At 68.1% G+C, this 56,007-nt stretch carries 52 protein-coding genes, 1 tRNA gene and 1 pseudogene (2 of these 54 running past the window's edge); 30 read left to right on the forward strand and 24 right to left on the reverse strand.

Features of this window, described 5'->3' with window-relative positions; translation table 11 throughout:
* Together OF380_RS15075 and OF380_RS15080 are read right to left on the reverse strand one after the other, a co-directional pair.
* Nucleotides 1-493: the beginning of an alpha/beta fold hydrolase gene (locus tag OF380_RS15075; RefSeq protein ID WP_264045306.1), read on the reverse strand. It extends 494 nt beyond the left edge of the window; 493 of the gene's 987 nt are visible here — the first part of the coding sequence; the start codon lies at nt 491-493; its stop codon lies beyond the left edge, outside the window.
* Between the two features lie 87 nt (nt 494-580).
* Nucleotides 581-2,455: an ABC-F family ATP-binding cassette domain-containing protein gene (locus OF380_RS15080; protein WP_264045308.1), complete on the reverse strand. Its 1,875-nt coding sequence runs from the start codon at nt 2,453-2,455 to the stop codon at nt 581-583.
* A gap of 183 nt (nt 2,456-2,638) precedes the next feature.
* Here OF380_RS15080 and OF380_RS15085 point away from each other — a divergent pair, with 183 nt between their 5' ends.
* From OF380_RS15085 to OF380_RS15100, 4 genes are read left to right on the forward strand one after another with little or no spacing between them, the layout of a single operon-like run.
* Complete coding sequence (locus OF380_RS15085) at nt 2,639-3,331, forward strand: Crp/Fnr family transcriptional regulator (RefSeq protein WP_264045310.1); 693 nt, start codon at nt 2,639-2,641, stop codon at nt 3,329-3,331.
* A 17-nt stretch (nt 3,332-3,348) separates the two neighbouring features.
* The gene (locus OF380_RS15090) at nt 3,349-4,416 is read left to right on the forward strand and encodes an ABC transporter ATP-binding protein (protein ID WP_264045311.1); all 1,068 of its coding nucleotides are present in this window, start codon (nt 3,349-3,351) and stop codon (nt 4,414-4,416) included.
* 16 nt (nt 4,417-4,432) lie between these two features.
* Nucleotides 4,433-5,320 (forward strand): ABC transporter permease subunit, encoded by an 888-nt coding sequence (locus tag OF380_RS15095; protein WP_264045312.1) that lies wholly within the window; start codon nt 4,433-4,435, stop codon nt 5,318-5,320.
* The gene (locus tag OF380_RS15100; RefSeq protein WP_264045314.1) at nt 5,317-6,090 is read left to right on the forward strand and encodes an ABC transporter permease; all 774 of its coding nucleotides are present in this window, start codon (nt 5,317-5,319) and stop codon (nt 6,088-6,090) included. Before OF380_RS15095 ends, OF380_RS15100 begins: the two co-directional genes overlap by 4 nt.
* Before the next feature lie 10 nt (nt 6,091-6,100).
* On the opposite strand, the gene OF380_RS15105 is transcribed toward OF380_RS15100, so the two are convergent.
* Nucleotides 6,101-7,987: an AsmA family protein gene (locus OF380_RS15105; protein ID WP_264045316.1), complete on the reverse strand. Its 1,887-nt coding sequence runs from the start codon at nt 7,985-7,987 to the stop codon at nt 6,101-6,103.
* A gap of 372 nt (nt 7,988-8,359) precedes the next feature.
* On the opposite strand from OF380_RS15105, the gene OF380_RS15110 reads away from it, so the two are divergent.
* The 4 genes from OF380_RS15110 (at nt 8,360) to OF380_RS15125 (ending at nt 10,569) form a co-directional block, all read left to right on the forward strand.
* Nucleotides 8,360-9,085, forward strand: coding sequence for a CoA transferase subunit A (locus OF380_RS15110; RefSeq protein WP_264045317.1), 726 nt, complete (start codon nt 8,360-8,362; stop codon nt 9,083-9,085).
* A 21-nt stretch (nt 9,086-9,106) separates the two neighbouring features.
* The gene (locus OF380_RS15115) at nt 9,107-9,766 is read left to right on the forward strand and encodes a 3-oxoacid CoA-transferase subunit B (RefSeq protein WP_264045319.1); all 660 of its coding nucleotides are present in this window, start codon (nt 9,107-9,109) and stop codon (nt 9,764-9,766) included.
* Between the two features lie 135 nt (nt 9,767-9,901).
* Nucleotides 9,902-10,075, forward strand: a complete 174-nt coding sequence (locus OF380_RS15120; RefSeq protein ID WP_264045320.1) for a hypothetical protein — start codon at nt 9,902-9,904, stop codon at nt 10,073-10,075.
* Nucleotides 10,076-10,281: 206 nt separating this feature from the next.
* On the forward strand, nt 10,282-10,569 hold the full coding sequence (locus OF380_RS15125; RefSeq protein ID WP_264045321.1) for a hypothetical protein: 288 nt from the start codon (nt 10,282-10,284) through the stop codon (nt 10,567-10,569).
* Between the two features lie 98 nt (nt 10,570-10,667).
* Here the strand turns inward: OF380_RS15125 and OF380_RS15130 are convergent, their stop codons facing one another.
* Nucleotides 10,668-11,162 carry a phosphohydrolase gene (locus tag OF380_RS15130; protein ID WP_264045323.1) on the reverse strand — a complete coding sequence of 165 codons (495 nt, stop codon included), beginning with the start codon at nt 11,160-11,162 and terminating at the stop codon, nt 10,668-10,670.
* A 236-nt stretch (nt 11,163-11,398) separates the two neighbouring features.
* Between OF380_RS15130 and OF380_RS15135 the strand changes: the two genes are divergently transcribed.
* Both OF380_RS15135 and OF380_RS15140 read left to right on the forward strand, forming a co-directional pair.
* Nucleotides 11,399-11,896, forward strand: a complete 498-nt coding sequence (locus tag OF380_RS15135; protein WP_264045326.1) for a hypothetical protein — start codon at nt 11,399-11,401, stop codon at nt 11,894-11,896.
* Between the two features lie 357 nt (nt 11,897-12,253).
* The gene (locus OF380_RS15140; protein WP_264045329.1) at nt 12,254-12,607 is read left to right on the forward strand and encodes a DUF3140 domain-containing protein; all 354 of its coding nucleotides are present in this window, start codon (nt 12,254-12,256) and stop codon (nt 12,605-12,607) included.
* A gap of 96 nt (nt 12,608-12,703) precedes the next feature.
* On the opposite strand, the gene OF380_RS15145 is transcribed toward OF380_RS15140, so the two are convergent.
* Nucleotides 12,704-12,779, reverse strand: a tRNA-Ala gene (locus tag OF380_RS15145).
* A 122-nt stretch (nt 12,780-12,901) separates the two neighbouring features.
* Here OF380_RS15145 and OF380_RS15150 point away from each other — a divergent pair.
* The 3 genes from OF380_RS15150 (at nt 12,902) to OF380_RS15160 (ending at nt 14,720) form a co-directional block, all read left to right on the forward strand.
* Nucleotides 12,902-13,204, forward strand: coding sequence for a YggT family protein (locus OF380_RS15150; RefSeq protein ID WP_264045331.1), 303 nt, complete (start codon nt 12,902-12,904; stop codon nt 13,202-13,204).
* A 114-nt stretch (nt 13,205-13,318) separates the two neighbouring features.
* Nucleotides 13,319-14,365 carry a MaoC family dehydratase gene (locus OF380_RS15155; protein WP_264045332.1) on the forward strand — a complete coding sequence of 349 codons (1,047 nt, stop codon included), beginning with the start codon at nt 13,319-13,321 and terminating at the stop codon, nt 14,363-14,365.
* Nucleotides 14,366-14,501: 136 nt separating this feature from the next.
* Nucleotides 14,502-14,720, forward strand: a complete 219-nt coding sequence (locus OF380_RS15160; protein ID WP_264045333.1) for a DUF4287 domain-containing protein — start codon at nt 14,502-14,504, stop codon at nt 14,718-14,720.
* A 33-nt stretch (nt 14,721-14,753) separates the two neighbouring features.
* On the opposite strand, the gene OF380_RS15165 is transcribed toward OF380_RS15160, so the two are convergent.
* Both OF380_RS15165 and OF380_RS15170 read right to left on the reverse strand, forming a co-directional pair.
* Nucleotides 14,754-15,554 carry a TSUP family transporter gene (locus OF380_RS15165; RefSeq protein ID WP_264045335.1) on the reverse strand — a complete coding sequence of 267 codons (801 nt, stop codon included), beginning with the start codon at nt 15,552-15,554 and terminating at the stop codon, nt 14,754-14,756.
* Between the two features lie 71 nt (nt 15,555-15,625).
* Nucleotides 15,626-16,198 (reverse strand): L,D-transpeptidase, encoded by a 573-nt coding sequence (locus OF380_RS15170; protein WP_264045337.1) that lies wholly within the window; start codon nt 16,196-16,198, stop codon nt 15,626-15,628.
* Between the two features lie 372 nt (nt 16,199-16,570).
* Between OF380_RS15170 and OF380_RS15175 the strand changes: the two genes are divergently transcribed.
* The 3 genes from OF380_RS15175 to OF380_RS15185 all read left to right on the forward strand — a co-directional run bounded on the left by OF380_RS15175 (nt 16,571) and on the right by OF380_RS15185 (nt 21,677).
* A complete protein-coding gene (locus OF380_RS15175) occupies nt 16,571-16,882 on the forward strand; it encodes a hypothetical protein (RefSeq protein ID WP_264045339.1) in 312 nt (103 codons plus the stop codon).
* Between the two features lie 337 nt (nt 16,883-17,219).
* The gene (locus OF380_RS15180) at nt 17,220-18,509 is read left to right on the forward strand and encodes an efflux RND transporter periplasmic adaptor subunit (RefSeq protein WP_264045341.1); all 1,290 of its coding nucleotides are present in this window, start codon (nt 17,220-17,222) and stop codon (nt 18,507-18,509) included.
* A 3-nt stretch (nt 18,510-18,512) separates the two neighbouring features.
* Nucleotides 18,513-21,677 carry a multidrug efflux RND transporter permease subunit gene (locus OF380_RS15185; RefSeq protein ID WP_264045343.1) on the forward strand — a complete coding sequence of 1,055 codons (3,165 nt, stop codon included), beginning with the start codon at nt 18,513-18,515 and terminating at the stop codon, nt 21,675-21,677.
* Nucleotides 21,678-21,783: 106 nt separating this feature from the next.
* On the opposite strand, the gene OF380_RS15190 is transcribed toward OF380_RS15185, so the two are convergent.
* The 4 genes from OF380_RS15190 to OF380_RS15205 all read right to left on the reverse strand — a co-directional run bounded on the left by OF380_RS15190 (nt 21,784) and on the right by OF380_RS15205 (nt 26,306).
* A complete protein-coding gene (locus OF380_RS15190; protein WP_264045347.1) occupies nt 21,784-22,365 on the reverse strand; it encodes a hypothetical protein in 582 nt (193 codons plus the stop codon).
* A gap of 89 nt (nt 22,366-22,454) precedes the next feature.
* Nucleotides 22,455-22,748: a DUF6894 family protein gene (locus OF380_RS15195; RefSeq protein ID WP_264045348.1), complete on the reverse strand. Its 294-nt coding sequence runs from the start codon at nt 22,746-22,748 to the stop codon at nt 22,455-22,457.
* A gap of 821 nt (nt 22,749-23,569) precedes the next feature.
* Complete coding sequence (locus OF380_RS15200; protein WP_264045349.1) at nt 23,570-23,773, reverse strand: ribosome modulation factor; 204 nt, start codon at nt 23,771-23,773, stop codon at nt 23,570-23,572.
* A gap of 112 nt (nt 23,774-23,885) precedes the next feature.
* Nucleotides 23,886-26,306: a PAS domain S-box protein gene (locus OF380_RS15205; protein WP_318784119.1), complete on the reverse strand. Its 2,421-nt coding sequence runs from the start codon at nt 26,304-26,306 to the stop codon at nt 23,886-23,888.
* Between the two features lie 430 nt (nt 26,307-26,736).
* Here OF380_RS15205 and OF380_RS15215 point away from each other — a divergent pair, with 430 nt between their 5' ends.
* The 6 genes from OF380_RS15215 to OF380_RS15240 all read left to right on the forward strand — a co-directional run bounded on the left by OF380_RS15215 (nt 26,737) and on the right by OF380_RS15240 (nt 32,376).
* Nucleotides 26,737-27,843 carry a sensor histidine kinase gene (locus tag OF380_RS15215; protein WP_264045350.1) on the forward strand — a complete coding sequence of 369 codons (1,107 nt, stop codon included), beginning with the start codon at nt 26,737-26,739 and terminating at the stop codon, nt 27,841-27,843.
* Complete coding sequence (locus OF380_RS15220) at nt 27,843-28,301, forward strand: response regulator (protein ID WP_264045352.1); 459 nt, start codon at nt 27,843-27,845, stop codon at nt 28,299-28,301. Before OF380_RS15215 ends, OF380_RS15220 begins: the two co-directional genes overlap by 1 nt.
* 113 nt (nt 28,302-28,414) lie before the next feature.
* Nucleotides 28,415-29,704, forward strand: a complete 1,290-nt coding sequence (locus OF380_RS15225) for a LarC family nickel insertion protein (RefSeq protein WP_264045353.1) — start codon at nt 28,415-28,417, stop codon at nt 29,702-29,704.
* Nucleotides 29,701-30,528 carry an adenine nucleotide alpha-hydrolase family protein gene (locus OF380_RS15230; RefSeq protein ID WP_264045354.1) on the forward strand — a complete coding sequence of 276 codons (828 nt, stop codon included), beginning with the start codon at nt 29,701-29,703 and terminating at the stop codon, nt 30,526-30,528. The genes OF380_RS15225 and OF380_RS15230 overlap by 4 nt, the downstream gene beginning before the upstream one ends.
* Nucleotides 30,525-31,226 (forward strand): nickel pincer cofactor biosynthesis protein LarB, encoded by a 702-nt coding sequence (larB, locus tag OF380_RS15235; RefSeq protein WP_264045355.1) that lies wholly within the window; start codon nt 30,525-30,527, stop codon nt 31,224-31,226. Before OF380_RS15230 ends, larB begins: the two co-directional genes overlap by 4 nt.
* A gap of 40 nt (nt 31,227-31,266) precedes the next feature.
* The gene (locus tag OF380_RS15240; RefSeq protein ID WP_264045357.1) at nt 31,267-32,376 is read left to right on the forward strand and encodes an aldo/keto reductase; all 1,110 of its coding nucleotides are present in this window, start codon (nt 31,267-31,269) and stop codon (nt 32,374-32,376) included.
* 26 nt (nt 32,377-32,402) lie between these two features.
* Here the strand turns inward: OF380_RS15240 and OF380_RS15245 are convergent, their stop codons facing one another.
* Complete coding sequence (locus OF380_RS15245) at nt 32,403-34,025, reverse strand: ABC-F family ATP-binding cassette domain-containing protein (protein WP_264045360.1); 1,623 nt, start codon at nt 34,023-34,025, stop codon at nt 32,403-32,405.
* A gap of 190 nt (nt 34,026-34,215) precedes the next feature.
* Here OF380_RS15245 and OF380_RS15250 point away from each other — a divergent pair, with 190 nt between their 5' ends.
* The 3 genes from OF380_RS15250 to OF380_RS15260 are packed head-to-tail and all read left to right on the forward strand — an operon-like array spanning nt 34,216 to nt 37,594.
* Nucleotides 34,216-36,099, forward strand: coding sequence for an MHYT domain-containing protein (locus OF380_RS15250; RefSeq protein WP_264045361.1), 1,884 nt, complete (start codon nt 34,216-34,218; stop codon nt 36,097-36,099).
* A gap of 35 nt (nt 36,100-36,134) precedes the next feature.
* Nucleotides 36,135-36,548, forward strand: a complete 414-nt coding sequence (locus tag OF380_RS15255) for a response regulator (protein WP_264051343.1) — start codon at nt 36,135-36,137, stop codon at nt 36,546-36,548.
* On the forward strand, nt 36,545-37,594 hold the full coding sequence (locus OF380_RS15260) for a sensor histidine kinase (RefSeq protein ID WP_264045362.1): 1,050 nt from the start codon (nt 36,545-36,547) through the stop codon (nt 37,592-37,594). The genes OF380_RS15255 and OF380_RS15260 overlap by 4 nt, the downstream gene beginning before the upstream one ends.
* Before the next feature lie 6 nt (nt 37,595-37,600).
* On the opposite strand, the gene OF380_RS15265 is transcribed toward OF380_RS15260, so the two are convergent.
* From OF380_RS15265 to OF380_RS15290, 6 genes are all read right to left on the reverse strand, one after another.
* Nucleotides 37,601-39,013: an FAD-binding oxidoreductase gene (locus OF380_RS15265; RefSeq protein WP_264045364.1), complete on the reverse strand. Its 1,413-nt coding sequence runs from the start codon at nt 39,011-39,013 to the stop codon at nt 37,601-37,603.
* Between the two features lie 53 nt (nt 39,014-39,066).
* Nucleotides 39,067-40,677, reverse strand: a complete 1,611-nt coding sequence (locus OF380_RS15270) for an ABC transporter ATP-binding protein (protein WP_264045366.1) — start codon at nt 40,675-40,677, stop codon at nt 39,067-39,069.
* 2 nt (nt 40,678-40,679) lie between these two features.
* Nucleotides 40,680-42,101 carry a M20 family metallopeptidase gene (locus OF380_RS15275; protein WP_264045367.1) on the reverse strand — a complete coding sequence of 474 codons (1,422 nt, stop codon included), beginning with the start codon at nt 42,099-42,101 and terminating at the stop codon, nt 40,680-40,682.
* A gap of 41 nt (nt 42,102-42,142) precedes the next feature.
* Nucleotides 42,143-43,057, reverse strand: a complete 915-nt coding sequence (locus tag OF380_RS15280; RefSeq protein ID WP_264051344.1) for an ABC transporter permease — start codon at nt 43,055-43,057, stop codon at nt 42,143-42,145.
* A gap of 35 nt (nt 43,058-43,092) precedes the next feature.
* On the reverse strand, nt 43,093-44,007 hold the full coding sequence (locus OF380_RS15285) for an ABC transporter permease (protein ID WP_264045368.1): 915 nt from the start codon (nt 44,005-44,007) through the stop codon (nt 43,093-43,095).
* Nucleotides 44,008-44,157: 150 nt separating this feature from the next.
* Entirely contained in the window at nt 44,158-45,684 is a 1,527-nt protein-coding gene (locus tag OF380_RS15290; protein ID WP_264045372.1) for an ABC transporter substrate-binding protein, read from the reverse strand.
* A 152-nt stretch (nt 45,685-45,836) separates the two neighbouring features.
* Here OF380_RS15290 and OF380_RS15295 point away from each other — a divergent pair, with 152 nt between their 5' ends.
* Nucleotides 45,837-46,745: a LysR family transcriptional regulator gene (locus OF380_RS15295; protein ID WP_264045374.1), complete on the forward strand. Its 909-nt coding sequence runs from the start codon at nt 45,837-45,839 to the stop codon at nt 46,743-46,745.
* Between the two features lie 3 nt (nt 46,746-46,748).
* Here OF380_RS15295 and OF380_RS15300 read toward each other — a convergent pair whose 3' ends face one another.
* Nucleotides 46,749-47,759: a 1-aminocyclopropane-1-carboxylate deaminase gene (locus OF380_RS15300; RefSeq protein WP_264045376.1), complete on the reverse strand. Its 1,011-nt coding sequence runs from the start codon at nt 47,757-47,759 to the stop codon at nt 46,749-46,751.
* 156 nt (nt 47,760-47,915) lie between these two features.
* Here OF380_RS15300 and OF380_RS15305 point away from each other — a divergent pair, with 156 nt between their 5' ends.
* Complete coding sequence (locus OF380_RS15305) at nt 47,916-48,380, forward strand: Lrp/AsnC family transcriptional regulator (protein WP_264045378.1); 465 nt, start codon at nt 47,916-47,918, stop codon at nt 48,378-48,380.
* A 32-nt stretch (nt 48,381-48,412) separates the two neighbouring features.
* A complete protein-coding gene (locus tag OF380_RS15310; RefSeq protein ID WP_264045380.1) occupies nt 48,413-49,678 on the forward strand; it encodes a D-serine ammonia-lyase in 1,266 nt (421 codons plus the stop codon).
* Here OF380_RS15310 and OF380_RS15315 read toward each other — a convergent pair.
* Nucleotides 49,675-50,676 (reverse strand): helix-turn-helix domain-containing protein, encoded by a 1,002-nt coding sequence (locus OF380_RS15315; RefSeq protein ID WP_264045382.1) that lies wholly within the window; start codon nt 50,674-50,676, stop codon nt 49,675-49,677. The two genes, OF380_RS15310 and OF380_RS15315, sit on opposite strands and share 4 nt — an antisense overlap.
* Nucleotides 50,677-51,316: 640 nt before the next feature.
* Here OF380_RS15315 and OF380_RS15320 point away from each other — a divergent pair.
* Both OF380_RS15320 and OF380_RS15325 read left to right on the forward strand, forming a co-directional pair.
* Complete coding sequence (locus OF380_RS15320; RefSeq protein WP_264051345.1) at nt 51,317-52,753, forward strand: flagellin N-terminal helical domain-containing protein; 1,437 nt, start codon at nt 51,317-51,319, stop codon at nt 52,751-52,753.
* A gap of 95 nt (nt 52,754-52,848) precedes the next feature.
* Nucleotides 52,849-53,224 (forward strand): annotated as a pseudogene (locus OF380_RS15325) (flagellar biosynthesis repressor FlbT).
* A gap of 24 nt (nt 53,225-53,248) precedes the next feature.
* Here the strand turns inward: OF380_RS15325 and OF380_RS15330 are convergent.
* The 4 genes in view from OF380_RS15330 to OF380_RS15345 are tightly spaced (at most 40 nt apart) and all read right to left on the reverse strand, a layout consistent with a single transcriptional unit that may run on beyond the window.
* Nucleotides 53,249-54,034: an amino acid ABC transporter ATP-binding protein gene (locus OF380_RS15330; RefSeq protein ID WP_318784122.1), complete on the reverse strand. Its 786-nt coding sequence runs from the start codon at nt 54,032-54,034 to the stop codon at nt 53,249-53,251.
* Nucleotides 54,031-54,672, reverse strand: coding sequence for an amino acid ABC transporter permease (locus tag OF380_RS15335; protein ID WP_264045384.1), 642 nt, complete (start codon nt 54,670-54,672; stop codon nt 54,031-54,033). The genes OF380_RS15330 and OF380_RS15335 overlap by 4 nt, the downstream gene beginning before the upstream one ends.
* Before the next feature lie 8 nt (nt 54,673-54,680).
* Entirely contained in the window at nt 54,681-55,343 is a 663-nt protein-coding gene (locus tag OF380_RS15340) for an amino acid ABC transporter permease (RefSeq protein ID WP_264045386.1), read from the reverse strand.
* 40 nt (nt 55,344-55,383) lie between these two features.
* Nucleotides 55,384-56,007 carry the 3' portion of a transporter substrate-binding domain-containing protein gene (locus OF380_RS15345; protein ID WP_264045388.1) on the reverse strand. 171 nt of this gene lie beyond the right edge of the window, so the window shows 624 of its 795 coding nt (coding positions 172-795); its start codon lies off the right edge, out of view; the stop codon is at nt 55,384-55,386.

A 56,007-nucleotide genomic window follows, 5' to 3' on the forward strand; every position in this document is an offset into this window, starting at 1 on the left:
GGTAATCCTCACGGCGTTCCAGGGCCGCCCGCGCGAGGAACTCGGCCGACAGCGAGAGGGCCACCGCATCGACGCGTGACCCGCCGTGGCGGCGCCGGATCTCCGCGACCATGGCGTGGATCGCCGCCACCATCAGTTCCGGGGTGTAGACGCGGTCGCTCCGCTCGGAGAAGCCGAAGCCCGGCAGGTCCAGGGCGTAGACGGGCCGCGAGCGGGCATAGTGCCGGTAGAGGGGCCGGACCTCGTAGGCATTGGCCGCCGCGTTGACGGAGTGGATCAGCAGGAGCGGAACGCCTTCGGCCGCGTCGGAGCCGTAGAAGGCCAGGCCGCCGGCCTCGCTCCCGAGGCATTCCTGTCGGCCGGGGAGGGCGGGGTGCAGGCGTTGCCGGTGGTCGATGCCGTAGCGGCTGTAGGCGAGCCACGCGGCGGCGGCCCCGAAGGGGAGCAGCGCGAGCCCGGGGCCGAACCGGGATCGACGGGTGGCATCGGGCATCGCGGGTTCCCTTCAGCGTTGCGCTAAACCGGGAAACGCCTGCGCCCTCGGGAATGTTGCCCGCCCGCCTGCGCGACGCACCGCCGCTCAGGCGCCGGCGCCCTCGATCTCGCCGCTGAGTTCCAGCCACTCCTCCTCGGCCGCCTCCAGGGCGGCGGCCGCATCCGAGCGCATCTTGGCGAGTTCGCCCGCCTTGGCGGGGTTCGCCTGAAAGGCCGTGCCGTCGGCCAGCGCCGCGTCGATCTTGGCCATGGCGTCGGTCAGCTTCTTCATCCGCGCCTCGACGCCCTCGAGCTTCTTGCGCAGGGGCGCCAGCGCCACGCGCCGGTCGGCGTTGGAGCGGCGCTCCACGGCCTTGGCGCCGCCGGTCGAATCGGCGCTGCCCTTCTCGGCCTCGCGCTCGGGACCGGCCAGGACGAAGCGGCGGTAATCGTCCATGTCGCCGTCGAACGCTTTGACGGATCCGTTCGAGACGAGCCAGAGCCGGTCGGCGCAGGCCTCCACCAGGAAGCGATCATGGCTGACCAGGATGACGGCGCCCTCGTAATCGTTGATCGCCTCCACCAGCGCCTGCCGGCTCTCGATGTCGAGGTGGTTGGTCGGCTCGTCCAGGATGAGGAGGTGCGGGCCCTTGAAGGCCGCCAGCCCCATGAGCAGGCGTGCCTTCTCGCCACCGGAGAGCTGCGAGACCGGTGTCTCCGACTTCGTACCCGAGAAGCCGAGCCGGGCGGCAGCCGCGCGCGCCTTCGATTCGGGAACGTCCGGCATCAGGTCGCGGACATGGGCATAGGCGCTCTCGGCCGGGCGCAGCTCGTCGAGCTGGTGCTGGGCGAAGTACGCGACCTCCATCTTGCCCGAGCGCCGAAGCTCGCCGCTCAAGGGGGGAAGGCGGCCGCCGATGAGCTTGCAGAAGGTCGACTTGCCGTTGCCGTTGGCCCCGAGCAGCGCCACCCGGTCGTCGGGGGCGAGACTCAGGTTGAGGCCCGAGAGCACGATCCGGTCCGGATAGCCGGCCTGTACCCGCTCCATGGCGACGATGGGCGGCGAGAGCGGCCGCTCAGGGCTCGGCAGGCGGAAGGCCGGCACGTCGTCCTCGATCACCGAGGCGATGATCTCCATCTTGGCGAGCCGCTTGACCCGGGACTGGGCCTGGCGCGCCTTCGTGGCCTTGGCCTTGAAGCGGTCCACGAAGCTCTGGAGATGCGCGCGCTCAACATCCTGCTTGGCCTTGGCCTTGGCTTGGAGCACGCGCTTCTCGGCCACCTGCCGGGCGAAGGAGGTGTATCCGCCCCGGTAGATGCTGAGCTTGCCGCGATCGAGGTGGAGGATGTGGTCCACGCACTCGTCGAGCAGGTCGCGGTCGTGGCTGATGATGACGGCGGTGCGCGGGTAGCGCTCGAGGTAGTCGTAGAGCCAGATCGTGCCCTCGATGTCGAGGTAGTTGGTCGGCTCGTCCAGCAGCAGCAGGTCGGGTTCGGAGAACAGCACCGCGGCGAGGGCCACGCGCATGCGCCAGCCTCCGGAGAAGTCCGAGCAGGGGCGACCCTGCGCCTCTGCGTCGAAGCCGAGGCCGTGCAGGATCGCGGCCGCACGAGCCGGCGCCGAATGCGCCTCGATGTCCACCAGCCGGGTCTCGATCTCGGCCCGCCGGATCCCGTCGGCGTGCTCGGCCTCCGCCATCAGCCGGGCGCGCTCGGTGTCCGCCGCGAGGACGACCGCGTGCAGGGTCTCGGGACCCGCCGGCGCCTCCTGGGCCACCGCGCCGATGCGCATGCCCTTGGGCATCGAAACCGTGCCGCCCTCGGTGGGCAACTCGCCGAGGATCGCCTTGAACAAGGTGGTCTTGCCCGCGCCGTTGCGGCCGACCAGCCCGACGCGGGCGCGATCCGGGATCACGAAGGTGGCGCCGTCGAGGATCAGGCGCTCGCCGATGCGGTAGGTGAGGTCGTTGACGCGCAGCATGCCGGGCTTTTGCGGGCAAGGCGGCCCAGTGGCAAGCGCCACGATCGGCGACCCGTTCGGTGGCGCTGGGAACGGTGTCGACAGCGCATCCACGCCTATCGGCGGCGGAAGCGTTCACGCAGCTTGACCTAGCAGTTGCACAGCGTATCGATCAGGTCGACCATACGAGCGGAGGCAAAACGCGTGACCACAGGACGGCTGGCGACCATCCCGTTCTTCAAGGAACCGGGAATCGAGCTGTCGTCCTACGAGACACGCTGCCACTGGCGCCGCTTCGACGAGAACGAAGTGCTGGTCGACTACGACGACGTCTCCACCGACGTGTACTTCCTGGCATCGGGTGAGGTGCGCATCCTGAACCGGTCGCAATCCGGCAAGGAGGTCATCCTCGGCGAGATGCGCGGCGGCGCCTTCTTCGGCGAGCTCGCCGCCCTCGACGGCATCGGCCGCTCGGCGAACGTCACGGCGCTGACGCGCGGCGAGGTCTGCGTGGTGCCGGCCCCGGTCTTCCGCCAGATCATCTTCGCGTCGGAATCCATCGCCGACCGCCTGTTCCGGCTGCTCGCCAAGCGCGTGCGTGAACTGAACACCCGCCTCATGGAGCACGCGCTCCTCGATCTGCGCCACCGCCTCTACGCCGAATTGCTGCGCCTCTCGGTTCCGCGCGCGGGTGGCGACGGCGAGCGCGTGGTGACGCCGCCGCCCTATCACCACGTGCTCGCCGCCCGGATCGGCTGCCGCCGCGAGCAGGTGACGCGCGAATTCACCGTGATGGCGACGGACGGGCTGATCGACCGCACGCGCGGCGCCCTGGTGATCCGCCGTCCCGACCTCCTCGAAGCCCGCGTGGCGGAAGCGTTGCGCGAGGACAGCTGAGGGCGGCGGCACGCATCATGGGGCCGACGACCTCGCCGGGGACCACCGGCCTCCTCACCTGTGCCGGCCTCTCGAAACGCTTCGGTGCGCACGAGGCGGTGGCGGATCTCGACCTGAGTCTGGCGGCGGGCGAGTTCCTGTGCCTGCTCGGGCCCTCGGGCTGCGGCAAGAGCACCCTGTTGCGTCTCATCGGCGGGTTCGAAGCGCCGAGCGTGGGCAGCATCCACCTCGATGGCACCGACATCACCGCCGACCCACCGCACCGTCGGCCGGTGAACATGATGTTCCAGTCCTACGCGCTGTTCCCGCACATGAACGTGGCGGCCAACATCGCCTACGGGCTGAACGGCCTGGGCCGCGCCGCACGGCACGCGCGGGTGGCTGAACTCCTGCGCCTCGTGCGCCTCGACGGGTTCGGCGAGCGCCGGCCCGACACCCTCTCGGGCGGCCAGCGCCAGCGGGTGGCCCTGGCCCGGGCGCTCGCCCGTTCGCCGAAGGTCCTGCTCCTCGACGAGCCGCTCGGTGCCCTCGACCGGGCCCTGCGGGAAGAAACCCAGGGCGAGTTACGGGGGCTGCAGAAGCGCCTCGGCACGAGCTTCGTTGTCGTGACCCACGATCCGGCGGAGGCCATGGCGCTCGCCGACCGGATCGGCGTGATGAATCGGGGCCGCCTCGTCCAGATCGGCGACCCGGCGAGCCTCTACGAGCGTCCCGCGACCCGCTTCGTCGCCGGTCTCCTGGGCGACGTGAACCTGATCGGCGGCCGGATCCGGTCGCGCGACGCGGCGGGCATCGCCACCGTCGAGACGGCCTGCGGCCCCTTGCGCGCGGCGGGGCCGGCGGAGGGCGATGTGGTGATCGCCCTCCGCCCGGAACGCATCGCCCTGGATCCGGTGCCGGGCCCGACCCTGACCGGGCAGGTCGTGGAGACGACCTATCTCGGCGACCGCCTGCGCGCGCAGGTGCGCCTCGGGGACGGCACGCTCTGGCGGGTCAGCGCGACAGCCGGCTCCGCCATACCGGGGGAGGGTGCCACCGTCGGCCTTGCCTACCGTCCCGAGGCGGCCTGGCTGATGCCGTCGTGAGCGGAGGGCTCGTCGAATGAGGCGCCTCGTTCCGGTCGTGCCCTTTCTCTGGCTCGCGGCCTTCGTCCTCCTGCCGGTCGTCATCACCCTCAAGATCAGCCTGTCGAGCCCGGCCATGGCGCAGCCTCCCTACCTGCCGGTGCTGGATTGGAGCGCGGGCCTGGAGGGCTGGGGCAGCTTCCTCGAAGCCCTCGACTTCGCCAACTTCGAGACCCTGGCCTCGGACGCCCTGTACCGTGATGCGGCCCTGTCGTCCCTGGCGCTCGCCGCGACCGCCACCGTCATCCTAGCACTGATCGGTACGCCCATCGCCCATGCCCTCGCGCGCGCGCCGGCGCGGAGCCAGCCGATCCTCCTCGCCCTGGTGATCGTGCCGTTCTGGACGAGCTTCCTCATCCGGATCTATGCCTGGATCGCGATCCTCAAGCCGGAGGGCCTGCTCAACGCCGGGCTGATGCGGCTCGGGTTGGTCGATCAGCCGCTGGAGATCCTGAACACGCAAGGGGCGGTGCTGATCGGGCTCACCTACGCTTACCTGCCCTTCATGGTGCTGCCGCTCTACGCGGTGCTGGCCAAGCGCGATCCCAGCCTGATCGAGGCGGCGGCCGACCTCGGCGCCGGGCCGGTGCGCGCGTTCTGGACCGTGACGCTGCCGCTGGCGCGACCGGGGCTCGCCGCTGGCGCGCTCCTCTGCTTCGTGCCCATGGTCGGCGAGTTCATCATTCCAGACCTTCTGGGCGGCTCGGATACGCTGATGCTGGGCCGGGTGCTGTGGAGCGAGTTCTTCTCCAATCGCGACTGGCCGCTCGCCTCCGCCGTGGCGATCCTCGTGCTCGTCCTGGTGGTGGGTCCGCTCCTGCTCTTCCGCGAGGCCGACCAGCCTCACGCGGATGCGCCGCGATGAAGGCGCTCGATCGCGTGGCGCTGGCCCTCGGACTCGGGTTCCTCTACGCGCCCATTCTGATCCTGGCGGTCTATTCCTTCAACGCCTCCGCCCTCGTCACGGTCTGGGGCGGGTTTTCGACGCGCTGGTACGGGATCCTGTTCGCCGACGGGCCGCTGCTCGAATCCGCCCGCGTCTCGTTCGTCGTGGCGCTCGCCGCTGCCACCCTCGCGACGATCCTGGGGACGTTCGCGGCCCTCGCCCTCGATCGCGGCGGCGCGTTCACCGGCCGGCGGGCCTTCAGCGGCCTCGTCTACGTGCCGCTCGTCATGCCCGAGGTCATCACCGGCCTGTCGCTGCTGCTGCTCTTCGTCGGCCTCGGGCTCGATCGCGGCATCCTCACGATCGTCATCGCGCATGCGACGCTCGGGCTCGGCTTCGTGGCGGTCATCGTCGGGGCGCGCCTGCGTGGCCTCGACCGGTCGCTGGAGGAGGCCGCCGCCGATCTCGGCGCCGGTCCCGCCCGGGTGTTCGCGACCGTCACGCTTCCGCTGATCGCGCCCTCGCTGGCGGCCGGATTCCTCCTCGCCTTCACCCTGTCGCTGGACGACCTCGTGATCGCGAGCTTCGTCTCGGGGCCGGGCGCGACCACGCTGCCGATGCGGCTCTACAGCCAGGTCCGACTCGGGGTGAACCCCGAGATCAATGCGGCCTCGACGCTCCTCGTCGGCGCCGTCACCGCCATCGTCCTGACGGCCTCGTGGTTGAGCGGGCGCCGAAACCCCGTCTGAGGCCCTGACCTCAAGGCGCGTAGGCGCGGGCCGTCGACGGGATCTGCGCGGCGGGGGCGCCCGCCGGCACCCGCAGGGCGTTCGGCGTGAGGACCGAGCCGCCGCGAAGGCCGGGATCCGCCTCGGTGATCACGGGGCGCACGGCGAGGTCGCCGAACGGCCCGCCGATCAGGAACTGCGTCGGCTTCTGGAGTGGCCCCCCCGCGGTGGCGTTCCGGGCCGTGACATCCGCCACGGTCTCGCAGCGCCGGTCGTGCAGGAACACGGTTCCGCGCAGGGAGGCGGAGAGCGCCGGGCCCTCCAGGGCCCCCTCGACGATCTCCCCGACGCCGTCGGTGAAGCGCAGGTTCAAGGTCGCGCGCTCGAAGCCGGTTCGACCGATCCGCCGGGCCGGGCTCCGGTGACGCTGGGCGATCTCGCTCAGATCCAGCCCGATCAGGGTTCCGTTCTCGACGCCGAGGATCGCATGCCCGTCCACGTGGTTCAGGAGCCGCTCCGTCGTGGCGCCGGAGCCCTGCGCCAGGAACTGCCCCTGCACCCGTCCGAGGATGCGGCTCTCCTGGCGCAGATCCCCGAGGAGCGCGCCGAGGTCGAGGCCGTCCACGGCGCCCTGCGCCTTCATCTCGGTGACGGCCGGGTCGGATTTCGAGACGTTGAGGGCCAGTCGTCCCTTCAGGGTGCCGCTGGCGAGGGTCGCCCGGTTGAGGGAAGCCTCGATGTTCCCCGCCCGTACCAGCACGCTGGCCGCGACATCCTCAGCGAGCATCGGCCCCACCCGGGCCGCGCCCGCCGAGAGCCGGAGATCGAGGTCGCCGGCCGTGAAGGGCGCCAGGGCGAGGCTGCGTGCCGGGCCCCGCGGGGCGTCCGCCCCGGCCGGGTCGTGGCCGAGCAGCCGCAGGGTTTCGACCAGAAGCGGGGCGAGGTTCAGGGATTCGGCCGCGAGCGTCGCCTGGATCGCGGGCCTCTGCCGATCGAAGGCGATCGAGCCCGCCCCTTCCAGGAGGTTGGCGCCGAAGGAGACCTTCACGTCCGGCAGCATGAGGCGGCGCCCGTCCATGTCGAAGCTCCCCTCGAGGCCGAAGGCTTCGACGAAGGGCGCGAGGGCCGCGGCGCCGCCGGCCCAGGCCAGCGTCTCGGGCAGGGATCGCGTCGCGAAGGTGCCGCGCCCGGTCAACCTCAGGCTGGCGTCGCGCACGAGCCCGTGCCCCTCGGCGGCGAGGCTTCCGGCGGCCCAGCTCGCGCTCAGCGAGAACGGACTCGCGCGCCCGCTCAGGAGATCCACGATGCGCAGGTCCGAGAAGGCGAACCGCGCCGGCGCCGCGTTCCACAGGAAGCTGCCGCTCACATCCGCCAGGGTGCTCCAGAGCGGCCAGGATACGGACAGGTCGATATCCCGGGCAATCTGCGGGGTGCCGTCACGCGGGTCCGATCCCGTGGCCGTGGCGCGCGAAAGGCTGACGCGGCGCGGGTGGGAGGTACCGTCCGCCACGAGCCGCGCTTCCAGGAGGCGGACCGGTTCGGACCAGCGCGCGTCGGCGGGGCCCGTCGGCAGCCGGATGGTCGCGCCGTCGAGGGCCAGGGTGTTCACGTCGATCCGGCCGGTCAGGAGCGGAATCAGGTTGAGCTGGAGCGAGAGCGTCCCACCCTCCGTCAGGACCGGTCCGTCGAGGCTCCCGGCGCTGAGGCGCACGCCGCCGAGGCCGAGCCGGGGCAGAGGCAGCAGCGCGACCTCGATCGGGCCCTCGGCCCTCAGGGCGACCCCGTAGGAGCGCGCCAGTTCCCGCGCGACGAAGCGCGTCAGGCCCGGCGCGGGGACCGTCCAAGTCAGGCAGGCACAGGCGAGACCCGCAGCGAGAAGGCCGAGGCCGAAGACGGTTGCGATGCGGCGCAGCGGCATTCCACTCCATCCGGCGGTCACCGCGCGAGGCCGCGCGCGATCGTCGAGGGACGACGATCAGGCGCCGGGACAGAGCGGCCGCGACGCGCGGGTGAACCGGCGGTCGCCTCCCTGATACCCGGTACGTACGCATTTGTCTTCCCGGACCGCCCGTGGGCGCCCGCGCCGTCCACGGCGCAGATGCGCCATCCCGCTTGTCGACCGCGCCCGACCTGCCGCAGAGAGGGGACCGCACGATCCCGAGCGATCCTGCCCGTCGGCATGCCGCGCGCTGCGAAATGTAACCGCTGCATCGCCACAAGGGCTTGGCAGGGCGCGGCTTTCGCGTGACGGTCGGCGCCAGAAAGAAACGTGCGATACAGGAGGGCTCCCATGAAGAAGGTACATTCCGATGCCGCCTCGGCGCTGGCCGGGGTGCTGAAGGATGGCATGATGATCATGTGCGGGGGCTTCGGTCTCTGCGGCATCCCGGATGCCCTGATCGACGCGATCCGCGACTCGGGCGTGAAGGATCTCACGGTCGTCTCGAACAACGCGGGCATCGACGGCGTCGGCCTCGGCAAGCTTCTCGAGACCCGTCAGGTCGCGAAGATGATCTCGTCCTATGTCGGCGAGAACAAGGAATTCGCCCGCCAGTATCTCGGCGGCGAACTCGCGATCGAGTTCAACCCGCAGGGGACGCTGGCCGAGCGGATCCGCGCTGGCGGCGCCGGGATCCCGGCCTTCTACACCAAGACCGGCGTCGGGACCCTGATCGCCGAGGGTAAGGACGTCCGCGAATTCGATGGCGAGGAATACGTGATGGAGCGTGGGCTCTTCGCCGACCTCGCCATCGTCCACGCCTGGAAGGGCGATACCGAAGGCAACCTGATCTACCGGAAGACGGCGCGGAACTTCAATCCGATGATGGCCACCGCCGCCAAGGTCACCGTGGCGCAGGTGGAGCACCTGGTGCAGCCCGGCGAGATCGACCCCGACACCATCATCACCCCCGGCATCTTCGTGAAGCGCATCGTCCACGTGCCAGTGCGCGACAAGCGCATCGAGCAGCGCACCACCCGCAAGCGCGGCGAGCCCGCCGTGCCCGCCGCCGTCTGAGAGCCCGCAAGGAGAACCACCATGGCCTGGACCCGCGAACAGATGGCCGAGCGCGCCGCGAAGGAGCTGCAGGACGGCTACTACGTGAACCTCGGCATCGGCATCCCGACCCTCGTCTCGAACTACATCCCCGACGGCATGTCCGTGCAGCTGCAATCCGAGAACGGCATGCTCGGCATGGGGCCGTTCCCGTTCGAGGGCGAGGAGGATGCCGACCTCATCAATGCCGGCAAGCAGACGATCACCGCGCTGCCCACCACCAGTTACTTCTCCTCGGCGGAATCCTTCGGGATGATCCGGGGTGGGCACATCAACCTGTCGATCCTCGGCGCCATGCAGGTGGCGGAGAACGGGGATCTCGCGAACTGGATGATCCCCGGCAAGATGGTGAAGGGCATGGGCGGTGCCATGGACCTCGTGGCCGGCGTCAAGAAGGTGGTGGTGGTGATGGAGCACACCGCCAAGGGCAAGGACGGCTCGGAAAGCCCGAAGCTGCTGGCCGAATGCGACCTGCCGCTCACCGGCACCCACGTGGTCGACATGGTGATCACCGATCTCGGCGTGTTCACCATCGACAAGAAGGGTGAGGGCGGCATGACGCTCGTTGAACTCGCGGACGGTGTCACCGAGGACGAGATCCGCCAGAAGACGACGGCGCGGTTCACCAGCAAGATCGCCTGAGCCGCGAAGTCCCACCCGAGGATGCGATGACCCGCCCGGCGCCACCGCCGCGGCGGGTTTTTCGGACCCACCGGTCCCCGGAACGTCGCAACGCCCTAACCTATAGGAACAGACCGGGACGAGGAGCGTGACGACATGACCGTGATTTCGAAGTCCGTATGGGCGGAAGGCAAGGCGGCGAAGGTGGCCGGGCAGTCGGATGACGCCAATCCCTACCCTGCCGGATCCCAGAACAGTGCAGACTGGCTGGACGGCTATACCTTCGACGAAGCGGAACAGAACACCGATTCGTCGGAGGGTGAACTCTGAGATCTGATGGCTCGTGTCCTCGTTCGGCTAAGTGTTCGCCGTGATAGGCGGACGAAGCCTGATGTGGAGGACGTGACATCGGGCCCGCCGATGAGGCTTCGTTACATGCGAAGATCGGTAAACAGGAAACCCGTCAGGGCGGATGAACAAATGATACGGGTGGTGCGTTGGTTCGCCAGATTGAGACAACTGGGAGTCAACGCACCATGTCGATGAAGACTTTTGCCCTCGCCGGATCCTTCGCCCTGGCTCTGACGGGTTCCGCCTTCGCACAGACGCCGGCCGGTGGCGGCTCCGCCGAAGGCAATATGAACAATCCCGGTAGCGTGAAGAGCAACAGCGAAAAGAGCATGGAGCGTTCCGGTACGACGGGCTCGACCATGGCACCGGCCGGGACGTCGGGCGGCCCGAGCACGGCGACAACCGGCGCGCCCGGCGGCAGCACCGGCGGCAATGCCGTGACCGGCAGCGGCGCCGCCCCCAGCGGCAAGTAAGCCTGTCCGACTTTTAGGCGCGACTGGGTCGTCGAGACTCACCTGCAGCCCCGCGGTCCCTTGGCCCGCGGGGCTTTTTTGATTTCTCGGCGGAAGCCTCAGGTGCCGGTATAACCCAGCGACGCGGCGGCTGCCTTCAGGGCCGTGAAGGCGGTGGCGTAGCGTGCTCGCAGAGCCTCCCCGCCGACGAGGGTCCGTTCGGGACTGAGGTTGTCCTCCGTGTCCGACATCTTGATCAGGATCGCGCCGAGATTCCCGCGCGCGATCAGGCGCGCCGTCCGCTCCTCATAGGGCATCGGCTCGTTCGGCTTGGTCAGCAACTGAACCATCGTGATGACGGGCGCGGAGAATCCCTCGGCCCGCAGGGCCACCGGGGTCGTCGGCGTATCCTCCAGAACGTCGTGCAGAATCGCCGCCTGCATCACCTCCATGGGCTCGATCGCGAGGCGGTCCACCGATTTCGCATGCCCGGCGCGGCCGACCGCAGCGTTCGCGACGCGTTCCAGGTGCCGGATATAGGGTTGTCCGCCCTTATCGATCTGGCCGGCATGGGCAATCATCGCGAAGCTGTGGGCTTCGAAGATGGATGCCATGGCGTCTCCTCCCTGCGCGTCGATCTCCCTGATCCATCCCTGCCCGGTTCGATCGCGTGGGTAAACCGGCGATAGCCCGACCGAAGGCGGACCCGGAGGCGATGACCCGAGCATGCCTCGCTCCCGAATTCGGGACGCACCCGCCGGGCAGCATTAGCCGAGCGTTAAGCGGAACGGTCGAAATCACGGGATGTCGGGGGTGTTCGCCCCCGGGCGTATCGTGAGGATGGTGGCGTATGGGTAGCGTTGCGACGACGGACAATGTCGTTCCCTTCAGGCGCACGGCACGCCTACAGCAATCGGCCACTCCGCATTCCGCACCGCGCGGCGTGGCGGCCCGGCGCAGCGAGCAGCGCGCCCTGATGGATGCGGTCTACGCGACGGGCAGCCTCGCCGTGGCGGCCGGCGACCGGGAGACGAAGCTCATCGCGGCCCGACTCCAGGTCTATGGCTTCTTCCTCATCGAGGAGATCGGCGCGGATGGTTCGATTCGGCGCCTGCGGCCGTCCGAGGCCATCCGGGCGCGCGTCGACTGCCCGTGGCGCCTCTCGAAGGCCAGCTACGGCGCCGGGCCGAGCCTTGGCGGAACGAGCCTTGCCAGGCCGAGCATTGCTGGGCCGAGCCTTGGCGGCTCGGGTCTCGGCGGATCGAGGCTTGGCGGCTCGAACCTTGCCGTCACGATTCCGGCGGTGGACGGCTTCCTGTTCGATCGCCCGACCGGGTTTCTCGCCTGAGGGAGACCCAACTCCCCGCCGCGCGAGGGTGGGCGGCGGCGCAAGCGAAGCTGTGGCGCAGGAGAGACAACGGGAGTTTCCTCGCCGACCGCGTATTCGCGCACATCGAAAAGGGAGCCCGGGCGTGAGAGAAGCAGGTCCGTTCCACGCCCGGCCGCACCGTCATGTTGTCCGCCTCCGAAAACCTCGTGATCCAGCACCGTGAGATCGTCGCCGTCCTGGTGACGTACGGGGTCTTTCTGTCCGGCGTCCTGACCTTCGCCTGGTTGGCCGCCTGAACGCGCGCCGTCGCGCCGTCCCCGGAACCCGCATCCGTCGAAACCGGTTCACCGCCCGGACTTTTTGGGAGGTGACACCATGTCCGGACAGACCGACGACCACGCCGAAACCTACGCGGCGTTCCACGATGCCGTGAACATGACCCCGGCGAAACTGGAGGCGTTCCTCGAAACGGAGGAGAGCCAGTCCGTGGGTCAGAAGAAGGATGGCGGCGAGGCCACGGGCCATCGCGAGGGCCGGCGGATCGTTACGCTGCTGCGCACCAAGAAGGCCGACCTCACCGAGGACGATTACGCCCACATGGCCAAGGTGGTCGGCTACGTCCATCGCCACCTGAAGCAGGGCGGTCCGGCGGATCAGGCGAAGGTCAAGGATTCGCCCTGGCGTCTGTCCCTGATGAACTGGGGCCACGACCCGCTCAAGGACGAATGAACGGCGTCCGGGCGGGTTGCGCGATTCTCGCGCATCACGACCGTCCTCATAGTGTCAGGCTTTGAAAACCACCGTGGGTCCCAAATGTGGGAAACCTGGTGGAGCTGAGCGGGATCGAACCGCTGACCTCCGCAGTGCGATTGCGGCGCTCTCCCATCTGAGCTACAGCCCCGTTCCGGGGTGGCGGCCTTTTAGGCTCGGTCACACCGACCTGTCAATTCCAGAAATCCTGCGGCTTTGTGGGCGCGCATCGCGCGCCGCGAGGGCAGGGCCTTGAGGACATCGTTTCCGCGCATGAACGCCTTCATCTGGCTCTTCGACACCGTCGTGCAGCTCTACATCTACGTCCTCATCGCCAGCGCGGTCCTGAGCTGGCTCGTGGCGTTCAACGTGGTGAACGTGCGCAACCCCATCGTCTCGCAGATCGGGGAGGTGCTCTACCGCCTCACGGAGCCGGTGCTGCGCCCCATCCGCAACATCCTTCCGAACCTCGGCGGCGTGGACCTCTCGCCGATCGTGCTGGTGCTGCTGCTCCTGTTCGCGAGCCGCCTGCTGCACGAGTTCGTGCCGGTCCAGACCACCGTCTACACGCGCTGAGCGCGATTCCCCGGCGGTGCTGAACGGCGCCGCCGGGGGCGACTGTCACGACCGACCAGACGACTGCCACAACAAGAAACGTGAGCCACCGCGCCGCTCCAGGGACGATCGACCATGAAGACCAATCCCGGCCGCTTCTTCGAGGATTACCGCCTCGGGGAAACCATTCGCCACGCCACGCCCCGGACCGTGACGGAGGGCGACGTGGCGCTCTACACGGCGCTCTACGGGCCGCGGTTCGCCGTGCAATCCTCTGACGCGTTCGCACGGGCCATCGGCTATCCGCGCAGCCCGCTCGACGACCTGCTCACCTTCCACGTGGTGTTCGGCAAGACCGTCCCGGACATCTCGCTGAACGCGCTCGCCAACCTCGGCTACGCCGAGGGTGGCTTCCGGCGGCCGGTCTATGCGGGGGAAACCCTCTCGACGGTGTCCGAGGTGATCGGCCTCAAGGAGAGTTCGAACCGGCAGACCGGCGTGGTCTACGTTCGCTCCACCGGCTCGGATGCCCAGGGCGAGACCGTGCTCAGCTACTGCCGCTGGGTCCTGGTGAAGAAGCGCGACCCCGAGGCGCGGATCGCGGAGGAGCATGTCCCGACCTTCGCGAAGGTGGTGAACCCGGCCGACCTCGCCGCTGCGCTGCCGCCGATCGCGGCGAGCGCCTACGACCTGGAGCTCGCCGGCTCGCCGCACCGGTTCTCCGACTACGTGGTGGGCGAGAAGATCGACCACGTCGACGGCATGACCGTCGAGGAGGCCGAGCACCAGATCGCCACCCGCCTGTTCCAGAACACCGCCAAGGTGCACTTCGATGCCTTCGCCACGAAGGACACCCGCTTCGGACGCCGCCTGATCTATGGCGGCCACGTCATCTCGCTCGCCCGCGCGCTGAGCTTCAACGGCCTCGCCAACGCCTTCGCCCTCGCCGGCATCAATGCCGGACGCCACGTGGCGCCGCTGTTTGCCGGCGACACGGTCTATGCCTGGAGCGAGGTGCTGGAGACCGCCGAGTTGCCGGGCCGCACGGATATCGGTGCGCTCCGCCTGCGCACGATCGCCACCAAGAACCAGCCCTGCGGCAACCACCCCGACAAGGTCGGCGACGGCTACGACCCTTCGGTGATCCTCGACCTCGATTATTGGGCCTTCATGCCCCGCTGAGGCGGGTTTCGAGGCTTGACGGTCCGCTGCCGGCCCCGATGCGTGGCCGGCGGCCCACACCCGACGGAACCGTTGCGGTTCGGCGTCCCCTTGGCCACACTGCCCGCGTCGAACCCCGCCCGCCGGATGTCGCACCGTGGCTGCTGAACCGATCAAGGGACCTGCGTCCTATTTCCCATCCATCGAGAAGCGGTACGGCCGGCCCATCGGCGACTGGCAAGACCTCGTCCTTCAGAAGCTTCCAGCCAGACATATGGATCTGGTCGCGATGTTGAAGGCCGATCATGGGATGGGCCATGGGCACGCCAACGCGATCGTGGCGCATGTGCTGGCGACCCGGAAAGCGGAATCGTAGCATGATGCAACCTCGCCGAGGCCGCGGCATCGCTTACCCGCCGAACAACCCAGCCAGCGCTTGCCGCAGCGGGTTCGCGGGATCGGACAGCAGGCGCAGCGCCATCACGCAGGCGATCGTGACCAGGAGCGGGCGGATCAGCCGCGCCCCGAGCCGGATCGCCAGGCGGGACCCGATCTGAGCCCCGAGCACGGCGCCCACCGCCATCGCCAACCCGATGGGCCAGACCACATGGCCGCCGATGGCGAACAGCGCCAGGCTGCCGAGATTGCTGGCGGCGTTGGCCAGTTTGGTGTGAGCGGTCCCCTTCACCACGCCGAGCCCGAGCAGCGTCACGAAGCCGATCATGTAAAAGGCGCCGGCGCCCGGCCCGAAGACACCGTCGTAGAAGCCGACCGCCGGGGCCACGGTCAGGGCGAACAGGTTCGGTGAGATCCGCGCGGTGGCGTCCTCGTTGCTCATCCGCCGCGCGGTGGCGAAGTAGACCGCGATGCCGACGAGCAGGATCGGCACCGCCGCATCCAGCACCGGACGCGGCAGCAGGCTGATGCAGAGCGCGCCGGCCACCGAGGCGAAGCCGGCACTCACCGCGATCTTCCAGGCATCCGGCCAATGGATCAGCCGGCGCCGGGCGAAGGCGATGGTGGAGGACACCGCTCCGGCACTGCCCTGGAGCTTGTTCGTCGCGATGGCCGAGACGGGATCGAGCCCCGACAGGAGCAGGGTCGGCACGGTGAGGAGACCGCCGCCGCCCGCGATGGCATCGACACAGCCAGCCGCCACCGCGACCGCGAAAAGACCCGCGATCAGGCCGATATCCACGCCGAAAATCATCCCGTCCTCACCTCATGGATCCAGTGAGGCCGACTGGAGGCGGGCTCGGACAGGTGGCGCCGCGCGCCCGCTCAGTTGCGGACGATGACCCGCGTTCCGACCTTCACGCGGTCGTAGAGGTCGACCACGTCCTTGTTCGTCATGCGGATGCAGCCCGACGAGACCGCCGCGCCCATGGTCTCGGGCTCGTTCGATCCATGGATGCGGTAGAGCGACGAACCGAGATAGAGCGCGCGGGCGCCGAGCGGGTTGTCCTGGCCGCCGGCCATGAAGCGGGGCAGGTCGGGCCGGCGCGCCAGCATCTGCGACGGCGGGCGCCAATCCGGCCATTCCTTCTTCATGGTCACGCGCTTCTCGCCGGACCACGAGAATCCCTGGCGGCCGACACCGACGCCGTAGCGCACGGCTTCGCCACCGCCGAGAACGTAGTAGAGGCGGCGCTGGCCCTGGGAGACCACGATGGTGCCGGGCTTCTCGGCGCCCTTCCAGGCCACCGTCTGGCGCGGGATCGCCTGCTCGCGGAAGATGTTCATGAAGTCGGCGATCGGCCCGCTGTCGAACGGGTTGCCGGCGTGTGCCGGCCCGACCGCAAAGGTCAGGGCCGCCGCAATGGCGGATGCGGCGAGAACGCGGCGCGTCTGCATGGTCGTCTCCTCCAGCCGAAATGGCGATCCGGCGGGCATGGGAGGCCCTGCGGTATCCATCCGGTCCGTGATCGATGAGCGAGAGCCTTGGCGGGATGGGGGAGGGTGGTCAACCGAGGCGGGTACGAAGCCGGCAGGCCTGTGTGATCCCGGCAACGCCCTCCGGTGGTCCCTGAATATGAGGCTCGCACAGGCCGGACACAATGCCGCAGGAACTTGCATGGCAGGTCCATCAACCCCAGAGTCTGCCTCGTGACAAGCTCGGCAATCCAGGATGTGACGGCGGCTGATGCCCGCCGACGGTACGTTGCCCCAACGTTCGCGCCCGCCTGGTTCTCGGCGGTACGGACCGTGCGGTTTGTTGCGTCCCGCGTGCTTGCGTTCGCGTGCCTCGTCTGTGCCCTGCTTCCCCTTCTGCACGTCGCGGGCGACATCCCGCGTGGTTTCGAGATCCGGCCCGTGCTGGCGTCGTCCGCGCGGCTGCCGGTTTCGGACGCGGGCAACCGCGCGGCGACCACGGCGTTCGATGCCGATGACCTCCACGAGGATGTGGTGCCACCGCGTGCCACGCGCCTCGCGATGCGTGCAGTCGATCGTCCGGCCCTCCCGCGCCTGATCGGTGCGTTCCGGACCAGGGCCGGCGCCCCCCTCGATCGACCCCCGCGCACCACCGCCGCCGGCTGATCGACCCTCGGTTCACCGCATCGGTCCGTGAAATCGGCTGGCGGATACAACCGATGTCGTCGGATCGCCCAGATTATCCGCCAGGATGGAAACAGCGCGCCGATATCCCCCGGGATCGCGGTCGGCATTCCGCCTCGGATCGCGGATGTCGAGACCTCCCGACACGACACCGCTCGACGTCCGCGCGGGTGGGACACAACCCAGACCGGTGGTCTCGGCCCGTCGCTTGCCTCGGACCCGGTCCTGAGCCGGATCAGCGTCCGCGACCTTGAACACAGTGGCGCCGGCTTGCACGGCCGGCGCCAACGGACCGAAATTTCGCAGGAGCGAATCGATCGTGACGTCCCTCACCCACCGCCTGTTCCGGGCCCGGCCGGCTTCCCTCGCCGCCGGCTTCGTTCTGGTCGCCCTCTCGGCCTGTAACCAGAAGCAGCAGGCCGCCGCGCCGGTCCCCGGTCCCCTGACCGAGGTGAGCGTCGTGACCGTCCGCGAGCAGCCGATCCCCTACGTGCGCGACCTGCCGGGCCGGGTCGCCCCCCTGCGGATCGCAGAGGTGCGCTCGCGCGTCTCCGGTCTCGTGACCAAACGGACCTTCGAGCAGGGCAGCTTGGTGAAGGAGGGCGATGTCCTCTACAAGATCGATCCGGCGCCCTTCGAGGTCGAGTTGCAGAGCGCCGAAGCGGCCCTCGCGCGCACGGAAGCCGCCCAGGTTCTCGCCGGCCAGCAAGCCGACCGTCTCGAACAGCTGCTCTCGCGCCAAACCGCGAGCCAGGCACAGTACGACAGCGCCTATGCCGGCCTGAAGCAGGCCCAGGCGGAGGTCGCCGGTGCCAAGGCGACCCGAGACCGTGCCAAGCTCAACCTCGGCTATACCGATGTGCGTGCGCCGATTTCCGGGCGGATCGGGCGCGCGCTGCTGACGGAGGGCACCCTGGTCGACCAGGGGGGCACGTCCAACCTCGCGACGATCCAGCAGCTCGATCCGATCTATGTCGACATCACCCAGTCGGTGGGCGAGCTGAACAAGCTCCGCCGGGATCTCGCCAGCGGCGAACTCTCACGCCTCTCGGCAGATACCGCCAACGTCCACCTCATCATGGATGACGGCGCCCTCTACGGCTCGGCGGGCAAGCTCCTGTTCTCCGACGTCACCGCCGATCCGAGCACGGGCCAGGTCACCCTGCGCGTGCTGTTCCCCAACCCGCACGACGAACTCTTCCCCGGCATGTATGTCCGCGCCCGCATCAAGCAGGGCATCGACGTCGACGCCCTCGCGGTGCCGCAACAGGCCATCCAGCGGACCAACGACGGCAAGGCCGAAGTCTGGGTGGTGCGGGACGACAGCAAGGTCATGCTTCAGCCCGTGGAGGTCGGCCCGGTCGTCGACAACCAGTGGGTCATCCGTGCGGGCCTGAAGGCGGGCGACCGGGTGGTCGTCGAGGGCCTGCAGAAGATCACCATCGGGCAGCAGGTGAAGACGGTGGAACTGAAGGTCGCCGCCGACGACGAGCCGAAGCCCCGCGACACCGAGCCTGCCGAGCCCGAGCCGGCGTCGCCCAAGCCTGCTTCACCCAAGCCCGCTTCGCCCGCCCCCACCTCGCCCAAGCCCGTTTCCCAGGTGCGCTGAACCATGGCCCGTTTCTTCATCGACCGGCCGGTCTTCGCCTGGGTCGTCGCTCTCTTCATCATCCTGGGCGGCCTGCTCACGATCCCGCAATTGCCGGTGGCGCAGTATCCCGTCATCGCGCCGCCCTCCATCGCGCTCTCCACCGCCTACCCGGGCGCATCCGTGGAGAACCTCTACACGGGCACGACGCGGCTCATCGAGGATGAGCTGAACGGCGCGGCCAACATCCTCAGCTTCGAATCGGCCAGCGACGCCTTCGGCGTGGTCGAGATCACCGCGCAGTTCCAGCCGGGCACCGATTCCAGCCTCGCGGGCGTCGAGGTGCAGAACCGCCTCAAGCGCGTGGAAGCCCGCCTTCCGGCCGAGGTGCGCCAGCAGGGCACCCTCGTGGAGGAGGCTTCCGCCGCGACCCTGCAGATCATCACGCTGGTCTCGCCCGATAAGTCGATGGACGAGATCGCGCTCGGCGACTTCCTGATCCGCAACGTCATCAACGAGATCCGCCGCATCCCGGGCGTCGGTCGTGCCACGCTCTATTCGACGGAACGCAGCCTGCGGATCTGGATCGATTCCGACAAGCTGCGCGGCCTGTCACTGAACGCCTCCGACGTCTCGAAGGCGATCTCGAACCAGAACGTCCAGATCGCCTCGGGCGCCGTCGGCGCGATGCCGAGCCCGCAGAACAATCCGGTCAACTTCCCCATCATCGTGAAGGGCCAGATGACCGCGCCGGAGGAGTTCGGCGCCATCGTCCTGCGTGCGAACCCCGACGGGTCCAATGTGCGCTTGCGCGACGTCGCCCGGATCGAACTCGGCGGCGAGGACTACAAGTTCACCACCCGCCTCGACGGCGGCGAAGCCGCCGGCATCTCGGTGACGCTGGCTCCCGACGGCAATGCGCTCCAGACCGCATCGGCCATTCGCGCCAAGATGGAGGAGCTGTCGCAGTTCTTCCCCTCGAACGTGAAGTGGGACATCCCTTACGACATCACTCCCGCGGTGGAAGCGTCGATCGAGAAAGTGCTGCACACCCTCGTCGAGGCGGTGGTGCTCGTCTTCATCGTGATGTTCGTCTTCCTTCAGAACATTCGCTACACGCTCATCCCCACCATCGTGGTGCCGATCGCCCTGATGGGTACCTGCACGGTGATGCTGCTCGCCGGCTTCTCGGTGAACGTGCTCACCATGTTCGGCATGGTGCTGGCGATCGGCATCCTCGTCGACGACGCCATCGTGGTGGTCGAGAACGTCGAGCGCATCATGAACGAGGAAGGCCTCTCCCCGAAGGAGGCCACCCGCAAGGCCATGAGCCAGATCACCGGCGCCATCATCGGCATCACGCTGGTGCTGATCGCGGTGTTCATCCCGATGGCGTTCTTCCCCGGCTCGGTCGGCATCATCTACCGCCAGTTCTCCATCGCGATGGTGACCTCGATCGCCTTCTCGGCGTTGCTGGCACTGTCGCTGACCCCGGCCCTGTGCGCGACCCTGCTGAAGCCCATCGAGAAGGGCCACGGCCATTCGAAGGGCGGCGTCTTCGGCTGGTTCAACCGGTTGGTGGACCGCGAGACGGCCCGCTACGGCCGTGGCGTCGCCGGGCTGATCAAGCGTTCCGGCCGGGTGATGCTGGTCTATCTCGCCCTGGTCATCGGCCTCGGCTACGCCTTCCTGCGCCTTCCGGAGGGCTTCCTTCCGGTCGAGGACCAGGGCTTCTTCACGGTCGACATCCAGACCCCGCCCGGCTCCTCCTTCAACCGCACCGAGACGGCGGTGAAGAAGGTCGAGGAACACCTCCTGGCGCAGCCCGGCGTCGCCACCGTCACCGTGGTCAACGGCTTCTCGTTCTCCGGCCAGGGTCAGGTGACCTCGCAGGCCTTCGTGACCCTGAAGCCCTGGGGCGAGCGCGATGCCGACAACTCGGCGGCCAAGCTGATCGAGGGCACCAACAAGGCGCTCTCGACCTACAAGGACGCGGTCATTCAGGCCCTCGAGCCGCCGCCGATCGACAACCTCGGCAACGCCTCGGGCTTCAGCTTCCGCCTTCAGGACCGCGCGCAGAAGGGCTACTCGGCCCTGATGGCCGCCCAGGAGCAGTTGCTGTCGCTCGCTCGCAAGAGCCCGATCCTGCAGAAGGTCTATGTCGAGGGCCTGCCACCGGCGCCGCAGGCCGAACTCGTGATCGACCGCGAGAAGGCCGCCGCCCTCGGCGTCGACTTCGAGGAGATCAACAATACGATCCAGGTGAACCTCGGTTCGGTCTACACCAACGACTTCCCGAACCGAGGCAAGATGCAGCGCGTCATCGTCCAGGCGGAGGACGCGCAGCGCCTAAAGGCAGCCGACATCCTGAATTACGGGGTGAAGAACGCCTCCGGGACCATGGTGCCGATGTCCTCCTTCGCCGACCTCAAATGGGGCGTCGGCCCGGCCCAGATCATCGGCTTCAACGGCTACCAGTCGGTCCGCATCACCGGCGAGCCGGCCGCGGGCTATACCTCGGGTGATGCGCTCAACGAGATGGAGCGCCTGATGGAGCAGCTGCCGAAGGGCTTCGGCTACGCCTGGACCGGTCAGTCTCTGCAGGAGAAGCAGGCGGGCAGCCAAGCCTCACTGCTGCTCGGCCTCTCGATCCTGATTGTCTTCCTGTGTCTGGCCGCCCTGTACGAAAGCTGGTCGATCCCGTTCTCGGTGCTCCTGGTGATCCCGCTCGGCGTCATCGGTTCGGTGGCGGCGGTGTACCTGCGTGGGCTGCCCAACGACGTCTACTTCAAGATCGGCATCATCACGATCATCGGACTCTCGGCCAAGAACGCGATCCTGATCGTGGAATTCGCCAAGGATCTGTGGAAGCCCGGCACCTCCCTGGTGGATGCGACCATCGAGGCCGCCACCCTCCGGTTCCGGCCGATCGTGATGACCTCGCTCGCCTTCATCTTCGGCGTGGTGCCCCTCGCCATCGCGTCGGGAGCGGCCTCGAAGAGCCAGCAGGCCATCGGCACCGGCGTGCTCGGCGGCATGGTCTCCGCCACGGTTCTGGCGGTTCTGTTCGTGCCGGTCTTCTTCGTGGTGGTGATGCGTCTGTTCCGCCGGAAGGACGCGACCGAGGGCATCCGCGCAGAGGCCGAGCCGGGGGCGGTGCATGTGCCGCACCACGCGCCGGCCGAGTAGGCCCGACGAATGCGATGCGGCGGCTCAGACCGAGGTCCGAGCCGCCGCATTCGTCCTTTACCTCCGGTCTTCGCGCCGCTCCTCGTGGGCGCCGGCCGTCAGAGGGTCACTGCGCCGCCGAATGCGGCGTCAGCCGGCGGGCTTCGTCGACGGCAGCGCTGCAGCCTCGGTCGCCCTTCGCGTTCAGGTCGATCGCCCGCTGCAACGCCGATTTCGCCAGAGAAACCTTATCCTCGGACGTGCGCTGCGCACCGGTTTCGCCCGCCGCTGCCGCAGCGGCCGTGGTCGGGCGGTTCTCGGATTGACGCCGAACATCCTCGGCCGACGTGGCGATTCGACCGCTCGCGACCGCATCGGCTTGGCCCGATCCCGTGGCCGCGCCGACGGGGCCCGAGACACCTCCGACCGTTCCCGGCGTTCCCCCGGACTTGCGATCCGCGCCTCCAGCTTGAGCCCGGTCGGTGTCCGGTGTCCCCACCGGCTTGGCGCCGCCCCCCGTACCTCCGGCCTGGGTATTCTCCGGCCCGCGCCGCTGGCCGTAATCCGGTTCGGAGATGGGTGCACCCAGCCCGGCATGGCCGGCAAGGTCGCGCCGAAGTTTGGCGATGTCGTCCGTGCACGGCCCGGTCTGGGCCCCCGCCGTGACAGGCGCCAGTCCCAAGGTGCACGCCAGCATCGCGCCGCACATCAACAGTCGTGTCATGGTGAAGCCCTCGCGGTCGTTTCCTCGTCAGCGTGAACCTCAGTTCGGCAAGGGAGTTCGCCGCACGAGAGTCTCTACGCCCCCCGCATTTCTTCGTCCGGCACCGTCCGGCTGAGGGCGTTCCGTTCCGGAATCGCGTCGGTGAAGGGGATTGTCAGGAGTGGGTGGGCCTGCGCGTTCTCGATTTCGAAGCTGCAGGCGAACCAGTCGCGAATCGCGCTGAGTTGCGTCCGGGCAATCAGATCGCGCGCGATGGTCAACGCGTGATCGTGCGCCGCCGTGAGGTCGGGCAATTCATCGCCTTCCGGGTCCACTGAGAGATGCTCCGGGCCAGGGCCGAAGCGAACGTTGAAGTAGAAACGCGGCATCACCGCTCATCCCGCATGCGACACACCCATTCCGCCGAAGACGGCCCGTGAGGGCTATGCGCGCTCCTAGCGTGCCGGTCGCTCGACATGACCTTGGGCATGGAAGAGGCCGCCTCCGAAAGCGCGATCGAAACTGGGCCCCGTCGCCATGGACGGGCCCTGCGCGGAAAGGTCTAGGATTCCTGCGAGCCGGTACCCTGAGACAACGGACAAGGCATGAGAGCCTCCTGAGACCCGAACACTCATGGCTTCCCGTTGGACAGACGAACGTGCACGCGATGACCGTTAGTAGCTCATTTCGAGCGGGTCATCCACCGAGGTGCCAGTAATGTCGGGTACCCAACACACGCTGTTCGGGGAAGACTTGGATATAACGCTGAGGCAGGTTTCACAAAAATGTGCTCTGCATCTAAAATATCTTACAGAGGCGAACGAAAACTTCGATCATCACATTTGTTAGTTTGACGATGCTGCTCTGGATTCACCAGACTCAGACTGGTCGATCTTTCGAATCAACTAAATCGTCGCATCGACCTCTCTAAAGCTGGGATCGGAGTAAGGGCCACGTTGCAGCCATTGCGGTCCTCAAGGCCATTGCAGAACGTGAGTGGCCCCATTTCGGGGAACGAGCCACGACGAATGAACGAGGACCGCGAACGGACGCTTGTTCGACTGTGGTCCCGTGACTTCGTCTGCATCGTCAGATCTGGATCGGACGTCTCGCACAACGTCCGCCCCGGGCGGTGCAACTGACGCTCGGCGTGCCTCACTGATAAGGGCGCGCCGCGCGAAGGTGGGTTGCCCCCGCCCAGTCGATGAGGTCAGGGCTTCACAGCCGCCTGCGGATCGACGGTTCCGGTTTCGCGCTCGACCCGGTCGTCCACGGCCTCGTCATAGGCCTCCATCCAGGCCGCATGGTCCTGCGTTCCCTCTGAATAGGGACAACTGTCACGCTGCTTGCCGTAGAGCCGTGCGTTGCGGCCCTTGATGAAGGGGCTGTCGCTCGCCGTGGCGCCTTCGCTCATCGTTCTCTCTCCCTGCATTCCGAATCGGGGCATGGGCGCGCGCCCATCGTCCCGCATGGCGTTCCAACACGGAGGCGGCCCATGGGTTCACCGGAGAGGGCGTGGCGGATCCTCACGTGGCGCCGGTCCCGCGCTCGACGGCCCGCCTCAGGATGCGGGAGAGATCCTCCACCGAGTAGGGCTTGCGGAGAAGTTCGAAGCCGTGCGTGCCCTGCTCGGCGATGACGTGGCTGTAGCCGGAGGCCAGCACCACCGGAACGTCCGGCCAATCGCGCCGGATCGCGTGTCCGAGTTCGATCCCGTTCATGCCCGGCATCACGACGTCCGAGAACACGATGTCGAAGGGCGTCGCCGTTTGCCGAAGCGCATCGAGAGCCTGTTCCGCGTCCGTGACCCAGTGGGTGTCGTAGTCGAGTTCCTGAAGCGCCTGTGTGGCGAAGGCGCCGACCTCGAGGTTGTCTTCGACCACCAGCACGCGGGTCCCGTGACCGTCGGCGAGGACCGCGGGCTCGGGCAACTCGGCCTGCGGTACCGAACTGCCCGCAACCCGGGGCAGGTACAGGGTAAAGGTAGCACCCTGTCCCGGCGTGCTCTCCACGACGACCTCGCCACCGGACTGCTTGGCGAAGCCGAAGACCTGGCTGAGACCGAGGCCGGTGCCCTGGCCCACACCCTTGGTGGTGAAGAACGGCTCGAAGATCCGGTCGAGGACCTCGGGCGGGATCCCCGATCCCGTATCGGAGACGGAGACCGCCACGAAGTCACCGCGCACCTGGGGATGCGTGCGTACCGCCGGCACCGCGAGGGCACGGCGGACTCGGATGGCCAGACGCCCTTCGCCGTCCATCGCGTCGCGGGCATTCACCACCATGTTGACGAGCGCCGTGTCGAACTGGCTCGGGTCGGCATCCACGAAGCAGGTCAGCGGGGTGCCGTCGGCGGCGCGGCCGGGATCGACATCGGTCTCGACCTGGATGCGCGCGCCGGTCAGCGTTCCCACCATGTCGGCCACCGAGGCGACGCCGCGGGCCACGTCGAACACCTCCGGACTCAGGGCTTGCCGCCGGGCGAAGGCGAGGAGCTGGCCGGTGAGCTTGGCCGCCCGCGACACGGTGTCGGAGATCGCCCCGATGTAGCGTTGCCGCCGGTCCTCCGGCAGGTCGGGCCGCTTCAGAAGGTCGGTGGACGACTTGATGACGGTCAGCAGGTTGTTGAAGTCGTGGGCGACGCCGCCGGTCAACTGCCCCACCGCTTCGAGCTTCTGGGATTGCCGCAACTGTTCTTCGAGGGCCTTGCGCTCGGTGACGTCGCGTCCGGCCGCGTAGAAGTGATCGTCCTGGGGGATCGCGTTCCACGATACCCAGCGCCATTCGCCATCCGCCGTGCGCATTCGAACGTCGAGGTTCTCGAGGATCTCACCCGCGCTCAGCCCCTTCATCGCCACCGTGGCGGCGGGCAGATCGTCGGGATGGACGTATTCAGCGAAGCTGGTGCCCCGCACCCGTTCGCCGGGCCAGCCCAGCATCCCGGTCCAGGCCGGGTTCACGGAGCGGTAGATGCCATCGAAGCCGCAGATCACGAGGAGGTCGCGGCTTGCGCGCCAGACGAGGTCGCGCTCCACGGTGCGGTCTCGGGCGGTGGCGCGCAGGAGGGTCTCGGCCTCGCGCCGCTCGGTGATGTCGTTGAACAGGATCGCGACCCGATGCTGCACCGGCTCGCCCACCCGCAGGGCATGCACGTCGAACCAGCGCCCGAGGGCGACGGCGCCGCTCTCGAAGCGGGACGGGCGGCCCGTGAGCGCGACCGTCCCGTAGATTTCGAGCCAGCTCGGCTCCAGCCCCGGAATGACCTCGCTCACCCAGCGCCCCACGACCGCCCCGAGGCCGGCCTGCCGCTCGAAGGCAGGATTCACTTCGAGGAACCGGTAATCGACGGCCCGTCCGCCCGCATCGAACCGCATCTCGACGATGCAGAAGCCCGCATCGATGGCATCGAAGAGGGTCCGGTAGCGCGCCTCGCTCTCGGCGAGCTTGCCTTCCTCGGTGCGGAACCGCGTGACATCGAGCTGGCTGCCGAAGAAGTAGAGCAGGCGACCGTCCGGCGCGTAGACGGGACTGACGTAGAGCTCGTTGCGGAACGGGGTGCCGTCGCGGTGATAGTTGATGATCTCGACGACCACGTCGCGGCGGGCCGCGATGGCGTCGCGCACCCGCGCCACCTCGGCCGGGTCGGTACCGCTACCCTGCAGGAACCGGCAATTGCGTCCGAGGAGGGCGTCGGCTCCGTAGCCGCACAGCTCCTGGAACGCCCGGTTGGCGAACACGATCGGGTTGTCGGGGAGATTGGGATCCGTGATGATCATCGGCATGCGGGTTTTTTCCGCCGCCGTGAACAGCAATTCCGATCCGGCGGCGGAGGTGAACTGGCCCACCGCCGGCGCACGGACCCGCGAATCGCGCTCTGCTTCCAGCCGGGCGATCTCCGCCCTCAGCTCATGTTCCTGCTGCCTCAGGCGGTCGAGCGCGTCGTCCATATCCCCCGGTCCATTCGGATCGACTTCGTGCCGGGGCACGGATGCGCCAGCGGCCAGATCCCTAGCCTAGCCCGACCGCCTCGGCGAGATCCATGACGAGGCGTCCGGGACCAGCGACCGATCCGGCCCGCGACGGGTCCATATCGCATGACAGGACGGGTGGGTTCCACCGGAGGAGAGCCACCTCGCTGCGTGAGGGTATGAGCGCTCCTCGGTGTTCCCCTACCTCGCGGGAAACCGGGGATGGCCGCGGACCCAAGCTGAAGTGTCCCTCGACACGGAACCAAACGATGGACCATGGATTGCGCTTATCATTCCGTGTCTACCGATGCATGCAGGCGAGTTGGAGATCGCGTCGGTAGCGTGCGTGCGCAAGCGGGCCACGCAGTCTTCGTCTGTTGGGCCGATCAAGGTTGGGAATTGAAATCGCGTGCCGAGCCGTCCACCGACACATGCGTTCGATACCGCCACCACGACCCTTCCGACCTTGCGCAGGGGCTCGCAACTCCACGAGACGGAGCGACGCCTCAACGCTGTCCTGAACAACGCGTCGGTCGCGATCTTCCTGATGGATGACCGTCAGCACTGCGTTTACATGAACCGCGCGGCCGAGTTGCTCACCGGCTACAGCCTGTCGGACGTCCTGGCGCGCGATTGCCCGCTCCACGACATCGTGCACCACACCTACCCGGACGGCCGGCCCTTCCCGCTCGAAGAATGCGCCATTGATCGCGCGTTCCCCGAGAACAACCAGGAGCGGGGCGAGGAGGTCTTCGTCCACAAGGATGGGCATTTCTACCCGGTCGGCTTCACCGCGAGCCCGATCCGGGACGATGCCGCTCGGATCATCGGCACGATCATCGAGGTCCGGGACATCACCGAGGAAAAGGCGGCCGCCGAGCGCCAGCGCCTTCTGACCAACGAGCTGAACCACCGCGTGAAGAACACCCTTGCGACGGTGCAGTCGATCGCCGCGCAGACGTTCCGGGGCAAGACCGACGAGGCTGCCCGCCGGATGTTCGATGCCCGCATGGTCGCCCTGTCCAACACACACAACGTTCTGACGTGCGAAAACTGGGAGAGCGCCAGCCTGCGCAGCGTCGTCGAGAGCGCGCTCGCCCCGCATGCGCTGGCCGAGATCGACACCGCGCGGTTCGACCTCGTCGGCCCCGACACCCGCCTGCATCCGAAGGTCGCCGTGACGCTCGCCATGGCCCTGCACGAACTGATGACGAACGCCGCCAAGTACGGGGCTCTCTCCGTCCCGGAGGGGCGGGTGAGCGTGCGCTGGGCGCTCCTGCCGATGGACGATGGTGAGCGCTTGGATCTCACCTGGACCGAGACCGGTGGTCCACCCGTGGAAACGCCGAGCCGGAGAGGCTTCGGTACGCGACTGATCGAGCGTCAACTGCCGATGGAGTTCGACGGGTCAGCCGAGATCAACTTCTCCCCGGAAGGGGTGGTCTGCCGCCTCGCGATCCCGCTGACCGCGCTTGGCTGGCATGGACAGGATGTGGTGCTGGGGCGCGGCGCGTGATGGCCGAACTCACGGGACGCCGCGTTCTCCTGGTGGAGGACGAAAGCCTTGTGGCGATGCTCGGCGAAGACATGCTCCTCGAACTCGGCTGTACCGTGGACGTCGCCATGCGGCTCGAACAGGGGCTCGTTCTGGCGACGCGGATCGCCTTCGATGCGGCAGTCCTCGACGTGAACCTCGGCAAGACCTGCAGCTATCCGATCGCCGATCTCCTGGCCGAACGCGGTATCCCCTTCATCTTCGCCACAGGGTACGGCACGGCGGGTATCGAAGCCGCCTATCGCGGCGTTCCAGTGATGCAGAAGCCCTACCAGATCGGTCAGATGGCGACGCTGCTGCGCCACGTGCTCGTCACGGCTTCCCCCGACGGCGGGGCGGATGACGGAGGCGGGCCCGCGCCGTCCGATTGCGCGTTTCGGACGAGCAAGGCCGAGCCCGCGCCGATCCGCGCCGATTGATCCACGCGACGCTGCGGCCTTCGGTCCGAGGGCTGCCCCGCTTGCCGCCGGACCTTTCCGGCCGATGTCGCGTTCGCCTGTCACGGTGACGGCCCCGCGAACGCAACGAGCGCATGCAGATTCATCTCGACGCACTGGGAGGGGTGGCGGGCGACATGTTCGCCGCCGCGCTCCTCGACGCTTTCCCGGAGCAGGAAGCCGGGGTGCTCGCCAGCATCTGGGCCGCGCTTCCCGACGTGGCGTGCGAATGCATCCCCCACAACGACGGAATCCTGTCCGGACGGCGGTTCGTGGTCAGCAAGCCCAGTCCCGGGGACCGGGAACGCGAGCGCCCGCACAGTCACCCGCACCATCATGGCCATGCCCATCGGCATGACGGATCCGATGCGCCAGACCACGCGCACCGGCCCTGGTCCGGTATCCGCGACGACTTGGGCAACGCGCCGCTCGCCCCGGCGATCCGGGACCACGCGATCGGTATCTTCACCCATCTGGCGCAGGCCGAAGCGCGCGTGCACGGGATCGACGTGGAGTCTGTGGCCTTCCACGAGGTCGGCGCCTGGGACTCGATCGCCGACATCGTGGCGGCGGCGCACCTGATCGATGCACTGGACGCCTCGGCCTGGGACGTCTCAGCCCTGCCGCTCGGGTCGGGCCGCGTAAGGACCCAGCACGGTCCGTTGCCCGTCCCGGCCCCGGCCACCAGCCTCCTCCTCGCCGGCTTCGCCACCCTCGACGACGGCATCCCGGGCGAGCGCGTGACGCCGACGGGTGCGGCCATTCTGCGATACCTGCGGGAGCGCGCGCCACCGGCAGCGCGTGGCGCACCGCGCATCCTCGCCGGCACGGGTATCGGCTTCGGCACACGGGTCCTGCCCGGTATCAGCAATTGCCTGCGCGTCCTCGTCTATACGGAAACCCGAACGGTCATGCGGACGGCCGGCGAGCATCGCGAACTCGGCGTCATCGAGTTCGAGGTGGACGACCAGTCGGCGGAGGATCTGGCGATGGGGCTCGATCGCTTGCGCACGCATCCGGATATCTTCGACGTCGTGCAGATGCCGGCCTTCGGCAAGAAAGGCCGTATGACCACTCACGTCCGGGCGCTCGCGCGCGCCAGCGCCATCGAGGGCGCCATTGCGGCGTGCTTCACCGAGACGACAACCATCGGTCTTCGCCATCACATCGTCTCCGGTGCGGCCCTGCAGCGCCACGCCGCGACGGTGTCCGTCGACGGGCGGGAAGTCCGGGTCAAGGTCGTGGGGCGCCCCGGCGGCGCGACGGCCAAGGCCGAAGCCGACGACGCCCTCGCCACGGAAGGCCACGCGGCGCGCGCGGCCCTGCGCCGGGAGGCTGAGGCGATCGCCCTTCGTGAGTACCGTGAAAGGGGAGACGACGCATGAGCGCTCCGCCCCGTGAGCGGCTTTCGGACGTGCTCGCCGGGATCGGCCCCCTCGCGGTCGCGGTGAGCGGAGGCGTCGACAGCCTGACGCTGGCGGCCATGGCGCATCATGTCCTGGGCGGCGACGGGGCTCTGATGGTGCACGCGGCCTCACCCGCCGTGCCGCACGAGGCCACGAGCCGCGTGCGGGCGCAAGCCGCCGGGGCGGGCTGGTCCCTGCGCGTGGTCGAGGCGGGCGAATTCGCGGATCCGAACTACCGGGCGAACCCGGTCAACCGCTGCTTCTTCTGCAAGACCAACCTTTACGGCACGATCCGCAACGTCACCGACCGCCCCATGGTGTCGGGGGCGAACCTCAACGATCTCGGGGAGTACCGGCCGGGCCTCGATGCCGCCCGCGAGCACGGCGTGCGCCATCCCTATATCGAAGCCGGGTTCGACAAGTCGGCGGTCCGGGCGCTCGCCCGCGAACTGAGACTCGGCGCCGTGGCGGATCTGCCGGCCGCGCCCTGCCTTTCCAGCCGGGTCGAGACCGGCATCCGGATCGAACCGGAGATCCTCGGCTTCATCCATACCGTCGAGACCCTGGTCGGGACTGCTCTCGGTGGTCCGCCCGAGCCCGGTCGAGCCGTGCGCTGCCGCGTACGCGCCGCCGGCATCGTGGTGGAACTCGATCCCCTGAGCCTTGCCGCCCTCGATGGCGACGCGCGGGATGCTCTGGCGGCGCGGATTCGGTCCTGCAACCCCGCGGGCCTTCCGGACGCGCCCGTGCGCTTCCTGGCTTACCGCACCGGCAGTGCGTTCCTGACCGGAGTTTCGGCATGAGCGTCAGCGACGAATTCGTCCTGGATTTCGCCCGGCCCGAGCGGATCGGCCTTGAAGAGGCGATCTACGCCGCTGGGAAGTCCTCGGACCAGATCGATGCCATCCTGGATGAAGCCAGCGCGCGGGGTGCGCCCCTGCTGCTGACGCGCCTCGACGCGAACAAAGAGGCCGCCCTCGCTCAACGGCACAGGGGCGCGATCGATTACTGCGCCGTTTCGCGCACGGCTTTCTTCGGTCCGCGCCGTCCCGTGCAGGGGCCGGCGCGGATCGGCATCGTCGCAGCGGGCACCTCGGACGTGCCTGTGGCGCGGGAGGCGGAGCGCACGCTCGCCTACCAGGGCCACGCGACCACCCTCTTCGCTGACGTCGGGGTCGCCGGCCTTTGGCGCCTGACCCGCCGCCTGGACGAGATCCGGGCACATCCCATCCTCATCGTGGCCGCCGGCATGGATGCCGCCCTGCCGAGCGTCGTCGGCGGACTCGTTGCGAGTGCGCTCATCGCCGTGCCGACCTCCGTCGGGTACGGCGTGGCCGAAGGGGGCCGGACCGCCCTCGACGCGATCCTGGCGAGTTGCGCGCCCGGCATCACCACCGTGAACATCGACAACGGTTACGGTGCCGCCTGCGCGGCGATGCGTTGGCTCCACGCGGCGCGGGCGCTCGCATCCTCCGATCCCCGCGCGATGGAGCAGGCCTAATGCGCGTCCCTTCCCAATCGCCACATCACGGAGACCCGATATGGAACGCCGCAGCTTCCTACAAGGGGCCGCCCTCGGCGCCGGCCTTGCCGCAACCGGCAGCGCGAGTGCGGCCGTGACCGCCCCCGGCCTGCCCGAAACCCGTCCGAAGGATCCGGCCGACCTGCCGCTGATCACGGATCCCGGCGAGCGCCGGGGCGAGATGCTCTACCGCCCCTTCGGCCGTCACGCCGAGAAGATCTCCGCGATCGGGATGGGCGGCTTCCACCTGGGTAAGAACGCCGTCTCGGACGACGAGGCGACGCGCCTGATCCATGCCGGCGTCGATCGCGGCATCACCTTCATGGACAATTGCTGGGACTACAATCACGGCCGTTCGGAACTGCGCATGGGCGCCGCTCTCGCGCAGGGCGGTTACCGCGACCGGGTCTTCCTGATGTCGAAGATGGACGGGCGCACGAAAGAGGAGGCGATGCGTCAGATCGACGAGTCGCTGAAACGCCTGCGAACCGACCGCATCGACCTCGTCCAGCACCACGAGATCCTGCGCTACGACGACCCGGACCGGGTCTTCGCCGAGGGCGGCGCCATGGAGGCGTTCGTGGAAGCCCGGAAGGCCGGCAAGCTGCGCTATATCGGGTTCACCGGGCACAAGGATCCGCGCATCCACCTCCAGATGCTCGAAGTCGCTGCCGAGCGCGGCTTCCACTTCGATTCCGTGCAGATGCCACTGAACGTCATGGACGCGCATTTCCGGTCCTTCGGGCACCTTGTGCTGCCCTACCTCGTCCAGGCCGGCATCGCGGCGCTCGGCATGAAGACCTTCGGAGACGGCGTGATCCTGAAGAGCGACGCGCCCATCAAGCCGCTCGAATACCTGCACTTCTGCCTGAACCTGCCGACCAGCGTGGTCATCACCGGCATCGAGAGCCAGCGTGATCTCGATCAGGCCTTCGAGGCCGTGAACACCTTCAAGCCGATGGACAAGGCGGCGGTGGCCGAGCTTCTCGAGCGGAGCAAACCCTACGCCCTCCAGGGCAAATACGAGCTGTTCAAGACCAGTGCGACCTTCGATGGCACGGCCAAGAACGCGGCTTGGCTGGGCGAGGACGTGAAGGCCGTCCGGAAGCTCGCCCCGACGATGGAATAAAGATCGTGGGGATCCAGTGCTCGGCTTCAGCTGCGCAGGCCGGGCGCCTCCTGGCCGGTGCGGGCGACGTACTCGGTGTATCCGCCGCCATACTGGTGGATGCCGTCCGGCGTCAGTTCGAGCACGCGGTTCGACAGGGCGGCGAGGAAATGCCGGTCGTGGCTGACGAACAGCATCGTGCCTTCGTAGCTCGCCAGCGCGGCGATGAGCATCTCCTTGGTGCCCATGTCGAGGTGGTTGGTCGGCTCGTCCAGCACGAGGAAGTTCGGCGGATCGTAGAGCATCCGCGCCATTACGAGGCGGGCCTTCTCGCCTCCGGAGAGTACCCGGCAGCGCTTCTCGACATCGTCGCCCGAGAAGCCGAAGCAGCCGGCCAGCGCCCGCAGAGATCCCTGGCCCGCCTGGGGGAATGAATCCTCCAGGAAGCCGAACACCGTGCGATCCCCGTCGAGCACGTCCATCGCGTGCTGCGCGAAGTAGCCGAGCTTGACGCTCCCGCCGACCGCCACGGTCCCGTCGTCGGGCGAGGCGGTGCCGGTGACGAGCTTGAGGAGCGTGGACTTGCCGGCGCCGTTGATCCCCATCACGCACCAGCGCTCGCGCCGGCGGATCGCGAAGTCGAGGCCGTCGTAGATGGTGCGGCTGCCGTAGCGCTTGTGCACGTTCTTGAGCATCACGACGTCGTCGCCCGAGCGCGGAGCAGGCAGGAACTCGAAGGCGACGCTCTGCCGGCGCTTGGGCGGCTCAACCCGTTCGATCTTGTCGAGCTTCTTCACCCGGCTCTGCACCTGAGCGGCATGGGAAGCCCGCGCCTTGAAGCGCTCGATGAACTTGATCTCCTTGGCCAACATGGCCTGCTGGCGCTCGAACTGGGCCTGCTGCTGCGTCTCGTTGAGGGCCCGCTGCTGCTCGTAGAAGGCATAGTCGCCCGAGTAGGTCGTCAACTGGCCGCCGTCGATCTCGACGATCTTCGTCACGATGCGGTTCATGAACTCGCGGTCGTGCGACGTCATCAGCAGCGCGCCCTCGTAGCCCTTGAGGAAGGCTTCCAGCCAGATCAGGCTCTCCAGGTCGAGGTGGTTGCTCGGCTCGTCGAGGAGCATGACGTCGGGGTTCATGAGGAGGATGCGGGCCAGCGCAACGCGCATCTTCCAGCCCCCGGAGAGCTTCCCGACATCGCCGTCCATCATCTCCTGGGAGAAGCTCAGGCCCGCCAGCACCTCGTAGGCGCGCCCTTCGAGCGCGTAGCCGTCGAGTTCCTCGAATCGAGCCTGCACCTCGCCGTAGCGCTCGATCAGGGCCTCCATCTCGTCGGCACGATCGGGATCGGCCAGCGCCTGCTCGACTAGCTTGAGCTCGGCCCCGATCTCGCTCACCGGGCCGGCGCCGTTCATCACCTCGGAAACGACGCTGCGGCCGGACATCTCGCCGACATCCTGGCTGAAATACCCGATGGTGATGCCGCGATCAGCGGCGACCTGGCCCTCGTCGGGCTGCTCCTCGCCGGTGATCATCCGGAATAGGGTGGTCTTGCCGGCACCGTTCGGGCCGACGAGCCCGACCTTCTCGCCCCGCTGCAAGGCGGCGGACGCCTCGATGAAGACGATCTGGCGGCCGTTCTGCTTGCCGATTTTCTCGAGGCGGATCATGGCTTCCGAATCAAGGCTGCGCGGGTTTTCGTCAGGTTGCAGCGCCCTTACGGCATGCGGGCGCTGAAGTGTAGTGCAGGGCGGCACCGGAGATGCCCCGGCGGGCCGCACATCGCCCGATGGTCCTGGACCTGTGCGCGCGCTATCGTCGCGAAGATCCGCGCCGAACAACGGACTGTCCCGCCCGCCCATGGTCCATACCGGTTACGATCCGGCGCTCGTCGCCCTGTCCATCTCCATCGCGATCTTCGCGTCCTATACGGCCCTCGACCTCGGCGGCCGCGCGGGCCGGACCGCCGGAAGCGCGCGCTGGGGCTGGATCGCGGGCGCAGCGGCGGCGATGGGCGGCGGGATCTGGTCGATGCACTTCGTCGGCATGCTGGCCTTCGAGATGGGGATGCCGGCGGCCTACGATCTCGCCACCACCCTGTTGTCGCTGGCGATCGCCGTCGGGTTCACCGGCGCGGCCTTCGGCTGGATCAGCCGGAGGGGGGCCAGCCCGCGCGACCTGCTCATCGCCGGTCCGGCGATGGGGCTCGGGGTCGCGGCGATGCATTACACCGGCATGGCGGCGATGCGGGTACCGGGGAACCTCGCCTATCACGCGCCCGTCGTGGCGATCTCGGTGCTCATCGCGGTCACGGCCGCCACGACGGCGCTCTGGCTCACCTTCCGGCAGATCAGCGTCGCCCAGAAGCTGATCGCCGCCTGCGTGATGGGCATCGCGGTGGCCGGCATGCACTACACGGGCATGGCCGCGGCGACCTTCACGGGCGACGCGGCCGGGGCCCACGCGATGCCCTCCGCCGACATGGGCCACGGACAGCAGAACCTCGCCCTGGCGGTCGCAGGCGCGACCTTCCTGATCCTGTTCCTGGCGATGCTCGCTTCGTCCCTCGACCAGCAGCGGATCCAGCGTGAGCTGCGCGCCAGCGAGGCGCGGTTCCGGGCCGCCGTGCAGGCCGTGCGCGGCGTTCTCTGGACGAACGATGCCGACGGCCGGATGGTGGGCGATCAGCCCGGCTGGAGCGCCATCACCGGGCAGACCCGGGCCGAGTACGAGGGCTACGGCTGGGCCGATGCCGTGCATCCCGACGATGCGCAGGCCTCCGTGGAGGCGTGGACCGCCACCGTCCGCGAACGCCGGACCTTCGTGCATGAGCACCGGGTGCGCAACGCGGACGGAAGCTGGCGGCACTACGCCATCCGGGCCGTCCCGATCCTCGACGCGCGCGGTGAGATCCAGGAATGGGTCGGCGTGCACACCGACATCACGGAGCAGCGTCAGGTCGAGGCCGAGCTTCGCGAATCGAACGAGGAGATCCAGCGCTACGCCTACATCGTCAGCCACGATCTGCGTGCGCCTCTCGTCAACGTGATGGGCTTCACCAGCGAACTGGAGGCGACGCGTACGGAGATCGGCGAGGCTTTGCGCGGGCATCCGCAGGCGGAGCGGATCGATGCCGACCTCGGGGAGGCCCTGGGCTTCATCCAGGCGGCCGTGACCCGCATGGAGAGCCTGATCGCCGCCATCCTCAAGCTCTCCCGCGAAGGACGGCGCAACTTTTCGCCAGAGCGCCTCGACATGACGGCGCTGATGAACCGCATCGCGGATGCGCAGCGCCACCAGACGGAGCAGGCGGGCGCCACCGTGATCGTGGCCCCGGACCTGCCCGCGATCACCGCCGACCGTCTCGCGATCGAACAGGTCTTCGGCAACCTCATCGACAACGCGGTGAAGTACCTCGATCCCGCACGGCCGGGGCGGATCGAGGTCCGGGCGGAGGGCGTCGGGGGCGGCCGCGTCCGGTTCAGCGTGGCGGATAACGGCCGCGGGATCGCGGCCCGGGACCATGCCCGGGTGTTCGAACTGTTCCGGCGCTCCGGTGCTCAGGACAGGCCGGGGGAGGGTATCGGCCTCGCTCACGTCAAGGCGCTGGTGCGCTCGCTGGGCGGGCGCATCGAGGTCACGTCGGAATTGCGGGTTGGTACAACCTTCAGCGTGACGCTTCCGCGCGGGACCGTTACAGGTCATGGTCAGGATGGACCGCCCCTGCGGCTCGCCGCGGAATAAGGATAATACCCCGCGTGAACGCCGTCGAAATCGTCATGATCGAGGACGATGAGGGACATGCCCGGCTGATCGAACGCAACATCCGCCGCGCCGGCGTGAACAACGCGATCCGACCGTTCCGGGACGGAACGACGGCCCTCGAATACCTGCTCGGTGCGGACGGGACCGGCGAGGTGAGCGCGAAGCGCCACCTCCTGATCCTGCTCGACTTGAACCTGCCCGACATGACGGGCATCGACATCCTGGAGAAGGTGAAGGCGAACCCGCACACGCGTCGCTCCCCCGTGGTGGTGCTCACCACCACCGACGACCAGCGCGAGATCCAGCGCTGCTACGACCTCGGCGCCAACGTCTACATCACCAAGCCCGTGAATTACGAAGGCTTCGCCAACGCCATCCGGCAACTCGGGCTGTTCTTCTCCGTGATGCAGGTGCCCGAGAATCCATGACCGAGCCTGTCCCCCAGGATCGCGGTCGCGTCCTCTACGTCGACGACGACCCCGGCCTCGGGCGGCTGGTGCAGCGCGCGCTCCAAGCGCGGGGCTACGCCGTGGAACTCGCACCCGATGGCGATGCCGGCCTCGCGCGCCTCGCGGCGGGCGGGATCGACGTGGTCGCCCTCGATCATCACATGCCCGGCCAGACCGGCCTCGACCTCCTTCCGGCGATCCGCGCGCTCCCGGACGCACCCCCGGTGGTCTACGTCACCGGCTCGGAGGACAGCCGGGTCGCCGTCGCCGCGCTGAAGGCGGGTGCCGTCGACTATGTCTGGAAGGACCTCCAGGGCCAGTTCCGCGAACTCCTCGGCGGGGCCATCGATACCGCCCTGCGCCAGGAAGCGCTGCGCCGCGACAAGGAGCGGGCGGAGCGCGAGGTGCGCGAGGCGCGGGACCGTGCCGAGATCATGCTTCGCGAGGTCAACCACCGGGTCGCCAATTCCCTGGCCCTCGTGGCAGCCCTGACACATATGCAGGCCAACGCGGTGACCGACCCCGCCGCCAAAGCCGCCCTTCAGGAGATGCAGGCGCGCATCTCGGCCATCGCCGGCATTCATCGGCGCCTCTACACCTCCGACGACGTCGAGGCGGTGGACCTCGATGCCTACCTCGCGAGCCTCGTGGAGGAGCTCCAGGCCGCGATGAAGGCCGCGGGCCGCGACCACGCCATCCGGCTGAGGGCCGAGCCCGTGCGGCTGGCCACCGACAAGGCGGTGTCGGTGGGCGTGGTCGTCACCGAGCTCGTGACCAATGCCTACAAGTACGCCTATCCGGCCGAGATTCCCGGTGAGATCCGGGTGTCCCTGGCCCGCGCGGGGGCGGAGGGCATCACCCTCACCGTAGAGGATGACGGCGTCGGCTGGACCGGGGAGGGGCAGCCGCGCGGCACCGGTCTGGGCTCCCGCATCATCCGGGCGATGGCCACGAACCTGCGCTCGGCCCTGGTCTATGGCGTCGATCGCGTCGGGACCCGTGCGACGCTGTCCTTCCAGGACTGATCCGCCTCAGAGCATCGCCCCCGCGTTCATGATCCCGTCCGGATCGAGGCTGCGCTTCACCGTCTCCATCAGTGCGAGACGGGCCGGATCGGCGTAGCGCACCAGCAGGTCGCGCTTGAAGCGCCCGATGCCGTACTCGGCGCTGAAGCTGCCGCCGAGTTCGATCGCGGCGGCGTAGAGGCGATGAGCGAAGTCCGCCTCGATCGCGCGCGTGAAGTCCAGCCGGTCCCGACCCTGCGGGACCACGAGGTTGTAGTGCAGGTTGCCGTCGCCGACATGGCCGTAGACCGAGAGACGCACCTCCGGCAGGTGTTCCGCGAGGAGCGCCGCGCCGCGCTCGAGGAACGCGGTGATGTTCGAGATCGGCACGGCGATGTCGTGCTTCACGGAGCCGCCCGCATGCTTCTCGCCCTCGGGAATTGTCTCGCGGACCGCCCACATCGCCCGGCGCTGCGCCTCCGACTGGGCCAGCACCGCGTCGGTGACCCAGCTCCGCTCCATCAGGTCTTCGAGGCAGCCCATCAGCACCGCGTCGAGGTCAATCCGCGATGAGGACGCCGTGAGCTCGAGGAGGACGGCGCCGCCCGGACCCGCCTTCAGCCCTGTCCCGGCGCCCTGCATCGCCGCGACGAGGTCGAGGGAGGAGGCGGAGATCAGCTCGAAGGTCGAGACGAGGTCGGACGTCTCCCGCCGCACCGTGGCCGCCATCTCGGGGATCGGCGCGCCCGCCGCGAGTTCGATCCAGGCCGTCGCGCGCTGGGCTTGCGCCGGCCAGAGCTTCAGCACGACGCCCGTGATGATGCCGAGGGTCCCTTCGGCGCCGATGTAGAGCTGCTTGAGGTCGTAGCCGATGTTGTTCTTGCGCAAGGTCCGCATGTCGGAGAACAGCGCGCCGTCGGGCAGCACCACCTCCAGACCGAGGACGAGGTCGCGGGCCATGCCGTAGCGCAGGACCTGAAGCCCGCCCGCATTGGTGCCGAGATTGCCGCCGAGCCGGCAGCTTCCCTCCGCCCCCAGGCTCAGCGGCAGGAACAAGCCTTCGGCCTCGGCCGCCCGTTGCGCGTCCGCCAGGATGATCCCGGCATCGCACGCAAGCGTGAAGTTCAGGGGGTCCACCGCGCGGATGCGGGTCATTCGCTCCAGGCTGACGATGAGCTGGCGCCGACCGGGTTCCGGGGTCGCACCGCCGACGTAACTCGTATTGCCGCCCTGCGGCACGAGGCCGAACCCACCGGCTCGGGCCAGGCGCACGAGCCCCTGAACCTCCTCCACGCTGCGCGGGCGGAGCACCGCCGGGGTTGACCCCTGCATGAGGTCGCGATGATCGCGCGTGTACCGGTCGGTCATCCCCGGATCGGTCAGGACGCCGCCGTCTCCGAGCAGGATATGGAAGGGGGCGAGATCGTCGTGTTGCGGCATGGGGAGCTCTCCGTCGGGGCGACCATGTCGCGTCGCCTCGCCGAAGGAAACCCTCAGGCCCGCGCCGCGAGCAGCCCCGGAACGGCGCCGAGGAGGTCGCGGGTATAGGCATGCTCGGGCGCACGGAAGAGGTCGGCGGTCGGGCGCATCTCCACGATGGCGCCGCGATGCATCACGGCGATGCGGTCGCAGATCTTGGCGGCGACCCGCAGGTCGTGGGTGATGAACAGCATCGCCAGGTTCAGGCGCTGCTTCAGATCCTCCAGCAGGTCGAGCACCTGAGCCTGGACCGAGACGTCGAGGGCCGAGACCGCCTCGTCGGCCACCAGCACGTCGGGCTCCATGGCCAACGCGCGGGCGATACCGATGCGCTGGCGTTGACCGCCCGAGAACGCGTTCGGGTAGCGCTCGGCCGCGCTCGGTGAGAGGCCGACGAGGTCGAGGAGTTCGCGGGCCCGCGCCCGGGCCTGATGGCGCGGTGTGCCGTGGGCGATCGGCCCGGCGGTGAGAATCTGCTCGACGGTGCGGCGCGGGTTGAGGGAGGCGAAGGGGTCCTGGAAGATCATCTGGATCCGACGGCGCTCGTCGCGCAGGGCGCGAGGGCCGAGCGCCGTGTAGTCGAGCGCACCGAGGCGCACCGTGCCCCTGTCGGGCTCGATCAGACGGATCGCGAGGCGCGCGGTGGTGGACTTGCCGGACCCCGATTCCCCCACGAGCCCCAGGGTCTCGCCGCGCCGGACGTCGAAGGCGACCTCCTTCACGGCCTCGACCACGCGCGGCTTTCCGAACAGCCCGCCCCGGGTGGTGTAGGTCTTGACGAGACCGATCACCGAAAGGGCCAGGGGCTCGGCCGCCCGGGAGGTTCGGTCTGGCGGCACGAGGCTCGGGACCGCCGCCAGCAGCGCCTTTGTGTAGGGATGCTGCGGGTTTCGGAGCACGTCGGCGGCGCTGCCCTGCTCCACCAGCTTGCCCCGCTGGAGCACGGCCACGTGATCGGCGATGTCCGCCACCACGCCGAAATCGTGCGTGATGAACAGGACGCTCATGCCCCGGCGCTGCTGCAGGTCGCGGATCAGTTTCAGGATCTGCGCCTGGGTGGTGACGTCGAGTGCCGTGGTCGGCTCGTCGGCCACTAGGATCGAGGGTTCCAGCGCCAGCGCCATCGCGATCATCGCGCGCTGGCGCTGGCCGCCGGAGAGCTGGTGCGGGTAGGACCGCACGATCTGGGCAGGGTCTGGCAGGCCGACCTCGGTGGCCAGTGCGACGGCGCGGGCTCGGCGCTCGGCGGGCGTGAGGAGGCCGTGCGCCTCGAACATCTCGGCGATCTGGTCGCCGATCCGCATGACGGGGTTCAGGGCCGTCATGGGCTCCTGAAACACCATGGCGATCCGGCGGCCTCGCAGGGCGCGCCAGCGGCGCTCGTCGAGGGTGAGGAGATCCTGCTCCTCGAACAGGATCTGACCGCCGGTGGGCTTGAGGGCGGCGGGCAGCAGGCCGGTGAGCGCGTAGGCGCTCATCGACTTGCCGGAGCCCGATTCACCGACGACGCAGAGGATCTTGCCCGGCATCAGGTCGAGGGACAGATCCTCGACCGCGTGCGGGCGGTCGGCGCCCCGGGGCAGGGCCAGGGTCAGGTTCCGGATCCGGACGACGGGCTCGCTCATGCTCAGGTTTCCTTCGACGCCGTGCGCCGGGCAACGACGGCCGGGCCGGTTTCGGCGAGATCCCAGTACAGGCCCGCCATCAGCATCAGGGCCTCGCGCGAAGGTGGGCCGAGGAGGTGCTCGTCGGGGCCGTGCTGGAGGCAGGCCGGGTAGGAATGGGGGACCCAAAGGGTCGGCAGCCCGAGGATCTCCGAGAACGCATCGTTGGGTAGCGAGCCGCCGAGGTTCGGCAGCAGGGCCGGGCGCTTGCCCGTACTCTCGGCGATCGAGGCGAGTGCCCAATCCACCCACGGATCCTCCACCGGCAGGCGGGTGGCGCGAAACACCTCCGTGCGGGCGGCGCGGACTTCGACCATGGGGAAGCCCCGCGCATCGAGATGGGCGCGCACAGCCGGCAGGAGGCCCTCCCAGTCCGTGCCGACCACGAAGCGCAGTTGCAGGGTCGCCTTGGCGGTGGGGGGGACGGCGTTCAGAGGACCCTCCGGGTCGCCGGTCTTGAAGGCCAGGACTTCGAGGGTGTTCCAGGCGAAGACCCGCTCGGCGGCGGTGAGGCCCGGCTCGCCCCAATCCGTGTCGATTGCCGGCGCGGTCGGGTCGGAGCCCACCGTGATGTCGGCGAGCGCCGCGCGGACATTGTCCGGGATCGGCGGCGGGCGCAGGGCATCGACCAGGATGGTGCCGCGTCCGTCCACCAGGGTGGCGATGGCGTTGGCGAGCACGGTACCGGGGTTTCGCAGCAGGCCGCCCCAGTTCCCGGAATGGTGGCTGCCCTCGCGCAGGTCCAGCAGCATCTCGAAGGTGTAGCCGCCCCGCGAACCCAGGAAGACGGTCGGTCGCTCGGCGCTGACGCGGGGCCCGTCCGAGGCGATGAGCACATCGGCCCGCAGGGCCTCGGCCTCGGCCCGGCAGACCTCGCGCAGGCCGGGCGAGCCGGATTCTTCGCCCATCTCGATAAGGAGCTTGGTGTTGAAGGCGAGGCGCCCGCCGCGCGCCTCCATCACCGCCGCCAGCGCCCCGAGGTTGAGAATGTGCTGGCCCTTGTTGTCGGCGGTGCCGCGTCCGTACCAGCGGTCGCCCTCCACGGTGATCGCCCAGGGGTCGAGGCCTTGCCGCCACTGCTCGGGATAGCCGCGCACGGTGTCGCCGTGGCCGTAGATCAGCACGGTGGGGAGTTCGGAGGATTCCAGACGCTCGGCGATGAGAAACGGGCCGTGTACGCCGTCCGGATTGTCGACGATGCGGCTCTTGAAGCCGAGCGGCTCGATCAGCGGCACCAGGAAGTCGGTGAGATAGGCTCGGAGCTTCGGCAATTGCCCGTCGGTCTGGCTCTCGGTGGGACGGCCGACGGCATCCTGCAGCGTGCCGAGGAAATCGCCCTCGTCGTAGTGGCGCGCGGCGCGCGCGATCGCATCGTGTCGGGACATGGAACCACTCGTGATCGGGGGAGGGTGATGAAGCGGGCGATTCAGCGCCGTCCTTCGGGGGCGGTGACGTCGCGGATGCCGTCGCCCAGCAGGTTGATCGCCAGCACCAGGACCAGGAGGGCGACGCCCGGGATGGTGATGACCCAGGGCTGGAAGAACATGTACGGCTTGCCCTCGGCGATCATCAGCCCCCAGGAGGGCAGGGGCGGCTGCACGCCGAGGCCGAGGAAGGAGAGGGCGGCCTCCAGCAGGATGGCGTGCGCCATCTCCAGGGTCGCCACGACGATCAGCGCGTTGAAGATGTTGGGCAGCACCTCCTGGAAGAGGATGCGCGCCGGGGAGAAACCGGTGGCGCGCGCCGCCGCGATGAAGTCCTGGTCTCGGATCTGCCGGGTCGCGGCGCGTGTGACGACGGCGAAGCGGTCCCAGAGGAGGAAGCCGAGCACCAGAACCACCACCTTGAGCGAGCCGCCCACCAGGGAGGCCATGGCGAGGGCGACCAGCACCACGGGCATCGCGAGGCGGGTGGTCACCACGTAGCTCACCACCGCGTCGACCCGGCCCCCGAAATACCCGGCGCAGATCCCCAGTGTCGTGCCGATCACCCCCGAGATGGTGGCGGCCGCGATCCCGATGAGGAGCGAGATCTGGCTGCCGTAGATCAGGCGGCTGAGATAATCGCGCCCGAGCTTGTCGGTGCCGAGCACGTGGTCCCAGGTTCCCTTGGTCTGCCAGATCGGCGGGATCAGGCGGCGCGACACGTCCTGCGCATAAGGGTCGTGCGGGGCGATCAGGGGCGCAGCCAGGGTGGCGAGCAGGATCACCCCGAGGATACAGGCCCCGATCATGAAGCCGCCGTGGTGGAGCCCGCGCCGCAGGGCGAGGGCGGTCGGGGAGCGCGCGGCGGCGAGCGGAGCCTGCGGTTCGGCCGGAAGGGCCAGGGGCGCGTCGGGCATGCCGGCGCTGAGGGGCGAGGCGGATGGCCGGAAGGTCATGAGCGCAGCCGGGGATCGAGGAGGGCGTTGAGGAGGTCGGCGGCCAGCGTCAGGGCGATGTAGATCATCGCCAGCACCAGAACGATCGCCTGGACCACGGGAAAGTCGTTGCGGGCGATGGATTCCCAGGCCAGCTGCCCGAGCCCCTGGAGCGAGAACACCGCCTCGATCACGATCGAACCGCCGAGCATGAAGCCGAACTGCACGGCGGCGAGCGCGATCACCGGAATGACGGCGTTGCGCAGGGCGTGCCGGATCAGCACCTTGCGCGGCGGCAGGCCCTTGGCGCGGGCCGTGCGGACATAGTCCGAGGCCAGCACCTCCAGCATCCCGTTGCGGGTCAGCCGCATCACTGCCGGCATGGCGTAGTAGCCGAGCGCGATTGCCGGCAGCACGAAGTGCTTCCAGGTCGCGTTGCCGGACACCGGCAGCCAGCGCAGGTTCACCGAGAAGATCATGATCAGCGTCAATCCGAACCAGAAGCTCGGCATGGCCTGACCCAGGACCGACACCGAGAGTGCGGCCCGGTCGATCCAGGTGTCGCGCTTGACCGCCGCCAGCACCCCGAGCGGGATCGCCACGAACAGCGCGACAGCGAGCGCCACGACGCCGAGGAACAGGGTGATCGGCATGCGTGCGGCCAGGAGGTCGATCACGCTCTCGCGGAAATAGAACGAATTGCCGAAATCGAGCTGGATCGCGCGGATCGCCCAGGCGCCGAACTGCGCCAGCAGCGGCTTGTCGAGGCCGTACTGGACCCGGATCGCCTCCACCTGGACCGAGGTCGCCTCCGGTCCCGCGATCGCGGCGGCGAGATCGCCGGAGAGGTGCAGCAGCATGAAGCTCGCCACCGACACCGTGACGGCCACCGCGGCCGCCACCAGGCTTCGTTGCAGCATGAACCTGAGCATGGTCCGGGTTCCTTCGTCTGATTGCGGCGCCGGCTCGTACGAATCGCGGCAGACCGCCTCGGCCGTACGGGTCGCGTCGCGCCCCCTCTCCTTCCAGGAGACGGGCCCCGCGCTTTGCCTCCGGTCACCGACCGAACACCACGAAGAGAGCTATTTCCACGACGCCGCGTAGAAGCGCGGCACCTCGTCGGGCTGTGCCGTGAAGGCGAGATCCTGGGTGAAGGCGTAGTTGGTCGAGTAGGAGAACAGCGGCAGGGCGTAGGCCTGGCCCGCGATGCGCTTCAGCGCCTCCGCGTACTTGGCCTTGCGTTGCGCCGGATCGGTTCCGCCGTCGCCGGCCTGGAGCGCCGCGATGGTCTCGGGATCCTTGGTCAGATCCTCGTCACCGCCCCGGAAATACACGCCCGTGAAGGCGGAGACGTCGAGGACCGAGAACGAACCCCAGGTCTGGAACGCGATCGAGACCTTGCCGCCGCGGATCATATCGCGCAGGGCGGCGTAGCGGAGATAGTTCAAGCGGACCTTGATGCCGACCGCGCGGAGATACCCGATGACGGCCTCGGCGTAGTCGCGCTCCCGGTAGGCGCCGAGGTCGATCTCGAACCCGTCCGGGTAGCCCGCCTCCTTGAGGAGCGCCTTGGCCTTCGCGGGATCGTAGGGGTAGCGCGGGACACCCTCATCGGTGCAGCCGAACTGATCGATGAAGCAAGCGGCGTTCATCACGCGGCTTCCGCCGCGCACGAGGTTGTCGACCATGGCCTTGCGGTCGATGGCGTAGGAGATCGCCTGCCGCACGCGCACGTCCTTCAGGGGCGAGTTCGCCGCGGCGCGGCCCAGCGTGTCGAATTGCAGGAAGCCGACGCGCATGGTCTCGGCGCTCAGCACGGTGACGTTCGGCGCACCCTTGAGCTGGTCGGCCTGGTCGCTCGGTACGCGCCAGATCCAGTCGATGCCGCCGGTGACGAGTTCGGCCATGCGGCTGTCGGCATCGGGAATGACGCGGAATTCGAGCTTGCCGATCCTGGGCGTGCCGATCGGGCTGCCGGTCCAATACTTGGCGAAGCGCTCCATCTTCACCCCGCGTCCGTTCTCCACCGCCGTGATGCGGTAGGGGCCGGTGCCCACCGGTGCCTTGGCGAAGCCGTCCAGGCCGACTTTCTTGAAGTAGGCGCCCGGAAAGATCGGGGTCGGACCGGCGAGGTACTCGAGCGCTGCCGGAAACGGCGCCTTCAGGTGGATACGAACCGTATGGGCATCCACCACCTCGGTCGACTTCATCCAGTCGACGTTCTGCTTCGTCACCGTGCGGGCTTCCGGCGTCAGCACGTAGTTGAAGGTGAAGGCCACGTCCTCTGGGCCGAAGGTGTCTCCGTTGTGGAAAGTAACGCCCTCGCGCAGCTTCAGTTCGAGGGTGGCCGGATCGATCCACGTCCAGGCCGTTGCCAGCATCGGCTGGTAGGTGCCAGTCTTCGGATCGCGGTAGAGCAAGGTATCCCAGACGTTACGGGCCAGGACGACGCCCTCGCGGGCGCTGTTGTGGTAGGGGCTGACGTTCTCCGGCTCGGTATCGGAGGCGTAGACCAGCGTGTCGTTGGCCTTACCCGCCAAGGCCGGCGTGCTCGCCGCCAGCATGAGCAGGGTGAGCGCGGCACCCGTCATCGAGGAATGTCTCGCCATCGTCCCAATCCCTCTCGCAACGGGCGCCCCGATCTAGGGTCGAACGCCGATCTGCCACTTTTTTCGCCCTGCCATGGTGTTGTGCATCTCTCATCGCAACAAGTAGAATTTCGCGATGGTGGGCATGCCGTTTCGGCAACGGAGAAGTCGAGATGCAGATGTCGGGGCTGCGCTACTTCCTGGCGGTCGCGCGCACAGGGTCGATTGCCTCGGCTTCTACACAACTGAACGTTGCGGCATCTGCCATCAGCCGTCAGATCGCCAACCTCGAGGCCGAACTCGACTGCGTGCTGTTCGAGCGCCGGCCCCGGGGAATGGTCCCGAGCCCCGCCGGGGAGTTGCTCGCGACGCACGCCCATCAGACCCTGATCCGGGCCGAACAGGTCGCTGCCGAGATCCAGGGATTGCAGGGTCTGGCCCGTGGCCTCATCCGGATCGCCACGTCGGAGGGCTTTGCCCTCGACCTGCTGCCCAACGCCATCGCGGAGTTCCACGGCGATTACCCGGGCATCCGGTTCGAGGTGCAGATGCTGCCGCCCGCGCAGGTCACGCACGTGGTGGCGGCCGGGGACGCCGATATCGGCGTCACCTTCGCGCTCGCCCCGTCGAGCCTCGTCACGGTCGCCTACGACAACGCCGTCGAGATGGTGGCACTGAGCGCACCCGATCATCCCCTCGCGCGTCGGCCCTCGATCCAGCTTTCGGACCTGACGGCCTTTCCGATCGCGGTGCCGACCCTCGATACCACCGCCCGCCGGGTATTCGATGCGGCCTGTCAGGCCGAGGGGATCATCATCGAGCCGACGCTGACGGCCAACATCCTCTCCGCCCTCCTGCCCTTCGTGCGCCGCACGCGGGGCATCGCGCTGATGTCGGCCCTGTCCGTGCAGACGCCGGTGCGGCTCGGCGAACTCGTCTGCATCCCGGTGCGGTCACGCGCCAGCCTGATCCGTGGCATCCAGGTTCAGGTGATGCGGGACCGCAAGCTGCCGCATGCGGTCCAGGCCTTCCTGCGTCAGCTCATCACCGCGCTGCCGTCGGTGCGATCCGACGGCCTGTGACGCTCAACCGTTGCGGAAGGTGTAGCTGTAGCCGTTGAGCGCCGGCGCGCCGCCGAGATGGGCGTAGAGCACCCGCGAGCCCTTGGGGAAGAAGCCCTTCTGCACAAGATCGATCATGCCCTGCATCGATTTCCCCTCGTAGACCGGGTCGGTGATCATGCCCTCGAGCCGAGCCGAAAGGCGGATCGCCTCCACGGTCTCCTTGGAGGGCACGCCGTAGACCGGATAGGCGTAATCCTCGTTGAGCACGATATCCTCGGCAGTGATCGCCCGTGCGCCGATGAGTTCGGCGGTGTTCTTCGCGATCTCCAGCACCTGCGCCTTGGTTTGGGCCGGAGTGCAGGAGGCGTCGATACCGATGACGTTGCGGGCGCGGCCATCGGCGGCGAAACCCACCACCATGCCCGCATGCGTGGAGCCCGTGACGGTGCAGACGACGATGTAGTCGAAGTGCAGACCCATCTCGGCTTCCTGGGCGCGGACCTCCTCGGCGAAGCCGACGAAGCCGAGGCCGCCGAACTTGTGCACGGAGGCTCCAGCGGGAATCGGGTAGGGCTTGCCGCCCTTGGCCTTCACGTCTTCGAGGGCCTTGGTCCAGCTCTCGCGGATGCCGATGTCGAAGCCGTCATCCACGAGCTGCGTCTCTGCACCCATGATGCGCGACAGCATGATGTTGCCGACGCGGTCGTAGACGGCATCCTCGTGCGGCACCCAGGCCTCCTGGATCAGCCGGCACTTCATGCCGATCTTGGCGGCCACCGCCGCCACCATGCGGGTGTGGTTCGACTGAACGCCGCCGATGGTCACAAGGGTGTCGGCGCCGCTCGCGATGGCATCCGGCACGATGTATTCGAGCTTCCGCAGCTTGTTGCCGCCATAGGCGAGGCCGGAATTGCAATCCTCGCGCTTGGCGTAGATCAGCACGTCGCCTCCGAGATGCGCGGTGAGACGCGGCAGGTGCTCGATCGGAGTCGGGCCGAAGGTGAGGGGATAACGCTCGAATTTCGACAGCATGGGGCAGATGTCCTTCACGTGAGACCTGCAAACGCTAGCAAAGCCTTCGCGAAAGGTGCTCTCGAATTTCGCCCGTGAATTTCTCCGGAGGATGTTAAACGGTTCTCGCGGCGGTCATTCCCTCCGCCAAAATCACGCTTCGTGGAAGGTTCGTTCATGGACGCTGCGCTCGACCGCATGGACCTGAAGATTCTCCGCCTGCTTCAGGCGGATGGCCGAATGGGCAATGCCGAGATCGCCAAGCGGGTGAACACCAGCGCTGCCACCTGCCACCGGCGCATCCAGCGCCTGTTCGAGGAGGGATACATCCGCGGCGTGCGCGCCCTGCTCGCGCCGGAGAAGGTCGGACGGGGCTCGCTCGTCATGGTTGGCGTGGTCCTCGACCGCTCCACGCCGGAGAGCTTCGCGGCCTTCGAGGCCGCGGCCCGTGCCATGCCGATGGTGCTCGACTGCCATCTGGTTGCCGGCGATTTCGACTACTTCCTCAAGATCCGCGTCTCCGATATGGCGGATTTCAACCGCCTGCACAGCGCCACGCTGATCGCCCTGCCGGGGGTCCGCCAGACCCGGACCTTCTTCGTGATGAAGGAGGTGGTCGACAACGCACCGATCGACCTGTGACCCGCGACCCCATCCGAGAAGGAACCACCCGCATGTCCGACGGCCTCAACGGGATTCCGGACGCCGTCCGAGCGGGGCAACCCACCGTTTGGCGCAACCCGCACGGCCGCCCTGCCGCCGAGATCCTGCCCGGCCTCGCCTATGGGCTCGCCGAGGTGGCGGAGGCGGAGGCGCGCTGGCGCCGCTTCGATCCCCTCCTGGCGCGGCTATTCCCCGAACTGGCGACGGGGCGCATCGACTCGCCTTTGCTGTGCTTGGGTCCGGACGTCGCCGCGCATGTGGCCGGGTTTGCCGGAGCCCGCGTGCTGGTCAAGGCGGACCACGACCTGCCGGTGACGGGCTGCATCAAGGCACGCGGCGGCGTCTACGAGGTCCTGGTCCAGGCAGAGGCCCTGGCCCGACGCGGCGGCTGGCTACGGACCGGCGACTCCTACGCCCGCCTCGCCGAGCCGGACGCGCGCGATGCGTTCGCGGCCTACACGATCGCGGTCGGCAGCACGGGCAATCTCGGCTTCAGCGTCGGCGTAATGGCACGGGCGCTGGGCTTCGCGGTCGAGGTTCACATGTCCCACGACGCCAAGGCCTGGAAGAAGCAGCGCCTGCGCGACCTCGGCGCCCGGGTCGTGGAGCATGCGGGCGATTACGGCAGCGCCGTCGCGGCGGCCCGCGCGGCCTTCGCGGACCGGCCGGACGCGCATTTCGTGGACGACGAGAGTTCGGTCGACCTCTTCCTCGGCTATGCGACGGCGGCCTTCGACCTCCGGCGCCAACTGGCGGAAGCCGAGGTTACGGTCGATGGCGCGAACCCGCTTCATGTCTACCTGCCCTGCGGGGTCGGCGGCGCGCCGGGGGGCGTCACGCTCGGCCTCAAGCTTTTGTTCGGAGATGCGGTCCGCTGCATCTTCGTGGAGCCGGTGGCGGCACCCTGCCTGCTCGTCCAACTCGCGGAGGGCCTGGAGCATCCGGTCAGCGTCTACGACATCGGCCTCGACAACCGCACGGCGGCAGACGGGCTCGCCGTATCCCAGGCCTCGATGCTGGTGGCCGGCACCGTCGGCCCGCTTGTGGAGGCAGTGGTCACGGTGGAGGATACAGCCCTGTTTACCTGGCTGCGCGATCTCTGGGAGCAGGCGGGCCTGCGCCTCGAACCCTCGGCGGCGGCGGCCTTCGCCGCGGTCGGCCCGCGGCTGACGCTCTCCCCCGAGGCGCGGGGCGGCACGCACGTGGTCTGGACCACGGGCGGCGCGCTCCTGCCGGAGGCGGAATTTCGCACCGCCCTCGGCCTGGGGATCCGCTAGGCCGACAGGCTCTTCATCCAGTCGAGCAGGATCTGCGGGGATCCGTTGCCGGCGCGGGGGATCAGGCTTTCGGCCACGGCCTCGCGGGGCAGGAAGCCGAAGCGGCGTCGGAAGGCGCGGCTGAAGGTCTTCTCGTCGGAGAAGCCCGTGGCGTAGGCCACCGTGGAGATGCGGGGCCGCCCCCCCGACGCACCGAGGAGCTTCATGGCCCGCAGCAGGCGGCGCTCGCGGATGTAGCTCGCGACACCCCCGTCCGCGTCGAAGAGCCGATAGAGCGTGGCGCGGGACAGGCCGAACTGCGCGATCAGCGCATCGACGCCCAGGGATACCTGGGCGAGTTCCTGCTCGATGTACTGGCAGACCGCGATCTTGTTGAGCTGGTCCACGGCCGGCGCCTGGTTCGCGTCGGGTTGGAAGCAGGCGGCGCAGAGGTCGGCCGCCGCACCCGAGAGATACCGCAACTGGTGCGCCTCGGCGGAGTCGGCACTGGCGGTGAGGCCGGCCAGATAGGTGTAGGAAAGCTGGCGCACCGGATGGGCGCGGAAATCGAGCGCCCGGCCATGCAGGTTTTCGATGGTGCCGATCTGGTCGGCGAGGAGCTTGCGCGGCACCATGATGTTGGTGGCGCAGACCGCGCCGGCCTCGCTGATGACGGGCTGCGAGAGGTCGAAAACCACGATCTGCGACGCCTTGATCTCCGCCTCGCCTGCGGTCCCCTGCACCCGGCTCTGACCGGCCGTGTAGAACTGAAGCAGGATATGGTCGATTCCCTGCCGGGCGATCGTTCGGGCCGACCGTTTGAGGCGCTGGGCCGGCGCGGACACGGCACCGAGCAGGACCTCCCCGAGATGGTAAGTCTTCAGCGCCATCGGCGCCGACAGGTCCGCGTCACGCGCGACCTCGGCCTCGAAGACCGGCGCCAAGTGCTCGCACCAAGATTCAGCCCTGAGATCCGGATCTTCAGGCGGATTATACTGGTCGCACTGGATTTCAGACATTTATCTTAGCTCATTACGCGAGATTTTCATTCGATTATTTTTGCTAATAATCCAATCGATATCGAACAACCGTAACCGGACTGCTGAATAATTTTCGGACGTATGAATTATAGTACATCTGTATATCTAGTAATATTCCCTCTTTTTTGGTTTTTACTGAAAGAGCAAGCGGTCCTATAAGTTTAATTTACCTATACATCATAATGTTTACTTCTATATTTGATATCCCATCAAGCATCAATACATCACCGGTGGGTTTGTGAGCTTATTGCGACCGTAAGTTGTGAATCGGGACAGGATCGATCGCCGTCACCGTCCGACCGTCCACCGCGTGCCCGGGGCCGAGCCATCTGAGGCCGGTCGACCGATGAGGCAAGCCGACACATGATCAAGAACCGGATGGATTTGAGACGTTTTGTCCCATGAATGGTATATACTGGACCTATAAATTATTGTGAGACGTCGTGAGCCTATTCTGAGATATCTAGTCCTATCTCTTTGCCTCCGGACGACGTCTTTTTAGCAATCGGATAAGTGGCCTGCCCGCTGTCTGGGGCATCGCCAACAAGGCGATGTCTCGATCAACAGAATCCGCCAGACGTCCAGCATCACCCTTACTGCTGCAACCCGCCAGAACCTGCTGTCACTCCAGGATACGGCGAACCTGCTCTCGACGACCCAGAGCCGGCTCTCCACCGGCAAGAAGGTGACCTCGGCCCTCGACAACCCAACGAACTTCTTCACCGCGCAGAGCCTGTCGGCACGCTCCAGCGACATCAGCTCACTGCTCGACGGGATCTCCAACGGCGTCCAGGCGATCCAGGCCGCGACCCAGGGCATCACCTCGATCACCAAGCTCCTGGAGACCGCGAAATCCACCGCGAGCCAGGCACTGGCCGACAAGACCGGCGGCAGCAGCGGCATCACGGGTGGCACCACCGCTCAGGCCGCCAAGGTGACCGGCAGCGCGACCCTGACCAATCTCGGCACCACCGACACCTCCGGCACGACCACCTTCGACCTCTCGTCGCCGACGAAGGACGCCTCCCTCGAAATCACGCTCAATGGCGCCAAGAGCACCATCCGGCTCGATTCGGCGGCGACGGGCGTCACGGCGTCGGGCACGGAGGCCACGGACGGTTCGTCCAAGGCCTCGATCGTCGGCACCGAGCAGACCGCGACCAAGGATTTCAGCGGTACGAAGGACGCGTCCTTCACCCTGAAGCTCGGCAGCGGCTCGCTGAAGCTGATCACCCTCAACAATTCCAACCTCGGCACCGGCACCACCACCAGCCAATCCGCGATCGCCAAGGCGATCAACGATCAGATCAGCGCCGATACGGGTCTGGCGGGCAAGGTGGAGGCGAGCTACGTCAACAACAAGCTCGTCATCGCCACGAAGGCTTCCGGCTCGGACCAGAAGCTGACCATCCAGGCGGCACAGGTCACCACGGGCGGCTCGGCGGGTGTCGATATCGGCTTCGGCGTGAGCGGCTCCAGCGCCACCTCACAGACGGGGGCGGGCACCGACGTGGGCGGCAGCAAGGGCACCAGTTCGGTGCGTTCGGCTCTGGCGCAGCAGTTCAACCAGATCCTGCAGCAGATCACCCAGCAGGCCCAGGACTCGGGCTACAACGGTGTCAACCTGCTGTTCCGCAACAGCAACAACGCCGCCGACAACACCCTGCACATCGCCTTCAACGAGAAGAACACCTCGGCTCTGGACATCCAGGGCGTGGAGTTCGACGCGGCCGGTCTCGGCCTCAGCACGGTGGACGGCGGTTTCCAGACGGACACCGACATCAACGCCGCCATCGAGACGCTGAACACCGCCACCACCCAGCTGCGCACCCAGTCCTCGACCTTCGGCGCCAACCTGTCGATCGTCCAGAACCGCCAGGACTTCTCCAAGCAGCTGATCAACATCCTCGATACCGGCTCGGCCAACCTCGTGAACGCGGACCTCAACGAGGAAGCTGCCAACTCGCAGGCCCTGTCGACCCGCAACTCGATCGCCACCTCGGCGCTCTCGCTGGCCAACCAGGCGCAGCAGGGCATCCTGCAGCTCCTCCGCTAAGCGCGCGCACCCCGCGAGGATCGGCCGTCCGCGGCCGGTCCTCGCACCCTCATCGACGATCGACCCAGGCCCGTTTCCAGAAGGGATTCTCCACCATGGCCCTGCGCCTCGACCTCAAGCCCTACGAAGGCTTCCTCATCAACGGCGCGCTCATCCGCAACGGCTCGCGGCGTACCGACTTCCTCATCGAGACCGAGTGCAAGTTCCTTCGCGAATCCGAAGTCATCAAGGAGAGCGAGGCCAATACGCCGGCCAAGGTCCTCTGCGTCACCCTCCAGATGCTCTATCTCGCCGACGACCCGGCCGAGGCCGAGGACCTCTTCGCCCGCCAGGCCACCGAGATCCTGCGCGGCCCCGACGCTGGCGCCCCACCTCCTCGCGATCCACGATGAGCTCGCGGGAAAGCGCTACCACAAGGCGATCAAGCGCGGGCGCGCCCTCATCGCCGCCGAGCAGGCCCTCGCCGCCTGACGAGGGTGCGCAGGCGCGCCCCGTTCAATCGTGCAGCGAGGACAGGAACTGGCGCAGCTCCGGGGTTTTCGGGGCGCCGAACAACTCGGCCGGGGGGCCGATCTCGTGGACCAGCCCCTGGTGCATGAAGATCACCCGGTCGGCGACCTTGCGGGCGAAGCTCATCTCGTGGGTCACCATCAGCAGGGTCATGCCCTCCTCGGCCAGTGATTCCACCACGCGCAGAACCTCGCCGACGAGCTCCGGATCGAGGGCGCTGGTGATCTCGTCGCAGAGCATGATGGCCGGGTCCATCGCGAGCGCGCGGGCGATGGCCACGCGCTGCTGCTGGCCGCCGGACAGCTTGTCCGGCATGGCGTCGAACTTTTCCGCGAGACCGACCCGGGCGAGGAGCTGGCGCGCGCGCGCCTCGTTCTCAGGCGTCGGCCGCTTCTTGACGAGGTGCGGGGCCAGCATGACGTTGCGCCCCACCGAGAGGTGCGGGAACAGGTTGAAGTTCTGGAAGATCATGCCGACGCCCTGACGCAGGTCGCGCATGGCCTTCGCATTGTCGTAGAGCAGGTGGCGGCCGTCCACGATCAGCGAACCCTGCTGGAACACCTCCAGGCCGTTGATGCAGCGCAGCAGCGTGCTCTTGCCCGAGCCGCTCTTGCCGATGATCGCGATGACCTCGCCCCGCATGACGTCGAGGTCGATCCCGCGCAGCACCTCGTGGTTCCCGTAGGATTTGCGCAGGGCCGTGATGCGCAGGATCGGCGCGCCGACCTGCGTGTGCGGCGTGACTTTTCGCAGCTCGGGCGTGGCAATCATGCGAGTTTCCTTTCGAGCACGCGGGCATAGAGGCTGATGGGGAAGCACAGGGCGAAGTACATTCCCGCCACGCAGGCATAGGTCAGCATCGGCTCGTAGGTGACGTTGGCGATCATGCCGCCGGCCTTGGTCAGTTCGACGAAGCCGATCACCGAGGCGAGCGCCGTGCCCTTCACCACCTGCACGAGGAAGCCGACGGTGGGCGCGATCCCGATCCGCAGGGCCTGCGGCAGGATGATGTGCCGGAACTGCTGGCCGAAGCTCATCGCGAGGCTGGCTGCGGCCTCCCACTGACCGCGCGGGATCGATGCGACGCAGCCGCGCCAGATCTCGGTCAGGTAGGCGGAGGCGTAGAGCGTGAGCGCGACGCAGGCGGCGAGCCAGGCTGAGGTGTTCACGCCCACCACCGCCAGCCCGAAATAGAGGAGGAAGAGCTGCATCAGCAGTGGCGTGCCCTGGAAGAGCTGGACATAGGCGCCGACGAGGCGGCCGAGAATCGGTCGGCCGGACAGCCGCAGAACGAGCAGGAACAGACCGACGACGGTCCCACCCAGGAATGCGATGAGCGAGAGCGCCACCGTCCAGCGGGCGGCCAGCAGGAGGTTGCGGACGATGTCCCACAGGGTGAATTCGGGCATGCGACCTCCTACCGGCCGAACAGAAAGCGGGGACCGGCCCAGTCGAGCAGGCTGCGGACGCCGATGGCGAGGGCGAGATAGACCAGCGTGCCGACGATGTAGGTCTCGAAGGCGCGGAAGTTCCGGCTCTGGATCAGGTTGGTGGCGTAGCTGAGTTCCTCGGTGGAGATCTGCCCGCAGACCGCCGACCCCAGCATCACGATGACGATCTGGCTGACCAGGGCGGGCCAGACCTTCTTCAGGGCCGGGGGCAGCACCACGCGGGTGAAGACCTGCGCCTTCGTCAGTGCCAGGCTCTCGGCGGCCTCGATCTGCCCACGTGGCGTCGCCTCGATCCCGGCCCGCAGGATCTCGGTGGCGTAGGCCCCGAGGTTCACCGTCATGGCGAGGATCGAGGCAACCGCCGGCGAGAGCCGGATGCCGAGTTCGGGCAGCCCGAAGAAGATGAAGAACAGCTGCACGATGAAGGGCGTGTTGCGGATCACCTCGACATAGGCGCCGACGAGCCAGCGCAGTCCGCGCGGTCCGCCGGCGCGTGCCCAGGCACAGAGGATGCCGAGGCTTCCTCCGAGCAAGGTCGCGACGGCCGTGAGCCCGACCGTCCAGATCACGCCCCGTAACAGCAACGGCCATTGAACGAGGATACTCGCGAAATCGAGTTGCAGCGGCATGGTGGAGCGATGACCCTGGCAGGCGCGGGGAGGGGGCGTGTCAGAGCGGCAGGTCGCCGGTTCCGCGCTTGAGCCACTTCTGGGAGAGGGCTTCCAGGCTGCCATCGGCCTTGGCTGCGAGCACGATTTCGTTCACCCGCGCGAGGAGAGCGTCCTCGCCCTTGGAGATCCCGACGAAGCAGGGGCTGTCGCGCAGGAGCAGCTTGTACTCGACTCCGAGATTCGGGCTCTTGCGGCTGAGCACGCCGATATTCGAGACGCTGGTGGCGATGACTTGGGTCTGGCCCGCCGCGAAGGCGGCGGTGGTGGCGGCCTGATCCTCGAAACGCTGGATCACCGAGGAGGTCGGCGCCACCTTGCCGATCATCTCGTCCTCCATCGCGCCGCGCGTCACCGCCACCGTCTTGCCGGCGAGGTCGTCGAAGCTTTTGATCGCAGTGGATTTGAGCGCGAACACGCCCTGGTAGAATGGCGCGTAGGCGGCACTGAAATCGATGATCTTCAGGCGCTCCTCGTTCTTGCCGAGCGTCGAGACGATCAGGTCGATCTTCTTCGTCTGCAGGTAAGGAATGCGGTTGGCGCTGACGACCGGCACCAGTTCCACCGCCGCGCCGAGCTTCGCCCCGATCAGGTTGGCGACATCGATGTCGAGGCCGATGGGCTT

The sequence above is a fragment of the Methylobacterium sp. FF17 genome (genome assembly GCF_025813715.1).
GTDB lineage: Bacteria > Pseudomonadota > Alphaproteobacteria > Rhizobiales > Beijerinckiaceae > Methylobacterium > Methylobacterium flocculans.

Coding starts and splice junctions, on each gene's coding strand:
- OF380_RS15080 (WP_264045308.1), bottom strand. CDS start 2,455: ATGCTGCGCGTCAACGACCTCACCTACCGCATCGGCGAGCGCCTGATC.
- OF380_RS15090 (WP_264045311.1), top strand. CDS start 3,349: ATGGGGCCGACGACCTCGCCGGGGACCACCGGCCTCCTCACCTGTGCC.
- OF380_RS15095 (WP_264045312.1), top strand. CDS start 4,433: ATGAGGCGCCTCGTTCCGGTCGTGCCCTTTCTCTGGCTCGCGGCCTTC.
- OF380_RS15100 (WP_264045314.1), top strand. CDS start 5,317: ATGAAGGCGCTCGATCGCGTGGCGCTGGCCCTCGGACTCGGGTTCCTC.
- OF380_RS15105 (WP_264045316.1), bottom strand. CDS start 7,987: ATGCCGCTGCGCCGCATCGCAACCGTCTTCGGCCTCGGCCTTCTCGCT.
- OF380_RS15110 (WP_264045317.1), top strand. CDS start 8,360: ATGAAGAAGGTACATTCCGATGCCGCCTCGGCGCTGGCCGGGGTGCTG.
- OF380_RS15115 (WP_264045319.1), top strand. CDS start 9,107: ATGGCCTGGACCCGCGAACAGATGGCCGAGCGCGCCGCGAAGGAGCTG.
- OF380_RS15120 (WP_264045320.1), top strand. CDS start 9,902: ATGACCGTGATTTCGAAGTCCGTATGGGCGGAAGGCAAGGCGGCGAAG.
- OF380_RS15125 (WP_264045321.1), top strand. CDS start 10,282: ATGTCGATGAAGACTTTTGCCCTCGCCGGATCCTTCGCCCTGGCTCTG.
- OF380_RS15130 (WP_264045323.1), bottom strand. CDS start 11,162: ATGGCATCCATCTTCGAAGCCCACAGCTTCGCGATGATTGCCCATGCC.
- OF380_RS15135 (WP_264045326.1), top strand. CDS start 11,399: ATGGGTAGCGTTGCGACGACGGACAATGTCGTTCCCTTCAGGCGCACG.
- OF380_RS15140 (WP_264045329.1), top strand. CDS start 12,254: ATGTCCGGACAGACCGACGACCACGCCGAAACCTACGCGGCGTTCCAC.
- OF380_RS15150 (WP_264045331.1), top strand. CDS start 12,902: ATGAACGCCTTCATCTGGCTCTTCGACACCGTCGTGCAGCTCTACATC.
- OF380_RS15155 (WP_264045332.1), top strand. CDS start 13,319: ATGAAGACCAATCCCGGCCGCTTCTTCGAGGATTACCGCCTCGGGGAA.
- OF380_RS15165 (WP_264045335.1), bottom strand. CDS start 15,554: ATGATTTTCGGCGTGGATATCGGCCTGATCGCGGGTCTTTTCGCGGTC.
- OF380_RS15170 (WP_264045337.1), bottom strand. CDS start 16,198: ATGCAGACGCGCCGCGTTCTCGCCGCATCCGCCATTGCGGCGGCCCTG.
- OF380_RS15185 (WP_264045343.1), top strand. CDS start 18,513: ATGGCCCGTTTCTTCATCGACCGGCCGGTCTTCGCCTGGGTCGTCGCT.
- OF380_RS15190 (WP_264045347.1), bottom strand. CDS start 22,365: ATGTGCGGCGCGATGCTGGCGTGCACCTTGGGACTGGCGCCTGTCACG.
- OF380_RS15195 (WP_264045348.1), bottom strand. CDS start 22,748: ATGCCGCGTTTCTACTTCAACGTTCGCTTCGGCCCTGGCCCGGAGCAT.
- OF380_RS15200 (WP_264045349.1), bottom strand. CDS start 23,773: ATGAGCGAAGGCGCCACGGCGAGCGACAGCCCCTTCATCAAGGGCCGC.
- OF380_RS15205 (WP_318784119.1), bottom strand. CDS start 26,306: ATGGACGACGCGCTCGACCGCCTGAGGCAGCAGGAACATGAGCTGAGG.
- OF380_RS15220 (WP_264045352.1), top strand. CDS start 27,843: ATGGCCGAACTCACGGGACGCCGCGTTCTCCTGGTGGAGGACGAAAGC.
- OF380_RS15225 (WP_264045353.1), top strand. CDS start 28,415: ATGCAGATTCATCTCGACGCACTGGGAGGGGTGGCGGGCGACATGTTC.
- OF380_RS15230 (WP_264045354.1), top strand. CDS start 29,701: ATGAGCGCTCCGCCCCGTGAGCGGCTTTCGGACGTGCTCGCCGGGATC.
- larB (WP_264045355.1), top strand. CDS start 30,525: ATGAGCGTCAGCGACGAATTCGTCCTGGATTTCGCCCGGCCCGAGCGG.
- OF380_RS15240 (WP_264045357.1), top strand. CDS start 31,267: ATGGAACGCCGCAGCTTCCTACAAGGGGCCGCCCTCGGCGCCGGCCTT.
- OF380_RS15245 (WP_264045360.1), bottom strand. CDS start 34,025: ATGATCCGCCTCGAGAAAATCGGCAAGCAGAACGGCCGCCAGATCGTC.
- OF380_RS15250 (WP_264045361.1), top strand. CDS start 34,216: ATGGTCCATACCGGTTACGATCCGGCGCTCGTCGCCCTGTCCATCTCC.
- OF380_RS15255 (WP_264051343.1), top strand. CDS start 36,135: ATGATCGAGGACGATGAGGGACATGCCCGGCTGATCGAACGCAACATC.
- OF380_RS15260 (WP_264045362.1), top strand. CDS start 36,545: ATGACCGAGCCTGTCCCCCAGGATCGCGGTCGCGTCCTCTACGTCGAC.
- OF380_RS15265 (WP_264045364.1), bottom strand. CDS start 39,013: ATGCCGCAACACGACGATCTCGCCCCCTTCCATATCCTGCTCGGAGAC.
- OF380_RS15270 (WP_264045366.1), bottom strand. CDS start 40,677: ATGAGCGAGCCCGTCGTCCGGATCCGGAACCTGACCCTGGCCCTGCCC.
- OF380_RS15275 (WP_264045367.1), bottom strand. CDS start 42,101: ATGTCCCGACACGATGCGATCGCGCGCGCCGCGCGCCACTACGACGAG.
- OF380_RS15280 (WP_264051344.1), bottom strand. CDS start 43,057: ATGCCCGACGCGCCCCTGGCCCTTCCGGCCGAACCGCAGGCTCCGCTC.
- OF380_RS15285 (WP_264045368.1), bottom strand. CDS start 44,007: ATGCTCAGGTTCATGCTGCAACGAAGCCTGGTGGCGGCCGCGGTGGCC.
- OF380_RS15290 (WP_264045372.1), bottom strand. CDS start 45,684: ATGGCGAGACATTCCTCGATGACGGGTGCCGCGCTCACCCTGCTCATG.
- OF380_RS15295 (WP_264045374.1), top strand. CDS start 45,837: ATGCAGATGTCGGGGCTGCGCTACTTCCTGGCGGTCGCGCGCACAGGG.
- OF380_RS15300 (WP_264045376.1), bottom strand. CDS start 47,759: ATGCTGTCGAAATTCGAGCGTTATCCCCTCACCTTCGGCCCGACTCCG.
- OF380_RS15305 (WP_264045378.1), top strand. CDS start 47,916: ATGGACGCTGCGCTCGACCGCATGGACCTGAAGATTCTCCGCCTGCTT.
- OF380_RS15310 (WP_264045380.1), top strand. CDS start 48,413: ATGTCCGACGGCCTCAACGGGATTCCGGACGCCGTCCGAGCGGGGCAA.
- OF380_RS15315 (WP_264045382.1), bottom strand. CDS start 50,676: ATGTCTGAAATCCAGTGCGACCAGTATAATCCGCCTGAAGATCCGGAT.
- OF380_RS15330 (WP_318784122.1), bottom strand. CDS start 54,034: ATGATTGCCACGCCCGAGCTGCGAAAAGTCACGCCGCACACGCAGGTC.
- OF380_RS15335 (WP_264045384.1), bottom strand. CDS start 54,672: ATGCCCGAATTCACCCTGTGGGACATCGTCCGCAACCTCCTGCTGGCC.
- OF380_RS15340 (WP_264045386.1), bottom strand. CDS start 55,343: ATGCCGCTGCAACTCGATTTCGCGAGTATCCTCGTTCAATGGCCGTTG.